General features: G+C 73.3%; 54 protein-coding genes, 1 pseudogene and 1 riboswitch (2 of these 56 only partly in view). Of the genes and pseudogenes, 36 read left to right on the top strand and 19 right to left on the bottom strand.

Annotated features, from left to right (window positions below):
- From ctaC to D7318_RS22255, 4 genes are all read left to right on the top strand, one after another.
- Window positions 1-285: the 3' end of an aa3-type cytochrome oxidase subunit II gene (ctaC, locus tag D7318_RS22270; RefSeq protein ID WP_120698945.1), read on the top strand. Its footprint begins 681 nt before the window's first position; 285 of the gene's 966 nt are visible here — the last part of the coding sequence; the start codon falls outside the window, past its left edge; its stop codon occupies window positions 283-285.
- 98 nt (window positions 286-383) lie between these two features.
- Window positions 384-2,027, top strand: coding sequence for an aa3-type cytochrome oxidase subunit I (gene ctaD / locus D7318_RS22265; RefSeq protein WP_230423962.1), 1,644 nt, complete (start codon window positions 384-386; stop codon window positions 2,025-2,027).
- Complete coding sequence (locus D7318_RS22260; RefSeq protein WP_120698943.1) at window positions 2,024-2,422, top strand: cytochrome c oxidase subunit 4; 399 nt, start codon at window positions 2,024-2,026, stop codon at window positions 2,420-2,422. Before ctaD ends, D7318_RS22260 begins: the two co-directional genes overlap by 4 nt.
- 108 nt (window positions 2,423-2,530) lie before the next feature.
- Window positions 2,531-3,784: a L,D-transpeptidase gene (locus D7318_RS22255; protein ID WP_120698942.1), complete on the top strand. Its 1,254-nt coding sequence runs from the start codon at window positions 2,531-2,533 to the stop codon at window positions 3,782-3,784.
- A gap of 33 nt (window positions 3,785-3,817) precedes the next feature.
- On the opposite strand, the gene D7318_RS22250 is transcribed toward D7318_RS22255, so the two are convergent.
- Window positions 3,818-4,219: a DNA-binding transcriptional response regulator gene (locus D7318_RS22250; RefSeq protein ID WP_120698941.1), complete on the bottom strand. Its 402-nt coding sequence runs from the start codon at window positions 4,217-4,219 to the stop codon at window positions 3,818-3,820.
- A 197-nt stretch (window positions 4,220-4,416) separates the two neighbouring features.
- Between D7318_RS22250 and ctaE the strand changes: the two genes are divergently transcribed.
- The 5 genes from ctaE (at window position 4,417) to trpD (ending at window position 9,833) form a co-directional block, all read left to right on the top strand.
- Window positions 4,417-5,037: an aa3-type cytochrome oxidase subunit III gene (ctaE, locus tag D7318_RS22245; RefSeq protein ID WP_120698940.1), complete on the top strand. Its 621-nt coding sequence runs from the start codon at window positions 4,417-4,419 to the stop codon at window positions 5,035-5,037.
- Window positions 5,038-5,125: 88 nt separating this feature from the next.
- Complete coding sequence (qcrC, locus tag D7318_RS22240) at window positions 5,126-5,935, top strand: cytochrome bc1 complex diheme cytochrome c subunit (RefSeq protein WP_120698939.1); 810 nt, start codon at window positions 5,126-5,128, stop codon at window positions 5,933-5,935.
- Entirely contained in the window at window positions 5,932-7,002 is a 1,071-nt protein-coding gene (qcrA, locus tag D7318_RS22235; RefSeq protein ID WP_120698938.1) for a cytochrome bc1 complex Rieske iron-sulfur subunit, read from the top strand. Before qcrC ends, qcrA begins: the two co-directional genes overlap by 4 nt.
- A complete protein-coding gene (gene qcrB / locus D7318_RS22230; RefSeq protein WP_120698937.1) occupies window positions 6,999-8,636 on the top strand; it encodes a cytochrome bc1 complex cytochrome b subunit in 1,638 nt (545 codons plus the stop codon). The genes qcrA and qcrB overlap by 4 nt, the downstream gene beginning before the upstream one ends.
- Window positions 8,637-8,768: 132 nt before the next feature.
- A complete protein-coding gene (gene trpD / locus D7318_RS22225) occupies window positions 8,769-9,833 on the top strand; it encodes an anthranilate phosphoribosyltransferase (protein ID WP_120698936.1) in 1,065 nt (354 codons plus the stop codon).
- Between the two features lie 29 nt (window positions 9,834-9,862).
- Here trpD and D7318_RS22220 read toward each other — a convergent pair whose 3' ends face one another.
- Complete coding sequence (locus D7318_RS22220) at window positions 9,863-10,141, bottom strand: Lrp/AsnC family transcriptional regulator (RefSeq protein ID WP_120698935.1); 279 nt, start codon at window positions 10,139-10,141, stop codon at window positions 9,863-9,865.
- Window positions 10,142-10,309: 168 nt separating this feature from the next.
- On the opposite strand from D7318_RS22220, the gene D7318_RS22215 reads away from it, so the two are divergent.
- The 4 genes from D7318_RS22215 (at window position 10,310) to D7318_RS22200 (ending at window position 15,473) form a co-directional block, all read left to right on the top strand.
- Window positions 10,310-11,653 carry an NYN domain-containing protein gene (locus D7318_RS22215; RefSeq protein WP_120698934.1) on the top strand — a complete coding sequence of 448 codons (1,344 nt, stop codon included), beginning with the start codon at window positions 10,310-10,312 and terminating at the stop codon, window positions 11,651-11,653.
- A 322-nt stretch (window positions 11,654-11,975) separates the two neighbouring features.
- Window positions 11,976-13,031 carry a C40 family peptidase gene (locus D7318_RS22210; protein WP_120698933.1) on the top strand — a complete coding sequence of 352 codons (1,056 nt, stop codon included), beginning with the start codon at window positions 11,976-11,978 and terminating at the stop codon, window positions 13,029-13,031.
- 215 nt (window positions 13,032-13,246) lie between these two features.
- Entirely contained in the window at window positions 13,247-14,293 is a 1,047-nt protein-coding gene (locus tag D7318_RS22205) for a C40 family peptidase (protein ID WP_230423959.1), read from the top strand.
- 25 nt (window positions 14,294-14,318) lie between these two features.
- Window positions 14,319-15,473, top strand: coding sequence for a glycosyltransferase family 4 protein (locus D7318_RS22200; protein ID WP_120698932.1), 1,155 nt, complete (start codon window positions 14,319-14,321; stop codon window positions 15,471-15,473).
- Window positions 15,474-15,706: 233 nt separating this feature from the next.
- On the opposite strand, the gene D7318_RS22195 is transcribed toward D7318_RS22200, so the two are convergent.
- Window positions 15,707-17,548: an AMP-dependent synthetase/ligase gene (locus D7318_RS22195; protein ID WP_120698957.1), complete on the bottom strand. Its 1,842-nt coding sequence runs from the start codon at window positions 17,546-17,548 to the stop codon at window positions 15,707-15,709.
- A gap of 131 nt (window positions 17,549-17,679) precedes the next feature.
- On the opposite strand from D7318_RS22195, the gene D7318_RS22190 reads away from it, so the two are divergent.
- The 4 genes from D7318_RS22190 (at window position 17,680) to D7318_RS22175 (ending at window position 20,609) form a co-directional block, all read left to right on the top strand.
- Window positions 17,680-18,120 (top strand): SRPBCC family protein, encoded by a 441-nt coding sequence (locus tag D7318_RS22190; protein ID WP_120698931.1) that lies wholly within the window; start codon window positions 17,680-17,682, stop codon window positions 18,118-18,120.
- A 105-nt stretch (window positions 18,121-18,225) separates the two neighbouring features.
- A complete protein-coding gene (locus D7318_RS22185; RefSeq protein ID WP_120698930.1) occupies window positions 18,226-18,750 on the top strand; it encodes a DUF5304 family protein in 525 nt (174 codons plus the stop codon).
- A gap of 210 nt (window positions 18,751-18,960) precedes the next feature.
- Window positions 18,961-19,902, top strand: a complete 942-nt coding sequence (locus D7318_RS22180) for an ROK family glucokinase (RefSeq protein WP_120698929.1) — start codon at window positions 18,961-18,963, stop codon at window positions 19,900-19,902.
- An 8-nt stretch (window positions 19,903-19,910) separates the two neighbouring features.
- Window positions 19,911-20,609, top strand: a complete 699-nt coding sequence (locus D7318_RS22175) for an endonuclease/exonuclease/phosphatase family protein (RefSeq protein ID WP_329604623.1) — start codon at window positions 19,911-19,913, stop codon at window positions 20,607-20,609.
- 38 nt (window positions 20,610-20,647) lie between these two features.
- Here the strand turns inward: D7318_RS22175 and D7318_RS22170 are convergent, their stop codons facing one another.
- Both D7318_RS22170 and D7318_RS22165 read right to left on the bottom strand, forming a co-directional pair.
- On the bottom strand, window positions 20,648-21,142 hold the full coding sequence (locus D7318_RS22170) for a hypothetical protein (RefSeq protein ID WP_183091562.1): 495 nt from the start codon (window positions 21,140-21,142) through the stop codon (window positions 20,648-20,650).
- Entirely contained in the window at window positions 21,129-21,899 is a 771-nt protein-coding gene (locus tag D7318_RS22165; RefSeq protein WP_120698928.1) for an alpha/beta hydrolase, read from the bottom strand. The genes D7318_RS22170 and D7318_RS22165 overlap by 14 nt, the downstream gene beginning before the upstream one ends.
- 149 nt (window positions 21,900-22,048) lie before the next feature.
- Here D7318_RS22165 and D7318_RS22160 point away from each other — a divergent pair, with 149 nt between their 5' ends.
- The 3 genes from D7318_RS22160 to D7318_RS22150 are packed head-to-tail and all read left to right on the top strand — an operon-like array spanning window position 22,049 to window position 24,608.
- Window positions 22,049-22,780 carry a lysophospholipid acyltransferase family protein gene (locus tag D7318_RS22160; RefSeq protein WP_230423958.1) on the top strand — a complete coding sequence of 244 codons (732 nt, stop codon included), beginning with the start codon at window positions 22,049-22,051 and terminating at the stop codon, window positions 22,778-22,780.
- Window positions 22,781-22,791: 11 nt separating this feature from the next.
- Complete coding sequence (macS, locus tag D7318_RS22155; protein WP_120698926.1) at window positions 22,792-23,946, top strand: MacS family sensor histidine kinase; 1,155 nt, start codon at window positions 22,792-22,794, stop codon at window positions 23,944-23,946.
- Between the two features lie 20 nt (window positions 23,947-23,966).
- The gene (locus D7318_RS22150) at window positions 23,967-24,608 is read left to right on the top strand and encodes a response regulator (protein ID WP_183091565.1); all 642 of its coding nucleotides are present in this window, start codon (window positions 23,967-23,969) and stop codon (window positions 24,606-24,608) included.
- Window positions 24,609-25,583: 975 nt separating this feature from the next.
- Here the strand turns inward: D7318_RS22150 and D7318_RS22145 are convergent.
- Window positions 25,584-27,497: an anthranilate synthase family protein gene (locus D7318_RS22145; RefSeq protein ID WP_120698954.1), complete on the bottom strand. Its 1,914-nt coding sequence runs from the start codon at window positions 27,495-27,497 to the stop codon at window positions 25,584-25,586.
- Between the two features lie 267 nt (window positions 27,498-27,764).
- On the opposite strand from D7318_RS22145, the gene D7318_RS22140 reads away from it, so the two are divergent.
- Together D7318_RS22140 and D7318_RS22135 are read left to right on the top strand one after the other, a co-directional pair.
- Window positions 27,765-29,114 (top strand): class II 3-deoxy-7-phosphoheptulonate synthase, encoded by a 1,350-nt coding sequence (locus tag D7318_RS22140; protein ID WP_120698924.1) that lies wholly within the window; start codon window positions 27,765-27,767, stop codon window positions 29,112-29,114.
- Between the two features lie 131 nt (window positions 29,115-29,245).
- Window positions 29,246-29,476, top strand: a complete 231-nt coding sequence (locus D7318_RS22135; RefSeq protein ID WP_120698923.1) for a (2Fe-2S)-binding protein — start codon at window positions 29,246-29,248, stop codon at window positions 29,474-29,476.
- 34 nt (window positions 29,477-29,510) lie between these two features.
- Here the strand turns inward: D7318_RS22135 and bfr are convergent, their stop codons facing one another.
- A complete protein-coding gene (gene bfr, locus D7318_RS22130; RefSeq protein ID WP_120698922.1) occupies window positions 29,511-29,993 on the bottom strand; it encodes a bacterioferritin in 483 nt (160 codons plus the stop codon).
- 281 nt (window positions 29,994-30,274) lie between these two features.
- Between bfr and D7318_RS22125 the strand changes: the two genes are divergently transcribed.
- Complete coding sequence (locus D7318_RS22125; RefSeq protein WP_120698921.1) at window positions 30,275-30,913, top strand: sulfite oxidase-like oxidoreductase; 639 nt, start codon at window positions 30,275-30,277, stop codon at window positions 30,911-30,913.
- 115 nt (window positions 30,914-31,028) lie between these two features.
- Here the strand turns inward: D7318_RS22125 and D7318_RS22120 are convergent, their stop codons facing one another.
- The 6 genes from D7318_RS22120 to thiO all read right to left on the bottom strand — a co-directional run bounded on the left by D7318_RS22120 (window position 31,029) and on the right by thiO (window position 37,792).
- Window positions 31,029-31,844: a transglycosylase SLT domain-containing protein gene (locus tag D7318_RS22120; RefSeq protein WP_230423957.1), complete on the bottom strand. Its 816-nt coding sequence runs from the start codon at window positions 31,842-31,844 to the stop codon at window positions 31,029-31,031.
- A gap of 359 nt (window positions 31,845-32,203) precedes the next feature.
- On the bottom strand, window positions 32,204-34,138 hold the full coding sequence (pknB, locus tag D7318_RS22115; RefSeq protein ID WP_120698919.1) for a Stk1 family PASTA domain-containing Ser/Thr kinase: 1,935 nt from the start codon (window positions 34,136-34,138) through the stop codon (window positions 32,204-32,206).
- 146 nt (window positions 34,139-34,284) lie between these two features.
- Window positions 34,285-35,379, bottom strand: a complete 1,095-nt coding sequence (locus D7318_RS22110) for a DUF4190 domain-containing protein (protein ID WP_120698918.1) — start codon at window positions 35,377-35,379, stop codon at window positions 34,285-34,287.
- Window positions 35,380-35,531: 152 nt separating this feature from the next.
- Entirely contained in the window at window positions 35,532-36,431 is a 900-nt protein-coding gene (locus D7318_RS22105; protein ID WP_120698917.1) for a thiazole synthase, read from the bottom strand.
- 6 nt (window positions 36,432-36,437) lie between these two features.
- Entirely contained in the window at window positions 36,438-36,638 is a 201-nt protein-coding gene (gene thiS / locus D7318_RS22100) for a sulfur carrier protein ThiS (protein WP_120698953.1), read from the bottom strand.
- A gap of 20 nt (window positions 36,639-36,658) precedes the next feature.
- A complete protein-coding gene (gene thiO, locus D7318_RS22095) occupies window positions 36,659-37,792 on the bottom strand; it encodes a glycine oxidase ThiO (protein ID WP_230423955.1) in 1,134 nt (377 codons plus the stop codon).
- Window positions 37,793-37,897: 105 nt separating this feature from the next.
- A riboswitch (TPP riboswitch) is annotated at window positions 37,898-38,009 on the bottom strand.
- 194 nt (window positions 38,010-38,203) lie between these two features.
- Here thiO and D7318_RS22090 point away from each other — a divergent pair.
- The 3 genes and pseudogenes from D7318_RS22090 to D7318_RS22080 all read left to right on the top strand — a co-directional run.
- Window positions 38,204-39,133, top strand: a complete 930-nt coding sequence (locus D7318_RS22090) for a DUF1996 domain-containing protein (protein WP_120698915.1) — start codon at window positions 38,204-38,206, stop codon at window positions 39,131-39,133.
- A 97-nt stretch (window positions 39,134-39,230) separates the two neighbouring features.
- On the top strand, window positions 39,231-39,845 hold the full coding sequence (locus D7318_RS22085) for a DUF305 domain-containing protein (protein WP_120698914.1): 615 nt from the start codon (window positions 39,231-39,233) through the stop codon (window positions 39,843-39,845).
- Window positions 39,846-40,034: 189 nt separating this feature from the next.
- Window positions 40,035-41,246 (top strand): annotated as a pseudogene (locus D7318_RS22080) (family 16 glycosylhydrolase); the annotation flags it as partial.
- Window positions 41,247-41,376: 130 nt separating this feature from the next.
- Here D7318_RS22080 and D7318_RS22075 read toward each other — a convergent pair.
- Window positions 41,377-42,429: a LacI family DNA-binding transcriptional regulator gene (locus D7318_RS22075; protein WP_120698912.1), complete on the bottom strand. Its 1,053-nt coding sequence runs from the start codon at window positions 42,427-42,429 to the stop codon at window positions 41,377-41,379.
- A gap of 31 nt (window positions 42,430-42,460) precedes the next feature.
- Between D7318_RS22075 and D7318_RS22070 the strand changes: the two genes are divergently transcribed.
- From D7318_RS22070 to D7318_RS22050, 5 genes are read left to right on the top strand one after another with little or no spacing between them, the layout of a single operon-like run.
- Window positions 42,461-43,663 carry an NAD(P)/FAD-dependent oxidoreductase gene (locus tag D7318_RS22070; protein WP_230423953.1) on the top strand — a complete coding sequence of 401 codons (1,203 nt, stop codon included), beginning with the start codon at window positions 42,461-42,463 and terminating at the stop codon, window positions 43,661-43,663.
- 32 nt (window positions 43,664-43,695) lie between these two features.
- Complete coding sequence (locus D7318_RS22065) at window positions 43,696-44,061, top strand: Rv2175c family DNA-binding protein (protein ID WP_113686542.1); 366 nt, start codon at window positions 43,696-43,698, stop codon at window positions 44,059-44,061.
- Window positions 44,062-44,112: 51 nt separating this feature from the next.
- Window positions 44,113-44,757: a thiamine phosphate synthase gene (thiE, locus tag D7318_RS22060; protein WP_120698910.1), complete on the top strand. Its 645-nt coding sequence runs from the start codon at window positions 44,113-44,115 to the stop codon at window positions 44,755-44,757.
- A 37-nt stretch (window positions 44,758-44,794) separates the two neighbouring features.
- Window positions 44,795-45,721 carry a methylenetetrahydrofolate reductase [NAD(P)H] gene (metF, locus tag D7318_RS22055; RefSeq protein ID WP_120698909.1) on the top strand — a complete coding sequence of 309 codons (927 nt, stop codon included), beginning with the start codon at window positions 44,795-44,797 and terminating at the stop codon, window positions 45,719-45,721.
- Window positions 45,722-45,740: 19 nt separating this feature from the next.
- Entirely contained in the window at window positions 45,741-46,691 is a 951-nt protein-coding gene (locus D7318_RS22050) for a hypothetical protein (protein ID WP_120698908.1), read from the top strand.
- A 260-nt stretch (window positions 46,692-46,951) separates the two neighbouring features.
- On the opposite strand, the gene D7318_RS22045 is transcribed toward D7318_RS22050, so the two are convergent.
- Window positions 46,952-47,251 carry a hypothetical protein gene (locus D7318_RS22045; RefSeq protein WP_120698907.1) on the bottom strand — a complete coding sequence of 100 codons (300 nt, stop codon included), beginning with the start codon at window positions 47,249-47,251 and terminating at the stop codon, window positions 46,952-46,954.
- Between the two features lie 137 nt (window positions 47,252-47,388).
- Here D7318_RS22045 and D7318_RS22040 point away from each other — a divergent pair, with 137 nt between their 5' ends.
- The 3 genes from D7318_RS22040 to D7318_RS22030 all read left to right on the top strand — a co-directional run bounded on the left by D7318_RS22040 (window position 47,389) and on the right by D7318_RS22030 (window position 49,334).
- On the top strand, window positions 47,389-47,868 hold the full coding sequence (locus D7318_RS22040) for an SAV_6107 family HEPN domain-containing protein (protein WP_120698906.1): 480 nt from the start codon (window positions 47,389-47,391) through the stop codon (window positions 47,866-47,868).
- Between the two features lie 44 nt (window positions 47,869-47,912).
- Window positions 47,913-48,728: a class I SAM-dependent methyltransferase gene (locus D7318_RS22035; RefSeq protein WP_120698905.1), complete on the top strand. Its 816-nt coding sequence runs from the start codon at window positions 47,913-47,915 to the stop codon at window positions 48,726-48,728.
- 207 nt (window positions 48,729-48,935) lie between these two features.
- A complete protein-coding gene (locus D7318_RS22030) occupies window positions 48,936-49,334 on the top strand; it encodes a DUF3040 domain-containing protein (RefSeq protein ID WP_120698904.1) in 399 nt (132 codons plus the stop codon).
- A 201-nt stretch (window positions 49,335-49,535) separates the two neighbouring features.
- Here D7318_RS22030 and D7318_RS22025 read toward each other — a convergent pair whose 3' ends face one another.
- From D7318_RS22025 to D7318_RS22010, 4 genes are all read right to left on the bottom strand, one after another.
- Window positions 49,536-51,917 (bottom strand): transglutaminase TgpA family protein, encoded by a 2,382-nt coding sequence (locus D7318_RS22025; protein ID WP_120698952.1) that lies wholly within the window; start codon window positions 51,915-51,917, stop codon window positions 49,536-49,538.
- A gap of 52 nt (window positions 51,918-51,969) precedes the next feature.
- On the bottom strand, window positions 51,970-53,277 hold the full coding sequence (locus tag D7318_RS22020; RefSeq protein ID WP_120698903.1) for a DUF58 domain-containing protein: 1,308 nt from the start codon (window positions 53,275-53,277) through the stop codon (window positions 51,970-51,972).
- Window positions 53,277-54,269, bottom strand: a complete 993-nt coding sequence (locus D7318_RS22015) for an AAA family ATPase (protein WP_120698902.1) — start codon at window positions 54,267-54,269, stop codon at window positions 53,277-53,279. Before D7318_RS22015 ends, D7318_RS22020 begins: the two co-directional genes overlap by 1 nt.
- Before the next feature lie 130 nt (window positions 54,270-54,399).
- Entirely contained in the window at window positions 54,400-54,915 is a 516-nt protein-coding gene (locus D7318_RS22010; protein ID WP_120698901.1) for a beta-class carbonic anhydrase, read from the bottom strand.
- A 203-nt stretch (window positions 54,916-55,118) separates the two neighbouring features.
- On the opposite strand from D7318_RS22010, the gene rsmH reads away from it, so the two are divergent.
- Both rsmH and D7318_RS22000 read left to right on the top strand, forming a co-directional pair.
- Entirely contained in the window at window positions 55,119-56,096 is a 978-nt protein-coding gene (rsmH, locus tag D7318_RS22005) for a 16S rRNA (cytosine(1402)-N(4))-methyltransferase RsmH (protein ID WP_120698900.1), read from the top strand.
- Window positions 56,093-56,671: the 5' portion of a septum formation initiator family protein gene (locus tag D7318_RS22000; protein WP_120698899.1), read on the top strand. It continues 87 nt past the right edge of the window; the window shows 579 of its 666 coding nt (coding positions 1-579); it begins with the start codon at window positions 56,093-56,095; its stop codon lies beyond the right edge, outside the window. Before rsmH ends, D7318_RS22000 begins: the two co-directional genes overlap by 4 nt.

Here is a 56,671-nt window from a genome sequence, read left to right as displayed (position 1 = left end):
TCGTTCTGGGTCGTGCCGTTCCTGATGAAGCAGGACGTCATCCCCGGGCACACCAACGTGTTCGAGGTGACCCCCGACCGGCAGGGCACCTTCCTCGGCAAGTGCGCCGAGCTCTGCGGCGTCGACCATTCCCGCATGCTGTTCAACGTCAAGGTCGTCTCCCCCGAGGAGTACGACGCGCATCTCCAGGACTTGGCGGAACGCGGCAACACCGGCTACCTCCCGGCCGGCATCGAGCAGACCGATGCCGCAAGGAACGCCGAGACCAACGAGGGGCGATCGTGAGTATCCTCGAGCAGAAGAACGCGGAGTCACAGGAGACGGAGGCGGCCGGGGCCACCCCCGCCTCGCCCGCCGCCTACCGGCGTCGGCCCGGCTCCGTCGTGGTCAAGTGGCTCACCACCACCGACCACAAGACGATCGGCACGATGTACCTGCTGACGTCGTTCCTCTTCTTCATCATCGGCGGCGCGATGGCGCTCATCATGCGCGCCGAGCTGGCCCGCCCCGGCACGCAGGTCGTCAGCAACGAGCAGTTCAACCAGCTGTTCACCATGCACGGCACGATCATGCTGCTGCTGTTCGCGACCCCGCTGTTCGCCGGGTTCACCAACTGGATCATGCCGCTCCAGATCGGCGCCCCCGACGTCGCGTTCCCCCGCCTGAACATGCTGGCCTACTGGCTCTACCTGTTCGGCGGCCTCATGGTGGTCGGCGGCTTCTTCACGCCGCAGGGCGCGGCCAGCTTCGGCTGGTTCGCCTACTCGCCGCTCTCCGACGCGGTCCGCTCGCCCGGCATGGGCGCCGACCTGTGGGTCATGGGCCTCGCGCTCTCCGGCTTCGGCACCATCCTCGGCGCCGTCAACTTCATCACCACGATCATCTGCATGCGCGCCCCCGGCATGACGATGTTCCGGATGCCGATCTTCACCTGGAACGTCCTGCTCACCGGTGTCCTGGTGCTGCTGGCCTTCCCGGTGCTCGCCGCCGCGCTGTTCGCGCTCGCCGCCGACCGCGTCTTCGGGGCCCATATCTTCGACGCCTCCAACGGCGGCGCGATCCTGTGGCAACACCTCTTCTGGTTCTTCGGCCATCCAGAGGTGTACATCATCGCGCTGCCGTTCTTCGGCATCGTCTCGGAGATCATCCCGGTCTTCTCCAGGAAGCCGATCTTCGGCTACATCGGCCTGGTCGCCGCGACGATCACCATCGCGGGCCTCTCCGTGACGGTCTGGGCGCACCACATGTATGTCACGGGCGCGGTGCTGCTGCCGTTCTTCTCCTTCATGACCTTCCTGATCGCGGTCCCGACCGGTGTGAAGTTCTTTAACTGGATCGGCACCATGTGGAAGGGATCGCTCAGCTTCGAAACGCCGATGCTCTGGTCGGTCGGCTTTCTGATCACCTTCCTCTTCGGTGGCCTCACCGGCGTGATCCTGGCCTCGCCGCCGCTCGACTTCCACGTGTCCGACACCTACTTCGTGGTGGCGCACTTCCACTACGTCGTCTTCGGCACCGTGGTCTTCGCGATGTTCGCGGGCTTCCACTTCTGGTGGCCCAAGTGGACCGGCAAGATGCTGGACGAGCGCCTCGGCAAGATCACCTTCTGGACGCTGTTCATCGGCTTCCACGGAACGTTCCTCGTGCAGCACTGGCTGGGCGCCGAGGGCATGGTCCGCCGCTACCCGGACTATCTGGCGGCCGACGGGTTCACCGCGCTCAACACGATCTCGACCATGAGTTCGTTCCTGCTCGGCATGTCGATGCTGCCGTTCTTCTACAACGTCTGGAAGACCTGGAAGTACGGCGAGAAGGTCGACACCGACGACCCGTGGGGCTACGGGCGTTCGCTCGAGTGGGCGACCTCGTGCCCGCCGCCCCGGCACAACTTCCTCACGCTGCCCAGGATCCGCTCCGAGTCCCCGGCCTTCGACCTGCACCACCCCGAGGTCGCGGCGCTCGACTCCCTGGAGAACGACGCCCGCCACGAGGCCGAGGCGCTCACCGGAAAGGAGGCCGGCCAGTGAGGATCCAGGGGCACCTCTTCAGCTGGATCGCCGTCTTCATGCTCGCCGTGGCGATCGTCTACGGCGTGTGGTCCAAGGAGCCGGTCGGCACCACGGCGCTGTTCCTGTCGTTCGCCCTGTCGGCGATGATCGGGTTCTACCTGCTCTTCACCGCCCGCCGCGTGGACACCGGCGCGCAGGACAACAAGGAGGCGGACGTCGCCGACGACGCCGGCGAGGTCGGGTTCTTCAGCCCGCACAGCTGGGCGCCGCTGCTGCTCGGCGCCGGTGGCGCGGTCGCGTTCATGGGCCCGGTCTTCGGCTGGTGGTTCCTGTACTTCACGGCCCCGCTCGTGGCCATCGGCCTGTGGCTGTGGGTCTTCGAGTACTACCGCGGCGAGAACCAGAACCAGTAGCGGCCCGTCCCGCACGGCATCCGGCCCCCGGAGGGAGATCCCTCCGGGGGCCGCCCGTTTGCAGCAGGCCAGCGCGCCCCCACCGGGTGATGTCCGTAATTTATGGCTATGAGTCACTCAAACCGCATAAAGCTGGGCTCAGCGCTGATACTCGCCCCGCTGCTCGCCGGGATCACCGGCTGCGCGGGAGACGGCAAGCCGCTGGCGACCGAACCCTACGACGCCGTCGGACAGCTGTCCTTCGGTGACGCCGGCGGCGCGAAGGCGACCGGCGTCGATCCCGACAAGCCCCTCAGGATCAGCACCCAGGGCACCGGGACCAGGATCACCGACGTGGCCGCCGCCGACGCGGCCGGGCGCCCCCTGGCCGGCGAGCTGTCCGCCGACGGCCGTGGCTGGCGCAGCACCTCACCGCTGGCCGCGGACGCCGAGTACACCGTGCGGGTCAGCACGGAGAACGGCAGTGGCTCCCCCGGCAGGGGCGTGCACACGTTCAGCACGCGCGCGTCGAAGGGCAAGCGCCTCGACGTCGACTTCGGCCCCGACGCGGGCACCTACGGGGTGGGCCAGCCGGTCACCGCGGAGCTGAGCCGCAAGGTCAGCGACCCCGAGCAACGGGCGCTCGTCGAGGGCGCGTTGACCGTCAGCTCCGAGCCCCGCGTGGAGGGGGCGTGGCACTGGGTGGACGACAAGGAGCTGCACTACCGCCCCAAGGAGTACTGGCCCGCCAACACCCAGATCACGGTGCGCTCCAACCTTCTCGGGCTGCCGATAAGGGACGGCCTGCGCGGCGGCTCGGGCGACGCCCTGAAGCTGAAGACCGGCGACCGGATCGAGGCCGTCGCCGACATCAGCGGCCACACCATGACCGTCACCCGCAACGGCGAGGAGCTGCGGAGCATCCCGATCACCACGGGGAAGGAGGGCTTCGCCACGAGGAACGGCAAGAAGGTCGTCCTCGCCCAGGAGGAGAACGTCAGGATGACCGGCACCAGCATCGGCATCGCGGCGGGCTCGGCGGAGTCCTACGACCTCAATGTCTCGTGGGCCTCGCGGCTCACCTGGAGCGGCGAGTACATCCACGCCGCCCCCTGGTCCGCCGGGTCGCACGGCTCGGCCAACGTCAGCCACGGCTGCACGGGCATGTCGGACGAGAACGCCAAGTGGCTGTTCGACCTGCTGAAGCCGGGCGACGTCGTCGAGCACGTCAACGGCTTCGGCGAGGACATGGCGCCCTTCGGCAACGGCTTCGGCGACTGGAACCTCTCCTGGGAGGAGTGGCGCGCCGGCAGCGCCGTGCACGGCGGCGGTGGCGGCGAGCCGGTGACCCCGGCCGCGGGCCGCCTGCGCCCCCGGGTGTGACGGACGACCCGGGCGCGAGGCGGCCCGTGTGCGTCAGACCGTGGAGGGGAGCCGACGGCGCAGGAGGGTGGCCAGGGAGGCCGCCAGCTCCGACGGCTCCACCGGGTGCGCCACGGCCGCCTCGGCCCGGCTCCAGGTGGCGAGCCAGGCGTCCTGCGGGCGCCCGATCAGCAGCAGCACCGGGGGGCACTCGAAGATCTCGTCCTTGATCTGCCGGCAGACGCCCATCCCGCCCGCCGGGACGGCCTCGCCGTCGAGCACGCACACGTCGATCCCGCCCTGTTCGAGCGCGCTCAGCACCGCGGGCAGGGTGGCGCACTCCAGGTACTCGACCTCGGGAACGTCAGCCGCGGGCCGCCTCCCGGCCGCGAGCCGGACCTGCTCGCGGGTGTTGACGTCGTCGCTGTAGACCAGCACCGTGGCGGTGCGCTCCATCGTTCCTCCGCGAAGTGGCCGTTGTCCCGGGCGGCCCTCGTCGGCCGCCCCTGCGGCGGATGCTACTCCGTCGGCCCCCGCGGTGGGCAGGGCGGATGGGTCGGGACCCGGTGGGAGACGGGTCGGGAAACGTCACCGGACGGGCGGACACACCGAACCGGACCCCCGGGGAAGACGCCGGAAAACCGACCGACATAATGACGGGCGTGGCGACAGCAACAGCAGCAGAATCCGGGCACGCGATCCCTTCGGTCAACCGGCCGAACGTCACCAGCGTCGGAACCGTCATCTGGCTGAGTTCCGAGCTGATGTTCTTCGCGGCCCTCTTCGCGATGTACTTCACCCTGCGGTCGGTGATGGGGGCGGAGCACTGGCAGGAGAACGCCGATGTGCTCAACCTCCCGTTCTCGGGGACCAACACCGTGATCCTGGTGCTCTCCTCGCTCACCTGTCAGCTCGGCGTGTTCGCCGCCGAGCGGGGCGATGTGAAGAAGCTCCGCGCGTGGTTCGTGGCCACCTTCGTGATGGGCGCCGTTTTCATCGGCGGGCAGGTCACGGAGTACGTCGAGCTGGTCAAGCACGAGGGCATCTCGCTGTCCTCGGGCCCCTACGGCTCCGCGTTCTACCTGACCACCGGCTTCCACGGGCTGCATGTGCTCGGCGGGCTGATCGCGTTCCTGTTCGTCCTGGCCCGCACGTACGCGGCCAAGCGCTTCACCCATGAGCAGGCCACCACGGCCATCGTCGTGTCGTACTACTGGCATTTCGTCGACGTCGTGTGGATCGGCCTCTTCGCCACCATCTACCTCATCAAGTAGCCACCTCATCGAGTGGCCGACCGGCACCACGCACTCGGACCGCACACCTCAAGCACCGACGCAGAAGATCCTGACCCCGGGGTAATCCGTGAAAAAGCTCTCCGTACGACGGCGCCATCCGCTGGCGGCGCTCGTCGTCCTCCTCCTCGCGCTGGCGGCCACAGGGGGGCTGTACGCGACGCTCGCCCCCGCGGACGAGGCGCAGGCCGAGGCCTCGGCCCAGTCCCTCGCCATCGAGGAGGGCAAGAAGCTGTACGACGTCGGCTGCTCGAGCTGCCACGGCTCCGGTGGCCAGGGGAGCAGCGACGGGCCCTCGCTGACCGGGGTCGGCGCCGCGGCGGTCGACTTCCAGGTCGGCACCGGGCGCATGCCCCTCCAGCAGCCGGGCCCGCAGGCCGAGGAGAAGCCGGTCGTCTACACGCAGGCCGAGATCGACCAGCTGGCCGCGTATGTCGCCTCCCTGGGCCCGGGCCCGAGCGTGCCGAACGAGTCGGCCTACGACCCCTCGGCGGGCGACGCCGCCAGGGGCGGCGAGCTGTTCCGCACCAACTGCTCCCAGTGCCACAACTTCACCGGCCAGGGCGGCGCGCTGACCCATGGCAAGGAAGCACCGGCGCTGGACAACGTGGACCCCCGGTACATCTACGAGGCCATGGTCACGGGCCCCGCCAGCATGCCGTCCTTCCCCAACTCCACGCTGCCGGAGGAGGAGAAGCAGGACATCATCGCGTGGCTGCACGCGGTCAACACCGCGGACTCCCCGAGCCCCGGCGGCCTGGGCCTCGGCGGCTTCGGGCCGGTCAGCGAGGGCCTCTTCGCCTGGACGTTCGGCATGGGTGCCCTCATCGCCGTCGCCGTGTGGATCGGGGCCAGGACCGCAAAGGCCAGGAAGTCATGAGTAGCCGAACTGATCAGACCGAATCGCGCAACGACTCGTCGGGGGACCACCTCCCCGACCAGCGCGAGGGCGGTGCCGTGGCCGAGGCGGACGACCCGTTCGCCGACCCCGGGCTACCGCCGCACGAACCCCGCAGGCAGGACATCGACGAGCGGGCCGCCCGACGCTCCGAGCGCACCGTGGCCTTCCTCTTCACCCTGTCGATGCTCGCCACGGTCGGCTTCATCGCCTCCTATGTGGCCATCCCGATCGATGAGATCGTCTTCATCTGGCCGTTCGGGCACATCAGCGGGCTGAACTTCGCCCTCGGCCTCACCCTCGGGCTCGCCCTCTTCTGCATCGGCGCGGGCGCCATCCACTGGGCGCGCACCCTGATGTCCGACGAGGAGGTCGCCGAGGAGCGGCACGCCGTCGAGGCGACGCCCGAGGTCAAGGCGCATGTCCTCGAGGAGTTCGCCAAGGGCGCCGCCGAGTCGCAGATCGGCCGCAGGAAGCTCGCGCGCAACACCCTGCTCGGCGCCCTCGGCCTCGTGCCGCTCGCCGGCGTGGTGCTGCTGCGCGACCTCGGCCCGCTGCCCGAGGACAAGCTCCACCACACCGCGTGGCAGGAGGGCTCGCTGATCATCAACGAGGCCACCCTCCAGCCGCTGCGCCCCGAGGACATCACGGTGGGCTCGCTCACGCAGGCCATGCCCGAAGGCCTCGACCCGCACGCCGAGAACTTCCACGCGGAGATCGCCAAGGCCGCCGTCATGCTGGTGCGCCTCGAGCCCGAGGACATCAAGGACCCGCGCTCCGCGGAGTGGGGCCACGAGGGCATCCTCTGCTACTCCAAGATCTGCACCCACATCGGCTGCCCCGCGACCCTCTACGAGCAGCAGTCCCACCACGCGCTCTGCCCCTGCCACCAGTCGACGTTCGACCTCGCCGACGGCGCCAAGGTCCTCTTCGGACCCGCGGGCCACCCGCTGCCGCAGCTGCGCATCACGGTCAACGACGAAGGCTTCCTCCAGGCGCTCGGCGACTTCGAGGAGCCCCCCGGCCCGAGCTTCTGGGAGCGCGGATGAGTACGGCGACGAAGGACCCCAAGACCAGGGGCAAGGCACCGGCGGGCGAGAAGATCGCCGACTGGGCCGACGGCAGGGTGGGGCTCTACAGCCTCGCCAAGGCCAACATGCGGAAGATCTTCCCCGACCACTGGTCGTTCCTGCTGGGCGAGATCTGCCTCTACAGCTTCATCATCCTGATCCTGACCGGCGTGTACCTCACCATGTTCTTCGTGCCGAGCATGGCCGAGGTGGAGTACCACGGCAGCTATGTCCCGATGCAGGGCGTGATGATGACCGAGGCGTACGCCTCGACGCTCGACATCAGCTTCGACGTCCGCGGCGGCCTGCTGGTCCGGCAGATCCACCACTGGGCGGCGCTGATCTTTGTCGTCGGCATCATGTTCCACATGATGCGGGTGTTCTTCACCGGCTCCTTCCGCAAGCCGCGCGAGATCAACTGGCTGTTCGGCTGGACCCTGTTCATCCTGGCCGTCTTCACGGGCCTCACCGGCTACTCGCTGCCGGACGACCTGCTCTCGGGCACGGGCATCCGCTTCATGGAGGGCGCGATCCTCTCCATGCCGGTGGTGGGCACCTATATCCAGATGTTCCTGTTCGGCGGGGAGTTCCCCGGGCACGACATCATCCCGAGGTTCTTCGTCATCCATGTGCTGCTGCTGCCCGGCATCATGCTCGGCCTGGTCGCGGCGCACCTGATCCTGATCATCTACCACAAGCACACGCACTTCGCCGGTCCGGGGCGCACCAACGACAACGTCGTCGGCATGCCGTTCCTGCCCATCTACATGGCGAAGGCCGGGGGCTTCTTCTTCCTGGTGTTCGGCGTCATCGCGGCCATCGCGGCCACGGCGACGATCAACCCCGTCTGGGTCCTGGGGCCCTATCGACCCGACCAGGTCTCGACCAACGCCCAACCCGACTGGTATCTCGGCTTCTCCGAGGGGCTGGTCCGCATGATGCCGGGATGGGAGTGGGTGATCCCTGGCGGCTACACGCTCAACTTCGGCCTGATGATCCCGCTCGCGGTCTTCCCCGGCGTGCTCGTGCTGATCGGCCTGTACCCGTTCTTCGAGTCCTGGCTGACCCGCGACAACCGCGAGCACCACATCGCGCAGCGGCCGAGGAACGCCCCCACCCGCACGGGTCTCGGCGTCGCCTGGCTCGTGGCGTACGGCGTCGCTCTGGTCGCGGGCGGGAACGACGTGTGGGCGGTCAACTTCAACCTGTCGATCAACGCCATCACCTGGGTCTGCCGGATCGGGTTCTTCGTCTTCCCCGTGGTCGCGTTCGTCATCACGCGGCGGATCTGTCTCGGCCTCCAGCGCAGGGACCGGGAGAAGGTGCTGCACGGCCGCGAGACGGGCGTCATCAAGCGGCTGCCGCACGGTGAGTTCGTCGAGGTCCACGAGCCGCTGCCGCGCGAGGCGCTGTACACGCTGACCGCGCACGACCAGGACAGGCCCGCCGAGCTCGGCCCCGAGACGGACGAGAACGGCGTGCGGCGCAAGGTCAGCCCGCTGGAGCGGCTGCGGGTGAAGATCTCCCGCGGATACTTCGGTGAGCAGGCGCAGATCCCGAAGCCGACGTCGGAGGAGTACCGGGAGATCACGAGCGGCCACGGCCACCACTGATCGTTCCGCCGCCCCTCGGACACCGTGTCCGAACGAGGCCGTGGCCCCTCGCCGGTGTGGGGGACCACGGCCTCGTGGCGTTCGCTAGGCTCGTCACGCGATCAGCCGTCCGACCCGCCAGGAGTGATTCCCATGAGCGTTGTGACCCCCGCCGGAGGCGACACCGCGGCGGCGCACACCTGGCCCGAGGTGCTGATGGAGCTGGTGGCCGGGCGCGACCTGTCCATGGACGCGACCGCGTGGGCGATGGACCAGATCATGACGGGAGAGGCCACCGACGCGCAGATCGCGGGCTTCGCGGTGGCGCTGCGGGCCAAGGGCGAGACGGTCGACGAGGTCGGCGGCCTGGTGCGGGCGATGTACGACCACGCCAACCTGATCGAGGTGCCAGGCCCCACGGTGGACATCGTGGGCACGGGGGGCGACCGGGCCAGGACGGTCAACATCTCCACGATGGCCGCCATCGTGGTCGCGGGCACCGGGGCGACGGTCGTCAAGCACGGCAACCGCGCGGCGTCGAGCGCGAGCGGCGCGTCCGACGTCCTCGAACAGCTCGGCGTCAACCTGGAGTTGACCCCCAAGCGGGTCGCCGAGGTGGCCGTCGACGCGGGCATCACGTTCTGCTTCGCGATCAAGTTCCACCCGGCGCTGCGCCATGTGGCCACGGCCAGGCGCGAGCTGGGGATCCCCACCCCGTTCAACTTCCTCGGCCCGCTCACCAACCCCGCCCGCGTCGGCGCCCAGGCCACGGGCGTCGCGGACGCGCGGATGGCGCCCATCGTCGCGGGCGTCCTGGCCGAACGCGGCGCCTCGGCGCTGGTGTTCCGCGGCGACGACGGCCTGGACGAGCTGACGGTCACCGCCACGTCGACGGTGTGGGTCGTCAGGGACGGCAAGGTGCGCGAGGAGAGCTTCGACCCGCGCGACGTGGGCCTCGCCATCGCGCCCGTCGAGTCCCTGCGCGGCGCGGACGCGGCCCACAACGCCGAGGTGGCCAGGGCGGTCCTGGCCGGGGCGACCGGGCCCGTCAGGGACGCGGTGGTGCTCAACGCCGCGGCGGCGCTCGTCGCGTTGAACCCCGGGGACGCGCCGCTGCGCGACCAGATCGCCCTGGGGATGGCCACGGCGGCTGAGTCGATCGACAGCGGGGCCGCGGCCCGCTGCCTCGACCGGTGGGTGCGCGCGACCCACGCCTGAGGGCGTGGGTCGAGGGACTGTCCGATGGCCTACTCGAGGCCGATCGCGAACGCCGCCTCCAGGTCGTGCTGCGAGTAGGTGCGGAACGCGATGTGGGTCTCCGTCGACGTCACGCCGGGGATCTTGCTGATCCTGGCCGGGATCACCTCGGCCAGCTCCTCGTGGCGGTGCACCCGCACCAGGGCGATGAGGTCGTGGGGGCCGGTCACCGAGTACACCTCGCTGACCCCCTCGAGCGCCGCGATCTGCTCCGCGACCTCAGGGACGCGGTCCACGCTGGTCTTGATGAGCACGATCGAAGTGATCACGGCTGGCCCCTCCTGCTCGATGTCCCGCTCGGGGTCCCGCCCGATGGCGCGCGGGGTGTGCGGCGGACGCGGTACGCAGGGCACACCTTAGCCCGCGGCGTGGGCCCCCGCGGCTACCAGGCCGTAGGGTGAAGTGGACAACGACAGGGCTGACGGACGGTGCGAGCGGTGGTGGATCCGACAGAAGGCGAAGCGGACGCGGCCGAGGCCCTCGACCGCCCGCTGCCCGAGCGGGTCAGGCACCGGGTCGTCCTCCTCGCGGCGGACGCGTTCTCCGGGCTCACCCTGGCCGAGCTGCCTCCCACGCTGCGGCAGTATGCCCGGTTCACCCCATCCCGTCGGGTGAAATTCGGCGGCAGCTCGATGGCCGCGTCGCTCGAGAGCGACCCCGACTTCAGGCGGCGCGTCGCGGCGCGGCTGCGGGAGACCGAGCCGGAGCTCGCGGAGGCCGTGGCCCAGGGCAACCCCCCGCCCGCCGCCGACCCCGTGGAGGTGGCCGCGGCGGCGTTCGTGCTGCGCCCGCCGGGCTGGGCGAAGCTGGTGGCCGCCGCGGGCGAGGAGGCGCAGCGCGCCCAGGACGAACGCGCCGCGCGGGAGCGCGAGCTGGAGCTCGCGCGGCTGCGCGACGAGGTGGCGCGGCTGACCGCGATGACGCGCACCGACGGCGAGCGGCTGCGCGGCGAGCTCGAGGCCGCGCGCAAGGAGACCGACGCGGTGCACCGCAAGCTGCGCAGCGCGCTGGCCGACGTGCGGCGTGGCGAGGCGGCGGCGCGCAAGCTGCGGGCCGAGCTCGACGAGGCGCGCGGCGAGGCCGCGGCGGCCAGGGCCGCGGCCGAGGGCGAGGCCAGGCGGCTGCGGGCGCGGCTCTCCGAGGCGGAGTCGGCCCTCGAGGCCAGCCGCAAGGCGGTGCGCGAGGGCCGCGGCATCGAGGACATGCGGCTGCGGCTCCTGCTCGACACGGTGCTCGACGCGGCCCAGGGCCTGCGCCGCGAGCTGGCCCTGCCGCCCGCGAGGTTGCGGCCCGCGCAGACCGTCGAGGCGGTGGAGCCCGGCGGGTTGACGCCCCAGGACATCGCGCACCGGGCGCTCTCCGAGGACGACCCCGCGCTGCTCGACCAGCTCCTCGCGCTGCCCCAGGCGCACCTCGTGGTCGACGGGTACAACGTCACCAAGACCGGCTATCCCACGCTGCCGTTGGAGAAGCAGCGGCTGCGGCTGCTCGGCGGCCTGGCCGTGCTGGCCGCGCAGACGGGCGCCGAGATGACGTGCGTGTTCGACGGCGCCGAGCTGGCGGCGCCCGTGCTCGTGACGCCGCCGCGCGGGGTGCGGGTGCTGTTCAGCAACCCGGGGGAGACCGCGGACGAGTTGATCCGGCGGCTGGTGCGCGCCGAGCCCAGGGGGCGGCCCGTCGTGGTGGTCTCGGCCGACCGCGAGGTCGCCGACGGGGTCGCGGCCGCGGGCGCGCGCCCGGTGGCCTCCGCGTTGCTCCTGCGGCGCCTCGCGCGCGCGTGAGGCCGACGTGGGCGATCCGCCCGCCGGTGCCGGAGTTGTGCCTGTTGCGTGGGGAAACGGCCGACTGCGCCCCCCTTGCCCTCGCTCGCCCGCCACGGAGGGTGCGTACCCGATTGCCGCTCGTGTGAGGTGAGTAAAATATGGCCGCGGGGATTTGAAGGATCGAAACCCACCTCGCTAGGGTCAGGGCTCGAACCTCCGCGCGGTAGTCCATCCATCCGGGGTGGCCGTGGGGGAACCGCCGAATCCGCGGCAGTTGCGCGGAGCCGGGGCCATCGCCCCCACGCCCGGCAGGCGGCTGAGGAAGAAGGAGCTCGCCCCCGTGGCGTCCCACCGTCGTCCCAAGCAGCCGAGCCGCGCCCGTATGACCATCTTCGGTGCCACGGCCGCCGCCGCCAGTGTCGCGATATCCACGCAGACCGCGCAGGCCGCCCCAGGCCAGACCCTCGAAGAGGTCCAGGAAGAGGTCGACCGGCTGTACGAGGAGGCCGGGTCCGCCACCGACGAGTACAACGGCGCCAAGGAGCGCGAGGAGCAGCTCCAGGAGGAGGTCGAGAACCTCCAGGACGCCACGGCCCGCGGCCAGCAGGAGCTCAACGAGCTGCGCGCGGGCGTCGGTTCCGTCGCCTCGGCCCAGTACCGCAACGGCGGCGTCGACCCGTCGGTGCAGCTCTTCCTCTCCTCCGACCCCGACGCCTATCTGGACCAGGCGTCCACGCTCGACCAGGTCAGCGGCAAACAGGCGGAGACCCTGCGGCTGATCGAGGACCAGCAGCGCTCGCTCGACCAGCAGCGGGACGAGGCGAGCGACCGGCTCGCCGAGCTCGAGGAGGTCCGCACCGAGGTCGGCGACCGCAAGGAGGAGATCCAGGGGAAGCTGAGCGAGGCCCAGGCCCTGCTCAACCAGCTCACCGCCGAGCAGCAGGCCGAGTTGGAGGCCCAGGAGGCCGCCGAGGCCGCCGAGGCCGCGGAGCGCGCCAGCCGGGACAGCGGGGACAGCGGGCGCCCCGTCCTGGACGGCAGCGGCTCCTCCTACGGCGAGGCCGCCCTGTCCGCCGCCATCAGCAAGCTCGGCTCCCCGTATGTGTGGGGCGCCACGGGGCCCAACGCGTTCGACTGCTCGGGCCTCACCTCCTGGGCGTTCGCGCAGGCCGGTGTCTCGCTGCCGCGCACCTCCCAGGCGCAGGCCAACGCGGGCACCCGGGTCTCCATGAGCGAACTCGCCCCTGGTGACCTGGTGATCTACTACAGCGACCTGCACCACGTCGGCATCTACGCCGGGAACGGCACGATCATCCACTCGCCCAACTCCAACTCCACGGTGGAGTACCTGGGCGTCGACGTGATGCCGTTCCAGTTCGGCGTGCGGGTCGGCTGAGCCGGGTCGTTCGCCGTCCTCCGTCGTCTTCCCCCGTCGCCTTCCCCTGAGCCCATCCAGGTGATTCGGGGTTTTCCGCGCGCCGTCGCGCCCCCGGTGTGACCTGCAGTTGCGTGCCAGGAGGCGGCACGTGCGGCGTTGCCGTTCGCCGACTCCCGTGCCGCGCGGCTACATTCTGCTCCCCTCAGGTAACCCACCGAAGGGAGCGGCCCGTCGTGGTCTCGCATCGACGCGATCCGCAGGCGAGGACGAGAAGGGCGGCCAGGGTCGGCGTGCTGTCCGCAGCCGCCACCGCGGCCGCCACGATGGGGGCCGTGCCGGTCCTCGCCGAGCCCGCCCCGCCACCGCCGTCCGACAGCGCGGAGGCGGCAAGGGAGTTGGCCGACCTGTTCGCCGGGGCGGAGCGCGCCGTCGAGGCGTACAACGGCGCGTCGGAGCGCGTCGCGGTGCTCACCGAGGAGTTCGAGCGCCACCGCGACCGCGTCGCCGAGGGCCAGGAGGCGGTCAACGAGAAGCGGCGCACGATCGGTTCCGCGGCGGCCGCCGAGTACCGCGCGGGCGGCCTCGGGCCCGCCGTGGCGCTCATGATGTCCGACAGCCCCGACAGATACCTGGCGGCGGCCACCGCGCTCGAACGGTTCGGCTCGCGCCGCGCGGGGGAGCTGCGCGACCTGGTGGCGGCCCAGCGGAGCCTGGAGCAGCGCCGCGAGGACGCGTCCGACAAGCTGGAGGAGCTGACCGCGGAACAGACGCGGCTCGCCCGCCACAAGCGCGCCGCGCAGCGCAAACTCGCCACCGCGCGCCGTCACTTCGACGAGCTGTCCGCGCGGGAGCGGCGCGAGCGCGAGCGCGCCGAGCACGAGGCCGCCGCCGAGGCGCCGCCCGCCACCGCGGCCGAGGCACCCGCCGAGGGCTCGGGGCGCGGCGCGCGGGCGCTCGCGGCCGCGCGCGGCGTCGTGGGGTCCCCGTACGCGTGGGGGCAGGCCGGGCCATCGGCGTTCGACTGCTCGGGCCTCATCCAGTGGTCCTACGCGCAGGCCGGGGTCGCCCTGCCCCGCACGTCACAGGCGCAGGCGGGCGCTGGCCGAAAGGTGTCGCTCGCGGAGGCGCAGCCAGGCGACATCGTGGTCTACCGGTCCGATGCGAGCCATGTGGGGATGTATGTCGGGGGTGGGCAGATCGTGCACTCCCCGCACCCCGGGGCCACAGTGCGGTACGAGTCGGTGGGAATTCTTCCCGTCTCCTCGGTCGTCCGGCCCTGAGGACCCTCGGTATCGTCTCGTCCTGATGCGTAAGACATTGATTGTCACCAATGATTTTCCGCCACGGCCCGGAGGCATCCAGGCGTTCCTCCACAGCATGGCGGTGCGGCTCGACCCGCGGCGGGTGGTCGTCTACACCTCGTCGTGGCGGGGTGACCCCGAACAGGGCGGCACCACGGCAGAGTTCGACGCGGAGCAGCCGTTCCCCGTCATCAGGGACCGGGCCAACCTGCTGCTGCCCACCCCCGCCGTGCGGCGGCGGGCCACCGGGCTGCTGCGCGCGCACGGCTGCACGGCCGTGTGGTTCGGCGCGGCGGCGCCGCTGGGGGCGCTCGCGCCCGCGCTGCGCTCCGCGGGGGCCGAGCGCCTGGTCGCGACGACGCACGGGCACGAGGCCGCGTGGGCCCAGCTGCCGGGCGCGCGGGCGCTGTTGCGCCGGGTCGGGGACACCACCGATGTGATCACCTACCTCGGCGAGTACACGCGCAGCAGGATCGCGCGGGCGCTGAGCCCCGATGCCGCCGCCCGCATGGTGCAACTGCCACCCGGCGTGGACGAGAAGACGTTCCACCCCGACTCGGGCGGCGCCGCGCTGCGGGCGTCCATGGGCCTGGCCGACCGGCCCGTGATCGTGTGCGTCTCCCGACTGGTGCACCGCAAGGGCCAGGACACCCTGATCAGGGCGATGCCCCGGGTGCTCGCCGCGGAGCCCGATGCCGTGCTGCTGATCGTCGGCGGCGGGCCCTACCGCGTGGATCTTGAGAAGCTGGCCGCCAAGGAGGGCGTGGCGACGTCGGTGCGCTTCACCGGCGCCGTGCCATGGGAGCGGCTGCCCGCGCACTTCGGGGCGGGCGACGTGTTCGCGATGCCGTGCCGCACCAGGGCGGGTGGCCTGGACGTCGAGGGGCTCGGCATGGTCTACCTCGAGGCGTCCGCCACCGGACTTCCCGTGCTCAGCGGGGACTCGGGCGGCGCGCCCGACGCCGTCCTCGAGGGCGAGACCGGCTGGATCGTGCGCGGTGGCGAGGAGTCGGCCCCGCTGGAGACCGCCGACCGCCTGATCACGCTGCTGCGCGACGCCGAGCTGCGCCGCCGGATGGGCGAGCGCGGCCGGGCCTGGGTCGAGGAGCGCTGGCGCTGGGACCTCCTGGTGGAACGCCTCCGCGACCTCCTGGACTAGGGCCTGTCTGACAATCCCCGGCGGGCTCGCGACGACTGGCATCCCGCCTGGCCGCGTTGCCGAATCGCGCGAGTACGGCTGAGTACGAGCTGCGATCCGGCGCCTTGCCAGGCGGGCGCCATCCGCCGCTCGCTGATCCACCGGGGATTATCAGACAGGCCCTAGGGCCGCGGGACAGGCCATGGTGGCCGCCCCGCCTCTCCCGGGTGGGTGCGGCGGGCCCGGCGCCGCGCTCAGCGGTACAGCGCGTCGATCTCGCCCGCGAAGTCCTTCGCCACCACATGGCGCCTGAGTTTGAGCGACGGCGTGAGGTGGCCCGACTCCTGCGTGAACTGCCCCGGCAGCACCCGGAACTTCCGCACCGACTCGGCCCGGGAGACCGCGGCGTTGCCGTCGTCCACGGCCTTCTGCACGGCGGCGAGCAGCAGCGGGTGGCGCGGCAGCTCGTCCCTCGGCACGCCGCCGAGGCCGTTGCGGCCCGCCCAGCGGCGCAGGAACGCGTCGTCGAGCGTGATGAGCGCCGCGACGAACGGGCGCCCGTCGCCGACCACCATGCACTCGGCGATCAGCTCGTGCGCCCGCACCCGGTCCTCGATGACGGCGGGCGCGACGTTCTTGCCGCCCGCGGTCACCAGGATCTCCTTCTTGCGCCCCGTGATGGTCAGATAGCCGTCCGTGTCGAGCGACCCCAGGTCGCCCGTGTGGAACCAACCGCCCGCCATCGCCTCCCGCGTGGCCCGCTCGTCGCCCAGGTAGCCGGTGAACAGGTGGTCGCCGCGCACCAGCACCTCGCCGTCGTCGGCCACGCGCACCGCCGACCCGGCGAGCGGCAGGCCCACGGTCCCGATGCGCGGCGCGTCACAGGGGTTGAACGCCGTGGGCGCGCACGTCTCGGTGAGCCCGTAGCCCTCGAGCACGGTGAAGCCGATGCCGCGGAAGAAGTGCCCGAGGCGTTCACCGAGCGGCCCGCCGCCCGAGATCGCGTGGGTGGCGCGGCCGCCGAGCGTGTCCCTGATCCGCCGGTAGACCAGCCGGTCGCCCAGCCGGTGCGCCAGCCGCAGTGGCACGCCGGGGCCCGAACGGCGGTCGAGCGCACGGCTGTAGGCGATGGCGACCGCGGCGGCGCGGTCGAAGAGCCAGCCCATGCGCCGCTCCCTGGCGGCGGCCCGCGCGCCGTTGAAGAGCTTCTCGAAGACCCGGGGCACGCCGAGGACGATCGTCGGGCGGAACGTCGCCAGGTCGTCGGTCAGCGTGTGCGCGTCGGGCACATGGCCGAGGCGGATCGGCGCGCACAGGGCGACGACCTCGACCATGCGCGCGAAGACATGGGCGAGCGGCAGGAACAGCAGCACCGAGCTGTCGCCCGTGCGGAACAGCGGCGCCGACGACGCCACCACGGCGTGGCCCATGGCGAGGAACGCCCGGTGCGAGAGGACACATCCCTTGGGGCGGCCCGTCGTTCCCGAGGTGTAGATCACCGTCGCGGGGGACTCGGCGGTCAACGTCGCGGTGGCGGCGTCCAGCTCGGCGTCGCTCACCCCGGCTCCCGCGGCGGTGAGCGCGGCGACGGCGCCGGGGGCGTCGTTCCCCTCGCCGTTCTCCCCGCCGCTTTCCTCGCCCTTCCCCGGATCCATCGTCCAGATCCGGGTCAGCTCGGGCAGGTCGTGCCCGACCGAGGCGAGGGCAGCCCGGCGCTCCGCGTCGCACACGACCGCGGCGACGGCGCCCGAGTCCCTGAGGTTCCAGGCGATCTGGGCGGGCGAACTCGTCTCGTACACCGGCACGGTGACCGCGCCCGCCGTCCAGATCGCGAAGTCGAACAGCGTCCACTCGTACCGCGTGGGCGACATGAGCCCCACCCGCTGCCCCGGGCGCACGCCCGACGCCAGCAGCCCCTTCGCGACCGCGCGCACCTCCGCCACGAACGCGGGCGCGGTCATGTCCCGCCAACCCGCGCCCTCCCGGCGGGCGATGAGCCCGACCCCGGGGTGGCGCTCCGCGGTGCTCCGCAGCAGCCCTGGCAGGTGTTCACCGCCGGAGACCTCGTACCGCGCCGGCAGGCTGAACTCGCGCACCACTGCTCCTCATCTGTCATGGTCCGGGGGTATTCGGCAGCCTACTGCTCCGCTCCCGTGCCCGACGCCGCCGCGGCTCGCGGTAGCCTTCCCCCGAACGGCAGCGGCGGACAAGCGCGAGGAGCCACGCGATGGCCGAACACACCAGGTCGAGCATCACCATCGAAGCCAAGCCGGCCGATGTCATGGCGGTGATCGCCGACTTCGGCCGCTATCCCGAGTGGACGGGCGAGGTGAAGGAGGCCGAGGTGCTCTCCACGGGCGCCGACGGCCGCGCCGAGCAGGTCAGGCTGCTCCTGGACGCCGGGGCGATCAAGGACGAGCACACCCTCGCCTACACGTGGAACGGCGAGCACGAGGTCAGCTGGTCGCTGGTGAAGTCCCGCATGCTGCGCGCCCTCGACGGCTCCTACCTGCTGGCCCCCGCGGCCGACGGCGCGCACACCGAGGTCACCTACCAGCTCACCGTCGACGTCAAGATCCCGATGCTCGGCACCATCAAGCGCAAGGCCGAGAAGGTCATCATCGACCGGGCCCTCGACGGCCTGAAGAAGCGCGTCGAGAGCGTCTAGTCCTCCCGCCGCGGCCCCCGTCGCGGGCCTCCGCCGCCGCCCCCTCGCCGCCCGGCCGCCCGGGGTAGGCTCGATGGGGACGGTCCACGCGCGAAGGAGGTCCCCATGAGCGACGCGCGCGAGCACTCCACCGAGCGCCCCTCGGGCCCGCCCCCCGACGAGGACGCCTGGGCCACGGCCTGTGAGGAGGACCTCGCCGACGAGCGGGCCAGGCGCCGCGCGGCCCGAGGCCCGGGGCCAGGCGACGCCGCCGACGAGCTGCGCAGGCTCGCCGACGCCCTCACCGAGGGGCTCGGCCGCCTCGGCGCCGGTCTCGGCCCCGGCGTCGGCATGGCGGCGGGCCCCCTCGCCGCCCAGGCCAGGGCGGCCATCGAGCCCGTGATCGAGCGGAACGCCGACGTTCTCCACCATCTCGCGGGCGCGGGCCACGAGCTGCTCGCCGCCTACCGCGCCGCGGTGCTCGGCCCCGACCGGGAGCGGCCCGCGCCCGATGTGACGGTGGAGCGCGCGGAGCCGAGCGCGGAGAAGGCCACGGACCCGGGCAAGGGCGCGGACGAGCCCGGCGAAACGGGCGGGCCCGATGGCGGCGGCGGAGCGGGCCCCGCCGACCGGCGCCCGACCGATCGCTGAACCGATACGGTGCCGCTCCGCCTCCCTCGGGTACCGTGGTCGCCGGCGGGGCATTATCTGACATCACTTGAGGGATTCGCGTTTCCTCCCCTCGCGGACATGCGGGCCGCGAAGGGGTTTCACTCGGCCGTCACGGCGAAGCGTCACCGCGGGAGCGGTGACGCTTCGCCGTGAGTGAGCGGGGAGCGCTGTCCATGCGAAGGAGATCTGATGGGACTGACCATCGGCGTCGATATCGGCGGTACGAAGATCGCGGCCGGTGTGGTGGACGAGGACGGCACGATCCTCGACACGCGCCAGGTGGCGACCCCACCCACCCCCGAGGGCGTCGTCGAGGCCATCGCCGACGCGGTCACCAAGGTGGGGAAGGGCACGGGGGCCGAGGCCGTCGGCATCGGCGCCGCGGGTTACGTCGACGACAAGCGCGCCACCGTCCTCTTCGCTCCGAACATCGCGTGGCGGCACGAGGCGCTCAAGGACAAGATCGAGCAGCGCGTCGAGATGTCCGTCGTGGTGGAGAACGACGCCAACGCCGCCGCCTGGGGCGAGTTCCGCTTCGGCGCGGGCGCGGGCCACGACGACGTCGTGTGCATCACCCTGGGCACGGGCCTCGGCGGCGGCATCATCATCGGCGGCCGCCTGCACCGCGGCCGCTTCGGCGTGGCGGGCGAGTTCGGCCACATCCGCGTCGTGCCCGACGGGCTGCTGTGCGGCTGCGGCAGCCAGGGCTGCTGGGAGCAGTACGCCTCGGGCCGCGCCCTCGTGCGATACGCCAGGCAGCGCGCCGCCGCGACGCCCGAGGCCGCCGCCGTGCTGCTCGCGCTGGGCGACGGCACCCCCGAGGGCATCGAGGGCCGCCACGTCAGCGCCGCGGCCCGGCAGGGCGACGGCGTCGCGATCGACTCCTTCCGCGAGCTGGCCCGCTGGGCCGGGGCCGGACTCGCCGACCTGGCCTCGCTGTTCGACCCGTCCGCCTTCATCGTGGGCGGCGGGGTCTCCGACGAGGGCGACCTGGTCCTCGACCCGATCCGCAAGTCGTTCCGCCGCTGGCTCGTCGGCAGCACCAACCGCCCGCACGCCCAGGTGCTCGCCGCCCAACTCGGCGGCAGGGCAGGCCTGGTGGGCGCGGCGGACCTGGCCCGCCAGGGCTGACCGGGGCCGTGGACATCCGGCTGCTCAGCTACAACGTCCGCTCCCTGCGCGACGACAAGGCCGCGCTCGCCCGGGTCGTCCGGGCCTGTGCGCCCGACGTGCTGTGCGTGCAGGAGGCGCCGCGCTTCGCCGGGTGGCGCGCCCGCGCCGCCCGGCTGGCGCGGGCCACGGGCCTGATGTACGTCACCGGCGGCGCGACGGCGTGCGGGCCGATGATCCTGGCGGCGCCGAGGGCGCTCGTCGTGGCCACGGCCGACTCGACGCTGCCGTTCACGCCGGGGCTGCACCGCAGGGGCGTGGCCTCGGCCGTGCTCCGTTTCGCGAACGGCGCGCGCCTCGCCGTCGCAAGCTGCCACATGAGCCTGAGCGCCGCGGAACGCCTCCGGCACGCCCCGCTCGTACGCGAGCGCCTCGAACGCCTGGGCGCGCCCGATGGCGTGCTGGCGGGGGACCTCAACGAGGGGCCCGAAGGGCATGCGTTCCGGCTGCTGACCGAGCGGCTCGTGGACGCCCGCGTCGCCGCGCCCGAGGGCGGGGAGCCGACCTCGCCGTCGGCGGCACCGGCCCGGCGGATCGACGCGGTGCTGTGCACCCCCGGGATCACCGTCCTCGGCTGCGGGGTCCCCGACGCCCTGCCGAGGGCCGACCTCGTCGCGGCCACCGACCACCTGCCGGTGCTGGCGCGGCTGCGCCTTCGGGCCCCCTGACCCGCGGCGCGCGCCCCGGGACCGCCGCGACCGCGGCCTCAGACGACCGCGCCGCTGCCCGGGTCCGTCCAGTCGTCGTCCCTGCCGTCCCGCATCCGGCTCACCAGCGTGGCGAAGCCCCCGAGGAACCCGCCCACGCCCAGGGTGACGATCCACCACGTCATGCTGCGCTGGAGCAGCACGGACACGATCAGCAGCAGCGGCCCGCCGAGGACCGCGACCCACGCCAGCTTGGTCGCGAGGTCCGTCTCGGGCAGCGGCGGCGGGTCGGGCGGGACGAAGTGGTCGTCCTCCTCGTCCTCGGCTGCCTCCCAGTCCCTGGGGCCCTCGACGGTGGGCGGCTCGGCCAGGTGCACCCGTTCGACGGTGTCACCGACGTCGAGCTTGTCCTCCTCCACGGCGGGCGAGCCCAGCGGCCAGACCCCGGGGGGATCGGCGGGCTCATCCCCGTACCCGGCCACGATCTCGGCCCAGGCGGCTTCCTCGTCGATCGGGTCGCGGCCGTCCCCGCGCTCCTGGTCACGTTCCGTCACGGGCAGTCTTCCTTGTCGCGAGCCGGGTGATGAAGGCGTCCGTCTCTTGAAAGATACGCTCCGCGTCGTGGTCCAGGGTGGCCACATGAAAGCTGGATTCGAGCACGCGCTCGGTCGTGTCCACGGAGGACACGCCCGCCAGCACGGCCGCGGAGTCCGAGGGCGGCACCACGTGGTCGACGCGGCTGTGCATGACCAGCAACGGCTGTGTCACCTGCGGTAGTTCGGCCCGCACCAGGGCGAAGAGCGCCCGCATCGAGTGGGCCGCGTGCAGCGGGACGCGCTCGTAGCCGGTCTCCCGCACGCCGTCCTTCGCGATGTCCGAGATCAGCCCCCGCGCGGTCGGCAGCAGATGGCGCAGCACCGGCAGGGCGTAGCCCTGGATCCGCGGAAATGTGATCGCCGGATTGACCAGCGCGAGCCCGCTGACGGCCTGACCCCGGCGCGCCGCCAGGCGCAGCGCCAGCGCGCCCCCCATCGAGAGGCCGCACACGAACACCTGCTCGCAGCGGCGGTGCAGCTCGTTCAGCTCGCGGTCCACCGTGGCGTACCAGTCCTGCCAGCCGGTGCGCTGAAGGTCCTGCCAGCGGGTGCCGTGCCCGGGGAGCAGCGGAAGCGATACGGTCATGCCGCGTATCGCCAGGTGCCCCGCCCAGGCGCGCAGCGACTGCGGGGTGCCGGTGAAGCCGTGGCAGAACAGGACGCCGGTGGACGAGCCGTCGTGCGTGAAGGGCTCGGCTCCGGGAAGAAGCAGCATCGGCTCGACTCCGTATGTCCTCGGCTCCACGGGATCCGCGTGTGCGGCGTCTGTCACCCTACGCGGGCGTCTCGACCGGGCGCCATGGGCGCCGGTGCCCAGTAAGGTCAGGCGCACAGACAGGAGGTCGCGGGGTGTTGTACGGGGCGATGAAGGTATCGGTCGGGGCCGGGCTGAAGGTCGTGTTCCGGCCATGGGTGGAGGGCAAGGAGCACGTCCCCGCCGAGGGGCCCGCGATCCTGGCGAGCAACCATCTGTCGTTCTCCGACTCGTTCTTCCTGCCCGCGGTCCTCGACCGCAAGGTCACCTTCATCGCCAAGGCGGAGTACTTCACCTCCCCCGGCGTCAAGGGCAGGCTGACGGCGGCGTTCTTCAGGGGCGTCGGGCAGCTGCCGGTGGACCGCTCGGGCGCCAGGGGCGCGGGCGAGGCGGCGATACGGAGCGGCATAGCGGTGCTGGAGCGCGGCGAGCTGTTCGGGATCTACCCCGAGGGCACGCGTTCCCCCGACGGGAGGCTCTACCGCGGCAAGCCGGGCGGTCTCGCCCGCGTCGCGCTGGCCACGGGGGCGCCGGTGCTGCCGGTGGCGATGATCGACACGGAGAAGATCCAGCCGCCGGGCAAGGTCGTCCCCAAGCTGATGCGCCCGGGCATCAGGATCGGCGCGCCCCTCGACTTCTCCCGCTACCAGGGGATGGAGGGGGATCGTTTCATCCTGCGTTCGATCACCGATGAGGTGATGTACGCCATCATGAAGCTCTCCGGGCAGGAGTATGTCGACATCTACGCCACCGCGGCGAAGCGGATGCTGGCGGACGAGGCGAAGCGGGCGGACGAGGGCGGCGGATCCGAGGGGGAGCCCGAAGGGGCGTCCAAGGGGTGAGAGGGCGAACGATGGCGGGGGAGCCGACGGCGGGAGCCGTGGAGCTGCCGATGTGGCGCGCGTTGACCGCGTACCGGGTGCTGACGCTCGGGTACGCGGTGACGCTGTTCCTCATCGCGTACGGGGACTACGGGCGGCCAGGGGTGGCCATCGCGTATCTGGGGGCGCTCGCGGCGTGGACACTGCTGACGTTCGGGGCGGTGCGGGGCGCGGAGGCGTGCTCGCCGCGCTTCCTGGTGGCGGATCTCGCGGTGGGCATCGTCGGGATCCTGCTCAGCCCGCTCGCCGACCCGTCGAACGCCGTGCGCCCCACGCTGCCCACGATCTGGGTGGCGGGGCCCGTGCTCGCCGTGGCGCTCAAGGGCGGCTGGCGCTGGGCCGCGGTGGCGTCGGTCGTGGTCGGCACCGCGAACATGGTGGAGGACGGCGACTTCTCGGGGCCGATGCTGCACAACAGCCTGCTGGTGTGCCTGGCCGCGATCACCATCGGCTATGTCGTCGAGGTCGTGCGGGCCAGCGAGCGGACCCTGGCCAAGGCGTTGCGCATCGAGGCGGCCACCCGCGAACGGGAGCGCCTGGCCCGCGACATCCACGACAGCGTGCTCCAGGTGCTCGCGATGGTGCAGCGCCGTGGCACCGCGATCGGCGGCGAGGCGGCCGACCTCGGCAGGCTCGCGGGCGAGCAGGAACGGGCGCTGCGCGCGCTCGTGGGCGGCGGGGCGCCGCGCGAGGACGCGGCCCCGTCCGCGGGCACCGACCTGCGGACGCTGCTCGCGGGAACGACGGGCGCGGGCGAGCGCGTCACCTACGCGGGGCCCGGCGAGCCCGTGCTGCTGCCCGCGCCCGTGGCGCGCGAGCTGACGGCGGCGGTGGCCGCCGCGTTGGACAACGTCCGCCGCCACGCGGGCCCTTCGGCCCAGGCGTGGATCCTGCTCGAGGACGAGGACGGCGAGGTGCTCGTGACCGTGCGGGACGACGGCCCCGGCATCCCCGAGGGGCGCCTGGCCACGGCCGAGGCGGAGGGGCGGCTCGGCGCGGCCCTCTCGATACGGGGGCGGCTGGCCGAGCTGGGCGGCAGCGCGGCGTGGGTGTCGGTGCCGGGCCAGGGCACGGAGGTCGAGCTGCGGATCCCGAAGGGGCGGATCCCGAAGGGAGCGAGGGTGTGAGCGAGGAACGGATCACGGTGATGGTCGTCGACGACCACCCGATGTGGCGGGACGCGGTGGCCCGCGACCTGACGGAGGCCGGTCTCGACGTGGTGGCCACGGCGGGCGAGGGGCCTGGCGCGGTGCGGCGGGCCAGGGCGGTGAGGCCGCGGGTGCTGGTCCTCGACCTCAACCTCCCCGGGCTGCCGGGCGCCGAGGTCTGCCGCCAGCTGGCCGGTGAGGAGGGCCTCCATGTGCTGGTGCTCTCGGCCAGCGGCGAGGAGGCGGACGTTCTCGAGGCGGTGAAGGCCGGGGCCACGGGCTACCTGGTGAAGTCCGCGAGCGCGGCGGAGCTGGTGGACGCGGTGCGGCGCACGGCGGTGGGCGACCCGGTGTTCACCCCTGGCCTCGCGGGCCTGGTCCTGGGCGAGTACCGCAGGCTGGCCACGTCCCCACCCCCGACGACGGCGAACGGCACACCGGTTCCGCACCTGACGGAACGGGAACGCGAGGTGCTGCGGCTCGTGGCCAAGGGCCTGACCTACCGCCAGATCGCCGAACGCCTGGTGATTTCGCACCGGACGGTGCAGAACCATGTGCAGAACACCCTGGGCAAGCTGCAACTCCACAACCGCGCGGAGCTGGTGCGCTACGCGATAGAGACGGGCCTCGACACGGACTGACGCTGCGCTGGCCCCGACGCGCCCCCTCCGGGGGCGGACCCTCTCCGGTCTTGGTGCCCCCTGCCGGGGGCGGGGGGTGCGGCCTGGCGGCCGAGGTGCCCTGCCGGGCGGCGGCTGCGGCCTGGCGGCCGGGCGCTTTGCCGCGGTGCGGCGCTTCCGGGCCGGGGGATGGGCCCCCGCGGCGGGGGACGGCTGCGGCCTGGCGGCCGGGGTGTCTTGCCGCCGTGTGGCGCTTCCGGTTCTGCCGGGGGAGGCGCGTGCGGTCTGGTGGCCGTGCGCTTTGCCGCGGGGGGTGAACGTCCTCGGCCGGGGGTGGGCTTCTGCTGCCGGTGGCGGTTTCGGTCTGGGGGCGGGGGCGTCTTGCCGCCGTGTGGCGCTTCCGGTCCGGAGGACCGGGTCCCCTGGCCGGTGGGGGCGGGCCTCTGCTGCGGGCGGCGGTTGTGGCTTGGCGACGGGGCCGTCCTGCCGGGGCGGGGCCCTGCCGCGGGAGCGGTTGCGGCTTGGCAGCCGGGCGTTTTGCCGCTGTGTGGCGCTTCCGATCCGGGGGCGGACGTTTTCGCCGGGGGTGGGCCTCTGCTGCCGGGGGCGGTTGCGGCCTGGCGGCTGGGGCGTCCTATCGGGCGGTGGCTGCCGCTTGCGGCAAGGCCGTGTGGTTCCCGCCCGGGGGCGAACATCGTCGGCCGGTGCCTGGGCCTCTTGTCGCCGGGGACGGCTGCGGCCTGGCGGCTGGGCCGTGCGGCTCTCCGCCAGGGGCGGGGGAGAGCGGGCGGGCGCCAAGCCCCGGCCGCCGCGCCCTCGCCGAAGGCGAACCTCCTCCCGCCGAAGGCGGACCTCCCTCGCCGAAGGCGGATCGCCTCCCGCGAGGGAGCCCACCCCTGCCGGGGGCCGTGCGCCTCCCCTCCGCCGAAGGCGGTGCCTCCCGCGCCGGGGGCGGGCTTGCCGTCGGGGACGGGGAGGGTGGGTGGGTGGGGGAGTTCATCCCGGCCGGAGGCCGGGCCCCGTGGACCTCGCCGGAGGCGCCACCGCGGCAAGCAACTGGCGTGCGATCCCTGGGCCGTTCAGCGTCAGCACCGACTCCGGGTGGAACTGGACGCCCACGACGCCGGGCGCGCGCAGCGCGTGGATCTCGCCGGTCGCCGGGTCCGCGCTCAGCTCCACCCCGGGAGCCACCGGCTCGCCCCGCGCCACGAACGAGTTGTAGAAGCCCACCGTCTCCGCGCGCCCGAAGAGGTCGATCTCCTCCTGGGCCCCCTGCAAGGGAACCCCCTTGCGCACCACCCGCAGCCCCAGCTCCGCCGCGATCAGCTCATGGCCGAGGCACACGCCGATCACCCCGCGCCGCCCCGGCGCGGCGAGCAGCGCGCCCGTCAGCGACCGCAGCAGCCGCATCTTCGGGTCGGACGCGTCGTTCGGGTCGCCGGGACCGGGCCCGAGGACCACGGGCCCGGGATGCGCCAGCGCCCGCTCCCGCGCGCCGGGCGCGTCGTAGCGCACCACCCGCACGCGCGCCCCCGTCGAGCGCAGCAGATGCGCCAGCATCGACGTGAACGTGTCCTCCCCGTCCACCACGAGCACCTCGGGGGCGGCGGGAGCCGAGGGGACCGGCGTCTCCTCCTCCCGCATCCGCAGCCAGAACGGCGCCAGCCGCGCCCGCCGCCCGGCCAGCGCCGCCCGCACCCGGGGATCCTCGGCGAGCGCGGGCGCGGGCGCGGCGCCCGGGTCGGCGGCGGGCCGCGCGCCGAGCGCGGAGAGCACCGCCGCCGCCTTGGCGTGCGTCTCGGCGACCTCGCCCGCCGGGTCAGAGCCGCGCACCAGCGTCGCGCCCACCGGCACCCGCACCCGGCCGCTCGCCACGTCGATGTCCGCGGTGCGGATCAGGATCGGCGAGTCCAGCGTCTGCGCGCCCCCCGCGTCCCGCCCGAGCAGCGCGAGCGCGCCCGCGTAGTAGCCGCGCCCGCCCCGCTCGTGGCGGGCGATGACGCGGCAGGCGTTCTCCACGGGGCTGCCCGTGACCGTCGCCGCGAACATCGTCTCCCGCAGCACGTCGCGCACGTCCAGCGTGCTGCGCCCGCGCAACTCGTACTCGGTGTGCGCCAGATGGGCCATCTCGCGCAGCCGGGGCCCGACGACGAGGCCGCCGCGGTCCCCGACCGCGCACATCATCTTGAGCTCCTCGTCCACGACCATGGACAGCTCCTCGATCTCCTTGCGGTCGTCGAGGAACGCGAGCAGCCCCGCCACGCTCGGCCCCTCGGGCGGGTAGCGGTAGGTGCCGCTGATGGGGTTCATCACGACCGTGCCGCCGCTCATCCTGACGTGCACCTCGGGGCTCGCCCCGACGAGCACCCGCCGCCCCGTGTGCACGACGAACGTCCAGTACGCGCCGCGTTCGACCAGCAGGAGGCGGCGGAAGAGGGCCAGCGCGTCCCGGCGCCCGAAGCCCTCGATCCGCCCGGTGAACGTGCGCCTGAGAACGAAGTTGGCGCCCTGGCCCGAGCCGATCTCGTCGGCGAGCACGTCCCCGACGATCCGGGCGTACGCGTCGTCGGGGACGTCGAAGCCGCCGTCGGCCACCGTGACCTCGTGCGCGGGCAGCGCGGCCAGCGCCGCGTCGAGCGGCACCTCGGCGACCGCGTCGGGCAGCAGGACGCTCAGCGGCGTTCCGTCGTCGGTGACCTCGAAGCCGCGCTCGGCGAGCTGGCGGAACGGCACGAGCGCCAGCGCGCCGGGGTGCTCAGGGAGGTCGGCGAGCCGCTCGATGTCGCGGACGGGCCCGGTGAGCACCTCGACCAGGTCGGCGTCGCGGCCCGGCGGGCGGCGACGCAGCAGGGCGAACGGGGTCCCGCCCGCCTCGAGGTCGGCGAAGAGGTCGGCGAAGAGGTCGGACACAAGGGGGTCGGACACGGGGTTCCCTTCCGGGGATCGGGGAGGGGACGGCCGCGTCGAACGCCGAAGGCCGCCCCTCGGGGCGGCCTTCGCGATGGTCCTGCGGGATCGCGCAGTCAGGTGGCCGCCTCGGAAGCGGTCCACCACCAGCTGCGGGTGTGCTGCGCGAACATGCGCACACTGTACGGCACGCTCCGGCGCACGCGCCGGAGCCGTCTCACTCCCCGACCGCGTGGGCAAACGGGTGGCGGCCCCCCGTAACCTGGGCTCGTGACCGTGAACGCTGAAAGCAGCACTTCCATCGCCAGCTCCTGGCGAGACCTGCCCGCGGCGCAGCAGCCCGACTACCCGGATCTCGGGGTTCTGCGTGAGGTGACCGCGGACCTCGAAAGCTATCCGCCGCTCGTCTTCGCGGGCGAGTGCGACCAGCTGCGCGGCCGGATGGCCGCGGTCGCGAGGGGCGAGGCGTTCCTGCTCCAGGGCGGGGACTGCGCGGAGGCGTTCGACCAGGTCAGCGCCGACCAGATCCGCGCCAAGCTCAAGACGCTGCTCCAGATGAGCGCGGTCCTGACCTACGCCGCCGCGGTGCCCGTGGTCAAGGTCGGCCGGATCGCGGGGCAGTACTCCAAGCCCAGGTCCAAGCCCGTCGAGACGCGGAACGGCGTGACCCTCCCCAGCTACCGGGGCGACTCGGTCAACGGCGCGGAGTTCACCGCCGAGGCGCGCGTGCCCGACCCCGACCGGCTGCGGCGGATGTACCACGCCTCGGCCGCCACGCTGAACCTCGTGCGCGGCTTCACCACCGGCGGCTACGCCGACCTGCACCAGGTCCACGCGTGGAACCAGGACTTCGTGCGGACGTCGGCCTCGGGCCAGCGGTACGAGGCGCTGGCCCGCGAGATCGACAACGCGCTGAACTTCATGAAGGCGTGCGGCGCCGACCCCGCGGAGTTCCACTCGGTGGAGTTCTACGCCTCCCACGAGGCGCTCCTGCTCGACTACGAGGCCGCGCTGACCCGCGTGGACTCGCGCAGCGGGCGGCTGTACGACGTGTCGGGGCACATGGTGTGGATCGGGGAGCGTACGCGGCAGCTCGACGGCGCGCACATCGCGTTCGCCGCCTCCATCCGGAACCCCATCGGCGTCAAGCTGGGCCCGACGACCACGGCCGATGAGGCACTCGAGCTGATCGAGCGGCTCGATCCCGAGCGGGAGCCCGGGCGGCTGACGTTCATCACGCGCATGGGCGCGGACCGGATCAGGGACCGGCTGCCCGCGCTCGTCGAGCGGGTCACCGCCGAGGGCGCCCAGGTGGCGTGGGTGTGCGACCCGATGCACGGAAACACGTTCGAGGCCGCGTCGGGGCACAAGACCCGGCGCTTCGACGACGTGCTCGACGAGGTCAAGGGCTTCTTCGAGGTCCACAAGGCGCTCGGCACGCACCCCGGTGGCATCCATGTCGAGCTGACCGGCGACGACGTCACCGAGTGCGTCGGCGGCGGGGACGAGATCCTCGTCGACGACCTGCACCAGCGGTACGAGACGGCCTGTGACCCCAGGCTCAACCGAAGCCAGTCGCTCGACCTGGCGTTCCTCGTGGCGGAGATGTACCGGGCGTAGCGGCCCGTTCATCCGCTGAACGGGCGGTGCCCCGGGGGGTGGCGTGAGCCACAGCCCGGGGCACTGTTGCCGCTCCGCGGTGGGAAGGTAAGGTGAGCCTTACCTCAGTTGACCACCGGAGGGGAAGAAGCGTGTACGTCTGCTCGTGCTTCGGCATCACGGAGCAGCAGGTGCGGGAGCACGCCGCCGCCGGAGCGGGAACGCCCCGGGCGATCGCCTCCGAGTGCGGCGCGGGGACGGACTGCGGCTCGTGCGTCCGCAGGATCCAGGGCCTGCTCGGCCGCGACGGTTGCGCCCGCCGCGAGCCGGTCACGGCGTCCGCCGTGGCGCGCCGGGTCGCCCCTGGTGTCTCCCTCGTGTGAACGCGCGCCCGCGCCCCGTGGTCCGCCCGCCCGCTCACGCCTCCTTCGGCTGCTCGATCTGCTGCGCGATGTACAGCGACTCGCCCAGCTTCTCCAGCAGCTCAAGCTGGGTGTCCAGATAGTCGATGTGGTGTTCCTCGTCCGCCAGGATGTCCTCGAAGATGCGGGCCGAGGTGATGTCGCTCTTGCCGCGCATCACATGGATGCCGCGCCGCAGGCGGTCGATGGCCTCGACCTCGATCTGCCGGTCGGCCTGGAACATCTCGGTGACCGTCTGCCCGACGCGGACGTGGAAGAGCCGCTGGTAGTTCGGCAGCCCCTCGAGGAAGAGGATGCGGTCGGTCAGCACCTCCGCGTGCCGCATCTCGTCCATCGACTCGGCGCGGGTGTAGGCCGCCAGCTTCGGCCAGCCGAAGTTCTCCTGCATCTTGGCGTGCAGGAAGTACTGGTTGATGGCGGTCAGCTCGGCGGTCAGCTGCTCGTTGAGGAACTCGATGACCTCGGGGTCGCCCTGCATGGCTGAGCACTCCTTCACTCGGATTTCACACCGATTCACACCGATTCACTCGGCTTCATTCGGCTTCATTCGGCTTCATACGGCGACGCCAGGCGGCGTCGCGCGTCCGGTTCTCTCTCGCTCGTATGTCCCGTCGTTCGCGATCGTGGCACCGGCGCGGCTCGCAGTCCAGTAAGCGAAGGCTTACCGAATCAGGCCGGTGACCAGGGGTTTCACCCCGTGGACACGGGCGGCGGGGTGGCGGTGCGAGGCGTGGGAACGGGTCTGTCACCATGGAGGGCATGGGTCAGCCGGAGCGCCGTGCGGGGGAGGAGACCGGCTCGGACGCGGACCGACTCCCCCCGGGACAGCGGCTCCAACGCGGCTGGCCCGTCACCCACTACGGCCCGGTGCCGCGCTTCAGGCCCGAGCGGTGGGAGTTCCGCGTCTTCGGGGCGACGGCGGACGGCGACAAGCGCTGCTGGACCCACGAGGAGTTCTCCGCGCTGCCCCACGAGACGGTCGTGGCGGACCTGCACTGTGTCACGAAGTTCACCATGCTGGGCTCCGAGTGGGGCGGCGTCACCGGCGCCACGATCCTCGGCCTCGCCCCGCCCGCGCCCGCCGCGACGCATGTGATGGTGTGGGCCGAGTACGGCTACAGCGCCAACATGCGGCTGGCCGACTTCGCCGCCGAGCGGACCATCCTGGCCACCCACAGGAACGGCGAGCTGCTGACCGCCGAGCACGGCTTCCCGCTGCGCCTCGTCGTGCCGCACCTCTACGCCTGGAAGGGCCCCAAGTGGGTGCGGGGCGTGGAGTACATGACGGCCGACCGCCGCGGCTTCTGGGAGGAGCGCGGCTACCACAACGTCGGCGACCCCTGGCGCGAGCAGCGGTACTCGTATCAGGAGCGGGAGGGCGAAGGCCCCGACCTGTGAACGCCGACGGCGGCCGGCCCCCGGCTCACGGGGGCTGGCCGCCGATCGGATCACGGTCGCGAGCGGTCACCGCTCCGGCGTGCCACCGGGCGCGGAACGGAGCCGAACGACCGGATCAGTAGGGACCGTTGACATTGTCGATCGAACCGTAGCGGTCCCACGCGTAGTTGGCCGCCGCGACCAGGTTGGCCACCGGGTCGTAGATGTCATAAGGCGTGCCCTCGACGTGATAGGCGTCGAACGTCGGCTGAATCACCTGGAGAAGGCCGATGGAAGGCGTTCCGTTGATGGCGTTGATATCCCAGAGATTGATGGCGTTGGGGTCGCCGCTCGACTCGCGGATGATGTTGCGGTGAAGTCCGTCATAGGTGCCGGGAATTCCGTTCGCGGCCATGATGTCGAGGGCCTCGCGGATCCATCCGTCGAGATCGTCGGTATAGGTCGGCGCCTCGGGCTCGGCCTCCTGCGCGGGCTCGGCGGCCGGGGCCTGGGGCGCCGCGGGGGCGGCCTCGGGCTCCTGCGCGGCCTGGGCGGTGGGCTCTTCGGCGGCGGCCTCCGCCTCCTCCTGGGCCTGCTGCTCCTCGGCGGCCAGCCGCTCCTCCTCGGCCTGCCGCTCGGCCTCGGCGGCGGCCTCGCGCTCCTCGCACTCCGCCTGCTTGGCGCTCTCGGCGGCGAACGTGCGCTGCTCCGCCACCGCGTCGGCCAGCGCGGACTCGGTGCCGGCGGCCAGCTCGGCGGTCTGGGCGACCTCGGGGACCTCGGCCACGGGCTGCCGGTGTCCCGGGAGATCGGCGGCCTTCACATCCCACGCCACCGCGCGCGAGTTGGCCACCTGGACGGCGGACTTGGTGTCGGCGGCGGCGGGCGTCGCCGACAGGGCCAGGGCGCACACACCGGCGGCGGCGAGCGTCGCGGTGGTCGTTCGCCGCAATCGGGTCCTGCGGAGCGTGGATGTTCTGCGATGAGCGGGCATTTCAGGGGACCTCGTCTTCGGGGGACGTGCTGGGGGACGTGCTGGGGGCGGATTGCGATGGCCCTTCGTAACAGCACTCAAAATCGGCGCGCAATGTCCCCTTGTACTAGGCGACATAGTGTTCGCCGAGGAATGCCCCGGGAAACGAGAAAGCCGCCGGACGGGAATTCCCGGGCCCGGCGGCGGAAATGGCGGAAGACCCCTGAGCACTAAGCGGAGTCGTATGTGATGTGCGTCTCATGACGTGGTTCACAGGGCGCACGGGATGAAACGGGACACCCGGTGGCGACGGCCGTCGGCCGCCACCACCCGGCGGGTCAGTTGACCCAGATCGTCACGGTCGAGCCGCGCGGCGCCCGGTCGCCGGGCTCGGGGGACTGGTTGAAGACGTTGCCGAGCAGGAAGATCCGGTTGAGGTTCACCTCGAAGCCCGCGTCCTCGAGCGTGTCCCTGGCCTCGCCCGCGCTCATGCCGCCCACGTCGGGCACCTCGATCATCTCGGGGCCGCGGGAGAGCGTGAGGTGGACCGTGTCGCCCTCGGCCGCGGTCTCGTCGCCGCCGGGTGACTGCGCGGCGACCGTGCCCGCCTCCTCGTCGGAGTACACGCGCCGGGGCTCGACGTCGACCTCGAAGCCCGCGCTCTCCAGGCGCGCGCTGGCCACACTCTCGGACATCCCGGTCACATCGGGCACATCGATCTCGGGGCCCTTGCTCACCACGAGGCGCACCGCCGAGTCGGGGCGGCGCTCCTCGCCGGGGGCGGGGTCCGTCTCCAGCACCGAGCCGCGCGGCACCTCGTCGGAGAAGACCCACTCCTCCTCGCCCGGCGTCAGCCCCGCGCCCCGCAGCTCGGCCTCCGCCTCGTCGAGCGGCATCCCCCTGACGTTGGGCACCTCGGCGATCTCGGGGCCGAGCGAGACGGTGAGCGTCACCGTGGCGTTCCTCCTGATCCGCTCGCCCCGCTCCGGATCCGTCGCGATGACATGCCCGGGCTCGACGGTCTCGGAGAAGCCCTCCTCGATCCGCACCTTCAGGCCCGCGTCCCGCAGCTCGGCGGTGGCCTCGTCGACGGTCAGGTCGTAGACCCCTGGAGTCCGCATGAACTGCCCCGAGTTGATGTACCAGACCCCCACGCCACCGGCCACGAGCAGCAGCACGAGCGCGATCAACGGCAGCGCCCGACGGCGCGGAAGCCACCCGCGCACGCCGGCGCGCACCCGGCGCCCCGGCGGGGCCGCGGGCGGCAGGGACGCGCCGTCGGGAAGCTCGATGCGGCTGGTGACATGCGGCCCGTCGCCCCGTGCGCCGACCCCCACGGGCACCCGCGGCACCTTGCGCGTGAGGTCCTCGGAGCCCACCGCGCCCGCGAGCGCCGACGCGGGCGGCTGCGCGTCGAGCTGCTGATCGGTCATCGCGGCCCGCGCCGCGCGCACCAGGCCCAGCATCGCCGCCGCGTCCGCGGGCCGGTCCCCCGGCACCCTGGCCGCCGCCGCGGCGACGAGGCCGTCGAGCTCGGGCGCGAGCCCCCGCACCGCGGCCGACGGCGCGGGAACGTCCTCGTGCACCCGCGCGTACAGCACGCGCGCCGGGGAGTCCCCCTGGTGCGCCTTCGCGCCGGTCAGCATCTCGTACAGCAGCAGGCCGCACGCGTAGACGTCGCTGCGCGTGTCCACCGCGCCGCCCTCGATCTGCTCGGGCGCCAGGTACGACACCGTGCCGAGCACCGACCCCGTGGTGGCCGACGTCTGGCTGTCCACGCCGCGGACCAGCCCGAAGTCGGCGACCTTGACCCGGCCGTCGTCGCCGATCAGCACGTTCTCCGGCTTGATGTCCCGGTGCACCAGGCCCGCGCGGTGCGCGGCGGCCAGCCCCGCGAGCATCGGCTCCATGATGTCGAGCACCGCCCGCGGCTGGAGCGCGCCCCGGCCGCGCAGCAGGTCCCGCAGGGTGCAGCCCGCGACATACTCCATCGCGAGATAGACATGGCCCCCGTCCCTGCCCTGGTCGAGCACCCCCACGATGTTGGGGTGGGCGAGCCGGGCCGCGGCCTTGGCCTCCCGGATGAACCGCTCGGTGAACGCCGCGTCGCCCACCAGCGAGGGATGCATCACCTTCAGGGCCAGCACCCGGTCGAGCCGGGTGTCAAGCGCCCGGTAGACGGTGGCCATGCCCCCCACGGCGATCCGCTCGTCGACGCGGTAGCGCCCGTCGAGAACGTGTCCGATCAGCGGGTCGTGAAGGGTGGTGTCCACGGCACCCGAGTCTACGAGCAACGCGACGGCGCCCGGCCGTTGACGACGACCCCGCGCCACAACCGCAGCCGAACGGTGACGAAACGCCCACCCTCCCCGGGGGGACCGCCACGCCCTCCCTGAGGCGGGCGTCGGGCCCGAGGGAGCTACACCCCCGTCGACAGGCCGAGCGTCTCGCGGATCTCGACCTCGAGATCGATGCCCATCACCGCGTACCCCGTCTCCACATAGGCGTCGAACGCCGCGGCGTCCACCGCGCCCGCCGCGCCCGACCAGCTGGCCATGCTCTCCTCGCGCGCCTGGACGAGCCGCCCGATCAGCTCGTCGATCCCCGGCGACCACGCGTGGCCCGCGAGCGCCTCGGTCTCGGCCGCCACCACCTCGGCCATGCGCGCGGCCCACGCCTGACGGTCCGCGAGCTCGGCCTCCGGCATCGGCTCGCTCCAGGTCACCATGTCGAGCGGGGTGGTGATCTCCAGATAGCCCAGCTGCTCCTCGTCCATGTCGCTGGGGTCCCCGCGCAGCGTCCCGTCCAGCTCGCCGCCGTCGAAGTGGCCGAGGAAGCAGACGACCTCCCGGTCGCCGAACTCCCATGAGGCCCTGGTCGGGTGGTAGTAGTACGGGCTGACGTCGAGCGGGAGCGCCCAGGTGTCGAGGACATAGCCCTGGATCAGCCGGTCGCACTCCTCCTCGGCCAGCGTGAGGATCTCCGCGTCGCCGGGGAAGGCGTCGTACCCCTCGACCAGGACCGTGCCGAACGCCTCCGCCTCGTGCGGCCCGTCGCACGGGCGGCGGGTGACAGACGTTTCCTCGACGCCCTCGCCGAACGCGTCCAGGCTTGTGCCGGGGTCGAAGCAGTCGCCCGGCTCGATGTCGTTGACCTCGACGTTCTCGCCGTCCGTGTCCCCCGAGCCGTCCCCCGGGCCGTCCCCGGGGTCGCCCTCCGAGCCGCCGTCCCTGTCCCCCGCGCCGCCAGGGGCGGCCCCGATGTCCGTCCTGTCGGCGGGGCCCCCGCCGCCCCTGTGGTCGCTCATCGCGGCGAGCGGAACGGCCACCGCGAGCGCCACCACCTGCAACGACGCGATCACCAGCCCGGCCACCGCGAGGCCGCGCCCCCGCTCGGGAGTGAACCGCGGCCTGGCGAGCGCGAGGACGCCGAGCATCAGACCGAGCGGGAAGAGGCCGAACGACGTGACGAACGCCCAGATCGGCAGCTTGCCGAACGGCTGCCGCGGCGGCACGGGAGGCGCCGGGGGTATGGGCGGCGCGGCGCCGTATGCCGGTGGCGCGTCAGGTGGCGGCGGTGTGCTCACAGACCCCCCAAGGGCGTGGTACCAGGTGCGGTGTCGCTCCCCCTGGGGCAACAGCGTGAATCGTAGGCGTGGATCGTATATCAGTACGAGAACGCCGGACGCTCGGGATCGAGCGCCGCGAGACCCTCGGCCGGGGACGACGCCTCGGCGTGGTGCCGCCGCGGCATCCGCCCCGCCCGGTGCGCCAGGCGCCCCGCGGCCACGGCGTGCCGCATCGCCTCCGCCATCAGCACCGGCCGCTGCGCGCGGGTCACCGCGGACGCCAGCATGACCCCCGCGCACCCGAGCTCCATCGCGAGCGCCGCGTCCGACGCCGTGCCCGCCCCCGCGTCCAGGATCACGGGCACGGAGACGCGCTCGGCGATGAGCCGGAAGTTGTGCGGGTTGCGGATGCCGAGGCCCGAGCCGATGGGCGAGCCGAGCGGCATCACCGCCGCGCAGCCCGCCTCCTCGAGGCGCTGGGCGATCACCGGGTCGTCGTTGGTGTAAGGCAGCACCGTGAACCCGTCGTCCACCAGGAGCTCCGCCGCGTCCAGCGTGGCCACGGGGTCGGGCAGCAGGGTGCGCTCGTCGGCGATCACCTCGAGCTTCACCAGGTCGGTGCCGAGCGCCTCGCGCGCGAGCCGCGCGGTCAGCACGGCCTCGCCCACCGTGTGACAGCCCGCGGTGTTGGGCAGCGGGACGATGCCGAGCTCCTTGAGCACCGACAGGACCGAGCCGCCCACCCGGGGGTCGAGGCGGCGCATCGCCACCGTCGTCAGCTGCGTGCCCGACGCGGCCAGCGCGTCCCGCAGCACCTCGAGGCTGGGCGCGCCGCCCGTGCCCATGATCAGCCGCGAGGTCAGCCGCAACGCGCCGAGGCGCCAGGAGTCCTGGGCATCCCCGACCGCCTCGCCGCCGGGGTGTGCCGTCGGCGTCTGCGTCTGCGTCTGCGTCGGTGTCTGCGGCTGTACGGGTGTCGGCGTCGATGGGGTGGTCATGGCTGGTCAGCCTCCCTGCACTGCGGTCAGTACCTCGACGCGGTCGCCCTCGGCCAGCGCGGTCCCCGCCCAGCGCCCGCGCGGGACCACCGTCTCGTTCACCGCGGCGGCGACCCCCGAGGCCGCCGAGGTCAGCTCGCCCACCAGCGCGCCCAGCGTGGTGCCAGGGGCCAGGGCGCGGCGTTCCCCGTTCACCCACACGGTCATCCGGCCGTTCACCGTGTCCGTCACGCCGGCACCTCCCAGCCGCTGCGGGCGAATCGGTCCGCCGCGAACGGGCGGGCGTGGTCCGGCAGCTCGCCCGTCGTCAGCGAGACGGCCAGCACGTCCCCGGTGACCGGGGCGAGCAGGACACCGTTGCGGTGGTGACCGGTCGCCAGGTGCAGCCCGGGGAGCGCCGTGGGGCCGAGCAGCGGGGCGTTGTCCGGCGTCGCGGGCCGCAGCCCCGCCCGGGTCTCGACGAGCGGCAGCTCGGTGATCCCCGGCACCAACTCATGGGCGTCCCGGAGCAGTTGGTACACGCCACCGGCCGTCACCGTGGTGTCGAGGCCGCGCTCCTCCGACGTCGCGCCCACCACGAGCTCGCCGCTCTCCCGCGGCACCAGGTACACGTGCCCGCCGCGCACCACCGCGCGCACGGTGCGCGAGAGGAACGGCGCGTAGGGCCGCGTGATCCGCAGCCGCAGGACCTGCCCCTTGACCGGCCGCACCGGCACCGCCACCTCGGGCGGCAGCCCGCCGAGCCGCCCGCTGTGGCAGCCCCCGGCGAGCACGGTGAGCCCGGCGGCCAGGCCCGTGCCGTCGTCGAGCGCCACCCCCGTGGCCCGCCCCCGCGCCACCGTCACCTCGCGCGCCCAGGCCCGGTGGAACGCCACCCCGGCCCGTTCACACGCCGTCAGCAGCGCGGCCGTCAGCAGCCGGGGATCCGCCTGGTGGTCGCCGTCCACCCTGAGCCCCCCGCGCACGCCCGGCGCGAGCATCGGCTCCAACTGTCGGCACTCACGCCCCGTCAGCCACTCGGTCTCCAGGCCGCAGCGGCGTTGCAACGCGTGCAACTCCCGCAGCTCCGCCCGGTCGTCCGCGTCGAGCGCGGCGGCGAGCGTGCCGCACGCGCGGTACCCGACGCCCGCGCCCGCCGCCTCGGCCAGCTCGGCCGCGAAGTCGGCCCAGCGCGCCGCCGAGGCGAGGCCGAGGCCGAGCAGCGGCTCCTCGCCGTGGTGCAACTCCGTGACGGCGGCCAGCATCCCGGCCGCCACCCGGGCGGCGCCGCCGCCGGGCGCCGGGTCGACCACCGCGGTGCGCAGCCCACGCCCGGCCGCCCGCCACGCGGTGACCAGGCCGATGACGCCGCCGCCCACCACGACCGCGTCGAACGACGCGCGCGGGCGTGAACGGCCCTGTGGACGCGGCGAACCCGATGGATCCGACGGATCGGTCGGATCCGATGGATGGGGTGATGCGGTACGCGGAACCACGCGACTCCTCCCTTCGCCGGCATGACCCGGATCAGGTGCGTACGGTCGGAGGCCGGCCAGCCTCCCTCTCAGCCCGGTGCGCCGGGCTCCCGTGGTGCCTTTCTCGGACGCCAGCGTAGTACGCGCCGCGAGCGCCGGGGGAGTGCGGGTCGCCCCGCCGCCGAGAGAGCGCTCTCTCGACTTGCCCACCGGCATCTCCGGATTCGGTTCCGGGAATGCGCCGGATGCCTTGACGGCATGGGCGGCCACTTCTAAGTTCCGCGTGAGAGCGCTCTCTGACCCCCCACCACCCCCCCGATGGGAGAGCACGTGACATCACCCCACCCTCGCGACGGGACGGCGCCGTGGCCCCGTCGCGCGCTCCTCGCGGTGCTTGCCATCGCCGCGCTGCTCGCCTCGCAGCTGTTCGTCTCCTCCACCTCCACGGCCGCGCCCGAGGAGCGGGCGGCGGACGTCGGCCCGAACGCCGTGCGCGTCGCGGAGTTCGTGGCCGAGTGCGCGTTCAGCCACCGGCTGCCGGACGACCCGATCGTCTTCCCCGACATGCCCGGGGCGTCGCACATGCACAGCTTCTTCGGCAGCACGGTGACCGACGCGGGCACCACCAACCTGGGCGACCTGCTCCAGGGCGACAGCACGTGTGACCCGGTCATCGACCTGTCCTCGTACTGGGTGCCGACCCTGTACGCGAACGGTCAGCCGGTCGAGCCGCAGTCGGCGACGTTCTACTACCTGGGCGAGGGCGTCGACGCCGACGTGGTCGCCAACACCCAGCCGCTTCCCCAGGGTCTGAAGATCGTGGCGGGCAACGCCCTCGCCACAGGCCCCGACCAGTCCATCGCGCGGTGGTCGTGCCTGCACGCCGGGCATGTCAACCCCTCGCAGGACTTCGTCAACTGCCCAAGCGGCACCGCGTTGGAGTCGTATCTGGACTTCCCGCAGTGCTGGGACGGCGTGAACCTCGACTCCCCCGACCACAAGAGCCACATGGCCTACCCGGTGGCCGGCCAGTGCCCGTCGACGCACCCGGTGGCGGTGCCGAAGCTCCGGCAGGTGCTGCGCTACCCGGTCAACGGCGATCCCTCGGGCTTCGAGCTGGCCTCTGGAGCGGGCTACACCATGCACGGCGACTTCTTCAACGCGTGGCCCGAGGACGAGATGCTCCGGCGGGTCGAGGACTGCATCCGCCCGGTCATCAAGTGCGGCGCCGACGGCGTCCCCTCGTGACCCCCGTCCGACCCTTCTGAGCACCACCGAAGCAGGCGCACCCGGGTGCCGGTCCGCCCCGTGCGGACCGGCACCATCAGGAAGGAGCCGGGGTCCCATGCCGACCACCCCCACCGCGCGCACGGCCGCCGCCGCGCTGCTCGCCGCCCTGTTCGCGCTGCCGCCGCTGACCGGCTGCGGCGGCGGGAACGAGGACGAGCCGCGCGAGCCGCGCGCGACGGGCGACGCCGCCTCGGGCACGGCCACCGACCCCGCCGCGGTGGGCACGCTCAACGCCACCGACCTCGCCTGGATCCAGCTGATGATCCCGGTCAACGACCAGCTGCTGCCGCTGCTCGACGACGTGGCCGAGCGCGGCTCCGACCCGGCCTTCCGGGAGTTCGCCGCGGGGCTCGCCGAGCAGCACCGTTCCGAACTCACCGAGCTGCACGCCCTGTTGGACGAGGCGGGCGTCGAGTACACCAACCTCCACGAGGGGCACGACATGCCGGGGATGGTCACCGAGGACGAGCTGACCGCCCTCGCCGCCACCGAGGGCGCCGCCTTCGACCGCGAGGCCAAGCCCCATCTCCGCGAGCACCTCGAGCAGTCGGCCCGGGTGTCGCGTTCCGAGGCGGAGTCGGGAGCCGACGCCGACGCGACCGCGCTCGCCGCCGGTCTCGAGGAGGCCCGCGCCGACCAGCTCGCCGAGCTCACGGCCCTGGACGGCTGACCGCGGCCACCCCGAGCCCCCACGCCGATACACCCCCCACCCCGATACTCCGGAAAGGATCAGGACGAGATCATGCATGCCACGAAACCGAGGAGGCGCCTGCCGCGCGCGCTGGCGGCGCTGGTCGCCGCGCTGGCGACGCTCCTCGGCCTCACCGCCCTGGCCGGTCCCTCCGCGGCGGCCCAGGAAGAGGTCCTGCTCTCCTACAACAAGCCCGCGCAGGCGTCCACCAGCCAGCACGACGGCAACTGCTGGGAGTGCGTCCCCGCCCGCGCGTTCGACTTCGACCCGGCCAGCCGCTGGGCGACCTCGCCCGAGAACGGCTGGACCGACCCGGGCTGGATCTCCGTGGACCTGGGCGCCCCGGCGAGCATCAGCCGCGTCGTCCTCCAGTGGGACCCGGCCAACGCCCTCGCGTACGAGATCCAGGTCTCGGACGACAACCAGAGCTGGGAGACCGTCTACGCGACCACGACGGGCTCCGGCTTCCGCGAGGAGCTGACCGTCTCGGGCGAGGGCCGCTATGTGCGGATGTACGGCACGCAGCGCTCGGGCCCCTACGGCTACTCGCTGTGGGAGTTCCAGGTGTACGGCACCGGCGGCGCCCCCGAGGCCCCGCCCGTTCCGCAGGACCCGGCCGATCCGCCGCGGCTGGTGTGGAGCGACGAGTTCGACGGGCCCGCGGGCGCGACCCCCGACCCGGCCAAGTGGAGCCAGGACCCGGGCAACGGGCGCAACAACGAGCTCCAGATCTACACCGACGGGCAGAACACCACGCTGGACGGCAACGGCTCCCTCGTCATCGAGTCGCGCCGCCAGGAGACCCCGGGCTCCAGCTGCCCGGTCGACCCGCTGAGCGGCTCCACGACGTGCCAGTACACCTCGGGCCGGATCAACACCTACGGGAAGTTCGACTTCACCTACGGCCGCGTCGAGGCCAGGATCCAGGTGGCCAGCACGCGCGGCATGTGGCCGGCGTTCTGGATGCTCGGCTCCGACTTCTACTCGGAGGGCCGCCCGTGGCCCTACACCGGTGAGATCGACATCATGGAGCACGTGGGCCACGAGCCCAACACCGTGCACTCCACGCTGCACGCCCCCGCGTACAACGGCGGTGGCGGCTACGGCGACTCGTACGAGCTGCCCGCCCCCGCCTCGGCCGACTACCACGTGTACGCGGTGGAGTGGGACAGCCGGGGCATGGTGTTCACCGTGGACGACAACGTCGTGCACACCGTCGACCGCGCGGAGCTGGAGAGGACGGTCGGGCCCTGGGTCTTCGATCATGACTTCTTCCTCATCCTGAACACCGCGGTGGGCGGCGACTGGCCGGGGCCGCCCGACGGCTCCACGGTCTTCCCCCAGCGGATGCGGGTGGACTACGTCCGCGTCTACCAGTGAGCGTCTATCAGTGACCGTCTATCAGTGAACGGCCACCGGTGAACGGCCACCGGTAAGTGGCCGTCGGCGTTCGTCCCTTCCCCGGGCGCCGACGGCCGCCGCCGCGCGCCGGAGCGCGCGCCTGGGACGTTCAGCCGCTCTGCCGGATCACCAGCTCGGGGTGGAACACGACCGAGGGCAGCGGCCGTTCCCCCGTGTCGATCTGGCGCAGCAGCAGCCTGGCCATCTCCGCGGCCATCTCCTCCACCGGCTGCCTGACCGTCGTGAGCGGCGGGTCGCACGCGAGCGCCGAGCTGCTGTCGTCGAAGCCCACCACGGCCACGTCGTCGGGCACCCGCCTGCCCTGCCGGTGCAGCGCCGCCACCGCGCCGAGCGCCATCAGGTCGGAGGCGACGAACACCGCGTCGAGATCGGGCCGCAGCTCGAGCAGCCGCTGCATCCCCGACGTGCCGCTCGCCTGGGTGAAGTCCCCCTCGGTCCACACCACATCGGCCAGGCCGCGCTCCTCGGCCGCCGCCAGGAACCCCGCGAGCCGCTCGCGCGCCGCCGTCATGTCCTGCGGCCCCGCGATCGCCGCGACGCGCCGCCGCCCGGTCGCCGCCAGGTGCTCGGCCGCGAGCCGCGCGCCCGCCCGCTGGTCGGCGTCCACCGAGGTCAGCGAGAGCGGCGTCGCGGGCCGCCCCGCGAGCACCGCGGGCAGCGCCGTCCGCGCGAGCAGCCCGGGCAGCGGGTCGTCGGCGTGCGAGGAGATCAGCACCACGCCGTCCACGTGCCCCTGCTGGAGATAGCCGAGCAGCTGGGTGCGCGAGGGCTCGTCGTCCGCGAGGAGCAGCACCATCTGCACCCCGCGCGGCCTGGCCACCTCGAGCAGCCCGCCGACCACGCGCCCGAAGTAGGGGTCGGAGAAGATCCGGCCCACGAACGGGCCCGTCACATCGCGCTGTTCCCGCTCCGAGACGACCAGCGCCACCGAGTCGGTGCGCCGCGTCACCAGCGAACGCGCCGCGCGGTTGGGCACGTAGCGGGTCCGCGCGATGGCCCCCTCGACCAGCTTGCGCAGCCTGGGGTCGACGGTGGCCTCGCCGTTGATCACGCGTGACACGGTGGCGCGGGACACCCCGGCGACACGGGCCACGTCCTCCAGGGTGACGGGCCTGGAGGGCGAGGAGGGCTCCGGAGTCACCCCGCCTTTATACCCTCGTACGCTGGGGCGCGTGAGTGAGTCCGGTGTGGTCGTGGTGGGAGCGGGTCTCGCGGGGGCGCACACCGCGGCCCGGCTGAGGGAGCGCGGCTGGGCGGGCCCGGTCACGCTCGTCGGGGCGGAGACCCATCCGCCCTACGACCGCCCCCCGCTGTCCAAGGAGCTGCTGCTCGGCACGGCCGAACGCGCCGATCTCGACGTGGACTTCGCGGCCCTCGGCGTCGAGCTCGCGCTCGGCCGCACCGCCACGGGCCTGCGCGTGGACGCCCGGGTGCTCGAGACCGACGCGGGCCCGGTGCCGTACGACCACCTGGTGCTCGCCACGGGCGCCGGGCCCGTCACGTTGCCAGGCACCGGGGAGCTCGCGCGGGTGCACACCCTGCGCACCCTCGACGACGCGCGCCGCCTGAGGCCCGTCCTCGCCGCGGGCGGCAGCGTGGTCGCGGTGGGCGCGGGCTGGATCGGCGCCGAGGTGGCCACCGCGGCGCGCGCCTCGGGCTGCCGGGTGACCGTGGTCGAGGCGGGTCACCAGCCGCTCGCGGGCGCGCTGCCCGCCGAGGTGACCGCGCCGATGCGCCGCTGGTACGCCGACGCGGGCGCCGAGCTGCGCACCGGCTCGCCCGTGACCGCGGTCAGGGAGGGCGAGGTCGAGCTGGCCGACGGCACCGTGGTCGGCGCGGACGCCGTGCTGGTCGGGGTCGGCTCGCGCCCGGCCACCGGCTGGCTCGCGGGCTCGGGCGTCGCGCTGGCCGCCGACGGCTCGGTCGCGGCCGACGCCGCCCTGCGCGCCTCGGCGCCCGGTGTGTGGGCGGTCGGCGACTGCGCGTCCTACCCCGCCGCCCGCTACGGCGGCAGGCGGCTGCTGATCCACCACTGGGACAACGCCATGACCGGGCCCGCCACCGTGGCCGCCGGGATCCTGGGCGACGAGGCCGTCCACGACCCGGTGCCGTACTTCTGGTCGGAGCAGTTCGGCCGGTACGTGGCCCACGCGGGCCTGCGCGGCCCGTCCGACGCCCTGCTGTGGCGCGGCGACCCCGGGGACCCGGGGTGGACGGCCCTGTGGCTCGGCGAGGGCGGGGCGCTGAAGGCGTTCCTCGCCGTTGACCGCCCCCGCGACCTGTCCCAGGGCCGCCGCCTGCTGGAACGCGGCGCCGCGCTCGACCCGGGGCGGGCCGCCGACCCGTCCGTACCACTCAAGGCCGCCGCCCGCTGACGGCTGTCGGTGGAAGGTGGCAGGCTGGACGTGTGACCGAGATTGATGCGAAGACCGACGCTCTCGTCCCCGCCTGGCTCACCGTTCCCGATGTCGCCGATGAGCTCGGCGTCGAGGTGACCCGGGTCCGGCAGCTGGTCAAGGAGGGCCAGCTCATCGCCGTGCGCAGGGGCGAGAATCGTGTCCTCCAGGTGCCCGCCGCCTTCGTGGGCGGCGGCAAGATCGTCAAGGGCCTGGCCGGCACCCTGACGCTGCTGCGCGACGACGGCTTCACGGACGAGGAGATGCTGGAGTGGCTCTTCACGCCCGACGACAGCCTCCCCGGCACGCCCGCCGACGCGCTGCGCGAGAATCGGGGCACGGAGGTGAAGCGCCGCGCCCAGGCGCTCGCCGTGTGACCTGAACGCCGTGTGACCTGAACGTCACGATCTGAACGCCAGGGGGGACCCATGCGGCTCGCCGACGCCCGGCTCTATCTGTGCACGGACGCCAGAAAGCGGCAGGGCGATCTGCCGGGGTTCCTCGACGCGGTGCTCGCCGCGGGCGTGGACATCGTGCAGCTGCGCGACAAGACGCTCGAGGCGGCCGAGGAGTTGGAGCACCTGGCCGTGTTCGCCGACGCCTGTCGGCGGCACGGCCGGCTCCTCGCGGTCAACGACCGGGCGGACGTGGCGCACGCGGCCGGGCCCGACATCCTGCACCTGGGCCAGGGGGACCTGCCGGTGGCCGCCGCCAGGGCCATCCTCGGCGACGACGTGCTGATCGGGCGCTCCACGCACGCGGAGGCCGAGGTGGCCGCCGCCGTCGCCGACCCCCGCGTGGACTACTTCTGCACGGGCCCCTGCTGGCCCACCCCGACCAAGCCGGGCCGCCACGCCCCCGGGCTCCCCCTGGTGCGCCACGCCGCGGCCACCGCGGGTGACCGCCCGTGGTTCGCCATCGGCGGCATCGACGCGGGGACCCTGGACGCGGTGCTCGACGCGGGCGCCCGCCGGGTCGTGGTGGTCCGCGCCGTCACCGAGGCGGACGATCCGGCCGACGCGGCGGCCGCCCTGGCGCGGCGGCTGCGCGAGCGTCCGCTCCCCGGACGCTGACCGGGCGCGTTCGCCCGTTCCGGGTAGCCTTCGTCACATGGCCCTAGGCATTGCCAGCAGGATGACCGGGCGCGCGCCGACCGTGCGCGACCTGCTCGCGGCGGGGGAGCGCTCCTACTCCTTCGAGTTCAGCCCGCCGAAGACCGAGAAGGGCGAACGCACCCTGTGGAGCGCCATCCGCAGGGTGGAGGCGGTGGGCCCGACGTTCGTCTCCGTGACCTATGGCGCGGGCGGCTCGTCCCGCGAGCGGACCGTGCGGGCCACCGAGCGGATCGCCACCGAGACCACGCTGACGCCCGTCGCCCACCTCACCGCGGTCAACCACTCGGTGGCCGAGCTCCGGAACATCGTGGGCCAGTACGCGGGCGCGGGCATCAGGAACATGCTGGCGCTGCGCGGCGACCCGCCGGGCGACCCGATGGGGGAGTGGACGCGGCACCCCGAGGGGATCACCTACGCCGCCGAGTTGGTCCGCCTCATCAAGGAGTCGGGCGACTTCTGCGTGGGCGTCGCGGCGTTCCCCGAGATGCACCCCAGGTCCGCCGACTGGGAGACCGACATCCGGCACTTCGTCGCCAAGTGCCGCGCGGGCGCGGACTACGCGATCACCCAGATGTTCTTCTACCCCGAGGACTACCTGCGGTTGCGCGACCGCGTGGCCGCCGCGGGCTGTGCGACGCCCATCATCCCCGAGGTGATGCCGATCACCAGCGTCCGGCAGATCGAGCGCTTCACCCAGCTCAGCAACGCGGCGTTCCCGCCCGAGCTGGAAAGGCGCATCCTCGCGGTCAAAGACGACCCGATGGCTGTACGCTCGGTCGGGATCGATTTCGCCACGGAGTTGTGTGCGAGGCTGATGGAGGAGGACATCCCAGGGCTCCACTTCATCACCCTGAACACATCGGTGCACTCCACGGCGACGCTGGAGGTCTACAAGAATCTGGGTCTGCACCAGCGGACTTAGGTCACTGGAGAGGGGCGTAATGGGCTGGACGGTCCTCTACATCGCTTTTGGCATCGTGGCCCTGTGGCTGCTCGGAGAGGTCCTGCTCCAGTACAAGGCGCGGCTGCGCTGGCGGCTCGTGGCGTTCTGCGGGTTCCTCGGCGTCGTGATCGGCGTCGTCCTGTCCCATGTGCCGCTGATCGCGGTGGGCGCGGTCGCGTTCGCCACGGGCCAGACGTTTGTCACCCTCTCGTTCCGCCGCGGCTTCTCGACCGGCTGGGCGCTCGGCGGCAAGCCGGGCACCAGCAGGCGCAGGCGTGAAGGGGCGGGCGGCGTACGGCCGTTGCCCGCCGTTTCCGACGGATCGGTCGACGAGGCGGTCGACGAGGCGGACGTTCCCCCGCCGCCGCCGGACGCCCCCGGGGTCGTCCCCGAGGCGCCGGGCGTCCCGCCCATGCCGGACGAGACGCCCGCCGATGGCTTCGCCGCGTACGCGGGTGACGGCGGCGAGATATACGGGGACCAGGCGCGGGACACCGGGGACGTCTACCCGGACCCCTACGCCACCACGGCGGCGGGCTACGGGAGTTACCAGGGCGACTACCCCGCGGAGACCCCGGCCTGGGGCACCCCGCGGCAGGACTACGGCGCCGAGCCGTACGCCCCCGAGCACCAGCAGTACGCCGCCACCTACGCCGCGGACTACGCGGCCGACTACTCCGGGTCCCCGGCCCCCGCCGACGAGCACGCGGGCGCGCCCTGGCCCGCCGCGTCCGACACCTACTACCAGGAGACGCCGCCCGGCGGCGTGTGGGTGCCGCAGCAGCGCGAGAGCCCCGTCCCCGACCTGCCCGACCCCGGCTATGGCTACCCCCAACAGCCGCAGCAGCAGCCGCCGCAGCAGCCGCAGGCCCAGGACTACCCGGGACACGACGCGTACGGCCCATCGGCGGGCCAGGGCTACTACTACTCCGACGACCAGCGGTACTGACCGGCCGCGTCCGTCGTCTCTCCCCCCTCGGCCCCGACCGGCCGCCGTTCGGCGTGCGTTGGGCGTGCGTGCGCCGGGGCACCTGAGTACCCGGTTGAGTACCCCCTGAGTAGCACGACGGAGGGAAGCTGCCGCGCGTCACGGAAGAGTGAGGCGCGGCAGGGCCCGTGGGCCGGACCGCCGACACGGGGCGGCGGAGGGTACAGGGGCTCGGCCATACCCGGGGTGGGGGAACTCACCGGGGAGCGGAGGGCGTTCCGTCATGGCCCTCCGCCCCCGGTGATCCGGCCGCGCAGCAGCGGCGAGAACGCCGCCCGCACGTCGTCGATCGAGCGCCCCGCGGGGAACGTCCGCCACTCCAGCGGCCCGACGACGACCATCCCGACCAGCGTCCCCGCGGTCAGCCCGACGTCGATGCCCGGCGCCGACTCCCGTGAGGCCACGCCCTCTTCGAGCACCTCCTCCACCACCCGCGGGACGAGCCCGCGCAGTTCGGCGAGCGTCGCGTGCCACGCGCGCCCCGGGCACCACTGCTCGGCGACCGGTCCCGGCCTTCCCACGTCAAGGCCACTCCCGACGGATTGTCAGTGCCATGGGTCACCATGTGCACAGATGCGCAATCCGCGCGGAATCAGCACACGCTGGCTTCCGCACACGACGCTGTACGACGCGAGTGACGACTGACTGGAGGCTCGTCATGAACGGACTCCCGACCGATGTGCACCCTGTGCCGCGCCGGGCTCCCGCGCCGCCGGCCGCGCTCGACCTGCTCGCCAAGGCGGAGCGCGGCCTCGACGAGGCGGCCGCGCTCACCGACCCCGGCGAGTCCTATGTGACCGCCCACCTCGCCGCGCTGCGCGCGGCCGCGGCCGTGCTCGCCGTCAGGGGCCGCCCCGAGCCGACGGCCCGCGGGCGGCGCCGGATCCGTGGCGTGTGGGAGGTGCTGCCGGAGATAGCCCCCGAGCTGGCCGAGTGGGGCGTGCTGTTCGCCGCGAGCGCGGAGCGGCGGGCCCGCATAGACGCCGGGATCAGGGGGGTTGTCTCCCGGGCCGACGCCGACGAGCTGGCGCGGGCCGCCGGGTTCTTCGTGCGCCTGGTGGAGGAGAAGCTGGTGCGCCAGCCGATGCTGCGCGCCGACCGCGAGCGGGGCGGGCAGGGGGAGCGGGGCGGCAAGTAGGGTGGTGAGGCCCCCGTCAGGCCACACCGAGGAGCACCACCACCATGCCGTCAGAGTCGAGGGTCAGCGCCCCGGGCGGCCCCGTGCCGGGACCGCACGCCGCGCTGCGCGCGGGGGTGGCCTGGGAGGTGCTGCGGCGGGCGGTCGCGCGGCGCGCCGAGGCCGCGGGGCGGCCGGTGCTCGACGTCCTCGACACCGGGGGCGGCAGCGGCAGCTTCGCCGTTCCCCTGGCCGGGCTCGGCCACCGGGTCACCGTGGTCGACCCCAGCCCCGACGCGCTGTTCGCGCTCGGGCGCAGGGCGGCCGAGGAGGGCGTCTCATGGGACTCGGCGGAGGGCGGCAGGGTCCGCGGCGTCCAGGGGGACACCCAGGACCTGCTGAGCGTCGCCGGGCGCGACGCGTTCGACGTGGTGCTGTGCCACGGCGTGCTCGAGTATGTGGAGGAGCCCGCCGCCGCGCTGGCCTCGGTGGTCGGCGCGCTGCGCGGGAGCGGCGGCACGGTGAGCCTGCTGGTGGCGGGAGTCGGCGGCGCGGTGCTCTCGCGGGCGCTGGCCGGGCGGTTCTCCGAGGCCCGCAGGGCGCTCGCCGACCCGGCGGGGCGCTGGGGCGAGGCTGACCCGGTGCCGCACCGTTTCACCGTGGAGGGGCTGACGTCGCTGGTGAGCGAGGCGGGCCTGGTGCCGGGGGAGGCGCACGGCATCCGTGTCTTCGCCGATCTGGTGCCGGGCTCGCTCGTGGACACGGAGCCCGCCGCCCTCGCCGCCCTGACCAGGCTCGAAGCGGAAGCGGCCCGTCAGCCGGCGTTCCGGGCGATCGCCGGACAGCTGCATATGCTCGCCGAGCTTCCGGGCGAACTGTAGTCCAGTTCCTCGTATCATCGTGAGGGACCAGCTGGGCATGATCCGAGGTTCGCGAGGGAAGGACATTCCCAACCCCGCGGAGCTTGGCGTGCCGGGTGTGGTGGGCGAAATTGGCGTACAGGGGTGGGTTTCACAGGGAGACTTCCCTGCCTATCCTTGGAAGAGTCGGATCGGGTCGCCACCGCGACCGACGAGTAGGAGGACTCCGTGCCGCTCTCGGACCACGAGCAGCGCATGCTCGAACAAATGGAGCGAGCGCTGTACGCCGAAGATCCCAAATTCGCGACAGCGCTTGAGGGAAACGAGCTGCGCACGTACACCCGCAAGCGGGTTTACCAAGCGATTGCCGGTTTCCTTGTGGGGATCGGCCTCCTCATGGGAGGCATGGTCGCCCAGTTCATCGCCCTCAGCGTGGTGGGCTTCCTCGTGATGCTCGGTTGTGCCGTCGTCGCCGTGACCGGCTGGCGCAAGTCGCCTCCGGCGGGCGAGGGGCAGGCGCGCGGCGAGGGCTCGGGTGGCAGGCAGCGCGGCCAGAAGCAGCGCCGTTCCATGATGAACAGGATCGAGCAGCGCTGGCAGCGACGCCGCGACGCGCGCGACGACTGAGGCCGACGAGAAGCGTTGAGGGCCGCCCGGCAGGTGCCGGGCGGCCCTTCTGCATGCCGTTCGCGGCCGGGTCGCGGCCCCGGTCGCCCCGGTCGCGCCATGGGCGCTCCAGGGGCCGCGCGGGGCCCCTCACGGGACAGCCCCGCCCCAGGCGCCCCGGGCGCCCGCAGAGCCCCGCGAGGGGCCCCGAGGCCGCCGCCCTCAGGCCCGGCGGCGCGCGAACCTGGCCGTGATCCGCCCCGACCTGGCCCGCAGGCGTCCGACGAGGGCGGCCCGCCGCTCGGCGAGCAGTCGTGTCACCCATATGGCGGAACGCGGCAGAAGGACTGCCCGCCACCGTTCGGCCCGGCTCGCCCCGGCGCGCAGGCCCGCCGTCGCGGTGCGCACGTCATGGGCGAGCCCGCGTTCCTCGCGCCGCGCGCCCGGCGGGGCGTACAGCTCCTCCTCCACGGCCGTGGCCACCCGCAGCACGGCCGCCGCGGCCTCCTCGTCGAGCCCGGTGACCCGCACCAGCCGCTCGCCCGCCTGCCGGGGCGTCTCCCAGCTCTGCGGCGGCACGCCGTGATCCCACGCGGTGTCCTTCAGCTCCCGCCAGGCCGCCAGCGACCCGGCGCCCTGCGCGAGCCGCCCGGCCCTGGCCCTGGTCCGCCACAGCAGCGGCCCGCCGAGCAGCGCGAGCACCAGGCCGCCGCCGCCGAGCCACAGCGCGGCCCACCACCCGGGCAGCCCGGCCTGGTCCTCGCTGTCCAGCGTGATCGGCTCCTGGGGCCCGCACGCGCCGTCCACGGCGGGGTCGCAGCGGTCGGGCGCGGTCGGCGTCGGCGTGGGCTCGGCCTCCGAGGGCTCGGGCTCGGGCACCTCGGGATCCGACGGGCCGTCCTGGTCGGGCGCGGCGTAGTCGGGCCGGGTGTGGTCGGGCGCGTTCCCCTGGCCGGGCGTCGGCTCGAACCTGACCCAGCCGATGCCCTCGAAGTACAGCTCGGGCCACGCGTGCGCGTTGTGGATGCCCACCGAGTAGGTGCCGCCCGGCATCCGGGTCCCCGGCGTGAACCCGACCGCGACCTGCGCGGGAATGTCGAGCGTCCGCGCCATGGCCGCCATGGTGAAGGCGAAGTGGACGCAGAATCCTTCCCTCTGCTCCAGGAAGTTGACGATCGCCTCGGTGCCGCTGCCCGACTCCACCTCGGTGTCGTAGGCGAACCCGCCCGAGCCCGTGAACCACTCCTGCAACGCCACCGCCCGCGCGTGGTCGTTGCGGGCGTCCCCGGTGACCTCGAGCGCGGTCTCCCTGACCTCGGGCGGCAGGTTGTCGGGGACCCGCGTGTAGTGCTGCGCGATGTCGGTGCGCGGCCGCGGGGCCCTGGCCAGCTGGTCGGCGGTGGGCTCGACGAGCAGGTGGTTGACCTCGTAGTCGCGCCCGCTCGCGGACAGCCCCGAGTCGTTCGACACGAGCGTCTGGGAGCCGGAGTCGAACGACCAGCCGCCCGTGGTCTCGATCCACTCCGCCGGATACGGCACCGGCAGCGACGACTGGGCGTAGCTCTCCGACGCCGCGATCGACGTGGTCACCTGCGACGTCTCGACGTCGGGGCCGAGCCCGTTCACGCCCCATGGCCCGCCGGGCACCGGGGTGTGCCAGCGCGAGGAGAGCCACTCCTCGCCCGTGAAGTCGTCGAGCGCGACCAGCCGCAGATACATCTCGTCGGGCGACGGGCTGTTGGTCCTGTACCGCAGGATCTCGCGGTCCGCGGGCTGGTTGAGCTGGTCCTGGAGCGCGACCACGGGGTTCACCGACGAGACCGAGCCGCCCCCGCCCCCGGTGCCGCCCTCGCCGTCGAGGTCGAGCAGCCCGCCGCCGAGCGACGGCAGCAGCGCGGGCGCGAGCGCGGCGACGCCCAGGCTCACCGCGCCGATGCGCCGCCCGGCGCGCGCCCTCGGCCCCGCGCCGAGCACGGTGTCCCGCGGACCCATCGGCCGCCCATGTCCTGGCCCGCCGAAGAACCTCCCCCAGGTGCCGAGCCGTTCACGCCCCTCCGCGAGCAGCAGCACCAGGTACCCGGCCGCCGCGGTCACGAAGTACGGCCAGCTCGACGCGTCCTGGGCGACGCCCGCGGCCACCGAGTACAGCGCGAGCAGCGGCAGCCCGGCCGCCGCCGCGCTGCGCATGGGCACCGCGAGGACGTCCACGAGCAGCCCGATCAGCAGCACCCCGCCGAACACCATGAGCCTGATGCCCTCGGTCGCGGGCGCGGGCACCACATACCGGCCGATGTCCTCGGCCCCCGCGGAGAGCAGCCGCCCGAACCGGTCGAACGCCGCGGGCCCCGGCAGCAGCCCGCCGACCGCGTACTCCGCCGCCGAGACCACGGTCAGCATGAGCAGCGACGCCAGCGCCTGCACCGCGACGGTCAGCGGCATGGCCATGCCACGCCAGCGCATCAGGACCCCGATGCCCGTCTGGGTGGCCGAGAGGATCGCGACCTGGACCATCCAGTCCGAGCCGTCGATCAGCGGCAGCAGCGCGCACGCCGCGGCGAGCGTGGCGACCCACGCCGCACAGGCCATCCGTATCCTGCTGTCCATCCGGCCGTTCATCCGCCCGTTCCATCCCTCCGGCTCATCGGGCACCCGCGGCTCATCGCGGCCCGGTCACGCCCCGGCCCGCGCCCGCGAGCTCGAGCGCGGCCTGCTGCCACAGCCGCCCGAGCGGCACGCCCTGGTGGAGCGCGAGCGCCGTCCACCCCGCCTGTCCCAACGCCCGCAGCCGGTCCGCCTCGTACGCAGGGTCCCACTGACCGGCCGCGAGCAGCGCGACCGCGCCGGTGGCCCGCTGCCTCAGCCGCCCGAGCACGGCGATCTGCTCGTCGTCCACGGCGCCGATGAACGCGATCAGCAGCCCGGTGTCGCCGCCCCGCGCGCCCCCGAGCGCCCCGTCGAGCCCGTCGTTGGCCGAGTGGTCGACCACCGCGAGCGCGTCCATGATCAGCCCGGTGACCTCGGTGGTGTCGGCCGTGCTGGTGTCGGGGCCCGGCATCGCGAGACCGGTGTCGGTCACGAGCTGCGCGCCGTACCCCAGCGCCACCAGGTGGCTCACGACCGAGGCGGCCCCCGACACCGCTCGTTCGAACGCCGATTCGGGCCCGCCGCCCGCATAGGCCCGCCGCCGCGTGTCGAGCAGCACGGTGCACCGCGCCTGGAGCGGCTGCTCCTCGCGCCGCACCATGAGCGCGCCCCGGTGCGCCGTCGAGCGCCAGTGCACGCGCCGCAGGTCGTCGCCGTGCCGGTAGTCGCGCGGGATGATGTCGTCGTCGCCCGCCACCGCGATGACGCGCTGCCTGCCGTCCCCGTGCCCGCCCGCGTCGCCGCCGAGCCGCACCGGCGGCAGCGACTCGATCCGCGGCAGCACGGTCATCACGTCGTACGCGTTGAACGACCGGCTCAGCTCCACCATCCCGAACGGGTCGGCGAGCCGCAGTTGCAGGGGCCCGAGCGGGTAGCGCCCCCGCAGGTCCGAGCGGATCCGGTACGTCACCTCGCGCCGCCCGCCGGGCTCGATGCGGTCGAGCACGAACCGCGGCCTCGGCCCCAGCACATAGGGCACCCGGTCCTGGAGCAGCAGCAGCCCGCTGGGCACGCGCGCGACGTTCTCCACGCGCAGGTGCACCCGCGCCTCGCTGCCCGCGCCCACCCGGGCGGGCGACAGGCGCCGCGCCGCCGCCACCCGGCTGCGGGTGCCGTGCAGCACCAGCACGCAGAGCACGGGCAGCGCGGCGAGCAGCATCCCCACGCGCAGCAGGTCGGGCTGCCCCAGCAGATACGCGCACGCCGCCGCCGCGCCCCCGGCCGCGAGGAACGACCGGCCGCGCGTGGTCAGCCCGGCGAACGCCGCCCGCAGCGGCCCCCGGTCGTCCTCCGCTCCCGCGGGCGGCCGGTGCTCGGCCATCAGTAGCCCCGCAGGCGCTGGGCGGCGTAGGGGTCGGGCACGGAGGTCCGCCGCACGATGTCGGTCACGAACTGCTCGGTGGTGTGCCGGTTCAGCTGGGCCTGCGCGCTCGGCAGCAGCCGGTGGGCCAGCACGGGCACCGCGAGCTGCTGGATGTCGTCGGGCAGCACGAAGCCGCGCCCGGCGAGCGCCGCCGCGGCCTTGGCCGCCCGCACCAGGTGGAGCGTCGCGCGCGGCGACGCCCCGAGCCGCAGCTCGGGGTGGCCGCGGGTGGCCGCGGTGAGATCGACGGCGTAACGCCGCACCGCGTCCGACACGTGCACCTCGCGCACGGCCTCGATCAGCTTGATCACGTCGCTCGCGTGCGCCGCGGGCCGCAGCGACGCCAGCGGCGAGACGCCCCCGTGCGACTCCAGCATCCGCAGCTCGGCCTCGGCGCTCGGATAGCCGACCGAGACCCGCGCCATGAAACGGTCCCGCTGCGCCTCGGGCAGCGGATACGTCCCCTCCATCTCCACGGGGTTCTGCGTCGCGATCACCATGAAGGGGCGCGGCAGCTCGTAGGTGCGCCCGTCCGCCGTGACCTGGCGCTCCTCCATCGACTCGAGCAGCGCCGACTGCGTCTTGGGCGAGGCGCGGTTGATCTCGTCGCCGATGACGATCTGCGCGAACACTGCCCCCGGCTTGAACTCGAACTCCTTGCGCTGCTGGTCGTAGACGCTGACCCCGGTGATGTCGGTGGGCAGCAGATCCGGCGTGAACTGGATGCGCTGCACCGAGCAGTCGATCGACTTCGCCAGCGCCTTGGCCAGCATCGTCTTGCCGACGCCCGGCACGTCCTCGAGCAGCAGGTGCCCCCCGGCGAGCAGCACCGTCAGCGAGAGCCGTACGACCTCCGGCTTCCCCTCGATCACGCTCTCCACCGCGCGGCGCACCTGCTCCGCCGTGGCGCTCAGATCGGTGAGGTTGGTCTGCTCCTCATAGGTCGTCACCCGGCCCTCCTCGGCCCCATTTGCCATGCCAGGCCCGACGTGCCGCCGGGCCGTGTCGATCAACCGGACACCGATTCCGAACCGGACGGTTGCCTCCCCGCAGCATTCTTCACACTGCGGGGGCCGCCCGTCACCGGCCCGGCGTGCCCGCGGGGTCGACCTCCCGCAGCAGCCCGGTCGTCACGTCGAACACAAAGCCGCGTACGTCATCAGTGTGCGGGAGAAAAGGGGAGGTGCGCACGCGGGCCATCGACTGGCGCACGTCCTGGTCGAGGTCGCGGAACGATTCCAGCGCCCAGTTCGGCCGCTGACCGACCTCGAGCTCGATCTCGTGCCTGAAGTCCTCGCTCAGGCCGTGCAGCCCGCACCCCGTGTGGTGGATGAGTACCACGGCGCGGGTCTGGAGGAGCCGTTGACTGATGGTCAGGGAACGGATCACGTCGTCGGTGACCACACCACCGGCGTTCCTGATGGTGTGGCAGTCGCCCAGCTCGAGGCCCAGGGCCTCGTGCAGGTCGAGACGGGCGTCCATGCAGGCGACGATCGCCACCTTGCGCACTGGTCTGGCGTCCATTCCGGGGTCGGTGAACGCCTCGGCGTAGCGTTCGTTGGCCCGGAGAAGCTCATCGGTGACCGTCTGCGTCATATCTGTGACGGTAATACGAGCGCCAGCGAGGCGTCTCGCCGGGACGAGTGATGCGGGTCACAGCTTCCTGGCGCATCCTGGGGTCGGTCCGGTGACCGCGGAAACCGGTGGGCTAGTGTGACGCGCACCGGGAGGCGTGCACCAGGCCACTGTTTCCGCCCGTCATTCGCCCGTCACCTGTCTCACCTCCCCCCGGAAGGCACATGACGACCAGCAACGACCGGCCGCCGGAGGCCCGGCACCGCCCCGTCATGCTCAGGCGCTGCCTCGAGCTGCTCGGCCCGGCGCTGCGTGCCCCAGGGGCGGTGGCGGTCGATTGCACCCTCGGCCTCGGCGGGCACAGCGAGGCGCTGCTCACCGCGTTCCCCGAGGCCCGCCTCGTCGCCCTCGACCGCGACCCCGAGGCGCTGCGGCTGGCCGGCGAGCGCCTCGCCCCGCACGGCGACCGCGCCACCCTCGTGCACGCCGTCTACGACGAGCTCCCCGACGTCCTCGCGCGCCTCGGCATCACCCGAGTGGCCGCCGTGCTCTTCGACCTCGGCGTCTCGTCCATGCAGCTCGACGAGGCCGACCGCGGCTTCGCCTACGCCCGCGACGCCCCCCTCGACATGCGGATGGACCAGTCCAAGGGCCCGAGCGCAGCCGACGTCCTGAACACCTACCCCCCGGGCGAGTTGGTCCGCGTCCTGCGCGCCTACGGCGAGGAGCGCAACGCCCGCCGCATCGTCGACGCCATCGCCAAGGAGCGCCGCCGCGAGCCGCTGACCTCGACCGCCAGGCTCGTCACCCTCATCCGCGACGCCCTGCCGCAGGCCGCCAAGCGCACCGGCGGCAACCCCGCCAAGCGCACCTTCCAGGCCCTGCGCATCGAGGTCAACGGCGAGCTGCGCGTGCTCGAACGCGCCCTGCCCGCCGCCATCGGCGCCCTCGCCGTGGGCGGCCGCGTCGCGGTCCTGTCGTACCACTCGCTCGAGGACCGGCTGGTCAAGCGGGCCCTGGCCGAGGGCGCCGGGTCGACGGCCCCGCCCGGCCTGCCCGTCATCCCCGAGCAGTACCAGCCGCGCCTGCGCCTGCTGACCCGCGGCGCCGAGCAGCCGGGCGAGGAGGAGCTCGCCGAGAACAGCCGCGCCGCCCCCGCCCGCCTGCGCGCCGCCGAACGCGTCAGGGAGGCCGTCAGATGAGCCGTTCCCGAGGCCCCGGGCCCCAGACGCGGCTGACCCGCCTCGCCGGGCTGGTGCCCACGCGTTCCTCGTCCGCCGCCCGCGCCCCGTTCGTCCTGCTCGTCGTGGGGCTGCTCGGCCTCGGCATGATCGCCCTGCTGTTCCTCAACGCCTCGCTCAACCAGGGCTCGTTCGAGCTGAGCGAGCTGCGCAGGGAGACCCGCGAGCTGACCGACGAGGGACAGGAGCTCCAGGCCGAGGTGGACGGGTACGCGGCCCCCGACGCCCTGGCCGAGCGGGCCCGCGAGCTGGGCCTCGTCCCGGCGGGGCCGCCCGCGTTCATCGGCCCCGACGGCACCGTCCTCGGCGAGGCCGAGCCCGCCCCCGAGCCCGCCCCCGAGCCCACGCCCGAGCCCGACGACGAGGCCGAGGGCGACGACGCGGCCAACGGCGAGGATCCGGCGGACGGTTCGGAGGAACGCCCGGAGATCGCCCCGCAGTCCGGCGGCCTCGCCCCCGCCGTCCCCGCGCCCCCGGGGCCGCCCGCGCCGCCCACCGCGCCCCCGTCCGCACCCGGGGGCGCCGCCGAGACCCAG

This window comes from Streptomyces radicis, from assembly GCF_003626575.1.
GTDB classification, from domain to species: domain Bacteria; phylum Actinomycetota; class Actinomycetes; order Streptomycetales; family Streptomycetaceae; genus Streptomyces; species Streptomyces radicis.
This window is presented reverse-complemented; position numbering and strand designations above follow the sequence as displayed.

Bases quoted from the DNA above. Each gene is read 5' to 3' on its own strand.
- D7318_RS22255 (WP_120698942.1), top strand. From the start codon at position 2,531: ATGAGTCACTCAAACCGCATAAAGCTGGGCTCAGCGCTGATACTCGCC.
- D7318_RS22250 (WP_120698941.1), bottom strand. From the start codon at position 4,219: ATGGAGCGCACCGCCACGGTGCTGGTCTACAGCGACGACGTCAACACC.
- ctaE (WP_120698940.1), top strand. From the start codon at position 4,417: ATGACGGGCGTGGCGACAGCAACAGCAGCAGAATCCGGGCACGCGATC.
- qcrA (WP_120698938.1), top strand. From the start codon at position 5,932: ATGAGTAGCCGAACTGATCAGACCGAATCGCGCAACGACTCGTCGGGG.
- qcrB (WP_120698937.1), top strand. From the start codon at position 6,999: ATGAGTACGGCGACGAAGGACCCCAAGACCAGGGGCAAGGCACCGGCG.
- trpD (WP_120698936.1), top strand. From the start codon at position 8,769: ATGAGCGTTGTGACCCCCGCCGGAGGCGACACCGCGGCGGCGCACACC.
- D7318_RS22200 (WP_120698932.1), top strand. From the start codon at position 14,319: ATGCGTAAGACATTGATTGTCACCAATGATTTTCCGCCACGGCCCGGA.
- D7318_RS22190 (WP_120698931.1), top strand. From the start codon at position 17,680: ATGGCCGAACACACCAGGTCGAGCATCACCATCGAAGCCAAGCCGGCC.
- D7318_RS22185 (WP_120698930.1), top strand. From the start codon at position 18,226: ATGAGCGACGCGCGCGAGCACTCCACCGAGCGCCCCTCGGGCCCGCCC.
- D7318_RS22180 (WP_120698929.1), top strand. From the start codon at position 18,961: ATGGGACTGACCATCGGCGTCGATATCGGCGGTACGAAGATCGCGGCC.
- D7318_RS22165 (WP_120698928.1), bottom strand. From the start codon at position 21,899: ATGCTGCTTCTTCCCGGAGCCGAGCCCTTCACGCACGACGGCTCGTCC.
- D7318_RS22160 (WP_230423958.1), top strand. From the start codon at position 22,049: ATGAAGGTATCGGTCGGGGCCGGGCTGAAGGTCGTGTTCCGGCCATGG.
- macS (WP_120698926.1), top strand. From the start codon at position 22,792: ATGGCGGGGGAGCCGACGGCGGGAGCCGTGGAGCTGCCGATGTGGCGC.
- D7318_RS22150 (WP_183091565.1), top strand. From the start codon at position 23,967: ATGGTCGTCGACGACCACCCGATGTGGCGGGACGCGGTGGCCCGCGAC.
- bfr (WP_120698922.1), bottom strand. From the start codon at position 29,993: ATGCAGGGCGACCCCGAGGTCATCGAGTTCCTCAACGAGCAGCTGACC.
- D7318_RS22125 (WP_120698921.1), top strand. From the start codon at position 30,275: ATGGGTCAGCCGGAGCGCCGTGCGGGGGAGGAGACCGGCTCGGACGCG.
- D7318_RS22105 (WP_120698917.1), bottom strand. From the start codon at position 36,431: ATGACCACCCCATCGACGCCGACACCCGTACAGCCGCAGACACCGACG.
- thiS (WP_120698953.1), bottom strand. From the start codon at position 36,638: ATGACCGTGTGGGTGAACGGGGAACGCCGCGCCCTGGCCCCTGGCACC.
- D7318_RS22090 (WP_120698915.1), top strand. From the start codon at position 38,204: ATGGGAGAGCACGTGACATCACCCCACCCTCGCGACGGGACGGCGCCG.
- D7318_RS22085 (WP_120698914.1), top strand. From the start codon at position 39,231: ATGCCGACCACCCCCACCGCGCGCACGGCCGCCGCCGCGCTGCTCGCC.
- thiE (WP_120698910.1), top strand. From the start codon at position 44,113: ATGCGGCTCGCCGACGCCCGGCTCTATCTGTGCACGGACGCCAGAAAG.
- metF (WP_120698909.1), top strand. From the start codon at position 44,795: ATGGCCCTAGGCATTGCCAGCAGGATGACCGGGCGCGCGCCGACCGTG.
- D7318_RS22050 (WP_120698908.1), top strand. From the start codon at position 45,741: ATGGGCTGGACGGTCCTCTACATCGCTTTTGGCATCGTGGCCCTGTGG.
- D7318_RS22040 (WP_120698906.1), top strand. From the start codon at position 47,389: ATGAACGGACTCCCGACCGATGTGCACCCTGTGCCGCGCCGGGCTCCC.
- D7318_RS22035 (WP_120698905.1), top strand. From the start codon at position 47,913: ATGCCGTCAGAGTCGAGGGTCAGCGCCCCGGGCGGCCCCGTGCCGGGA.
- D7318_RS22025 (WP_120698952.1), bottom strand. From the start codon at position 51,917: ATGGACAGCAGGATACGGATGGCCTGTGCGGCGTGGGTCGCCACGCTC.
- D7318_RS22020 (WP_120698903.1), bottom strand. From the start codon at position 53,277: ATGGCCGAGCACCGGCCGCCCGCGGGAGCGGAGGACGACCGGGGGCCG.
- D7318_RS22010 (WP_120698901.1), bottom strand. From the start codon at position 54,915: ATGACGCAGACGGTCACCGATGAGCTTCTCCGGGCCAACGAACGCTAC.
- rsmH (WP_120698900.1), top strand. From the start codon at position 55,119: ATGACGACCAGCAACGACCGGCCGCCGGAGGCCCGGCACCGCCCCGTC.